At 54.7% G+C, this 57671-nt stretch carries 54 protein-coding genes and 1 tRNA gene (2 of these 55 cut by a window edge); 9 read left to right on the top strand and 46 right to left on the bottom strand.

Annotated elements, in window-relative coordinates; genetic code table 11:
- The 15 genes from lpxA to KI809_RS14555 form a co-directional block, all read right to left on the bottom strand.
- Positions 1-32 carry the beginning of an acyl-ACP--UDP-N-acetylglucosamine O-acyltransferase gene (gene lpxA, locus KI809_RS14625; RefSeq protein WP_214172325.1) on the bottom strand. Its footprint begins 751 nt before the window's first position, so 32 of the gene's 783 nt are visible here — the first part of the coding sequence; its start codon is at positions 30-32; the stop codon falls past the left edge of the window.
- Positions 32-478, bottom strand: a complete 447-nt coding sequence (fabZ, locus tag KI809_RS14620) for a 3-hydroxyacyl-ACP dehydratase FabZ (protein ID WP_214172324.1) — start codon at positions 476-478, stop codon at positions 32-34. Before fabZ ends, lpxA begins: the two co-directional genes overlap by 1 nt.
- A gap of 42 nt (positions 479-520) precedes the next feature.
- Complete coding sequence (gene lpxD / locus KI809_RS14615) at positions 521-1558, bottom strand: UDP-3-O-(3-hydroxymyristoyl)glucosamine N-acyltransferase (RefSeq protein ID WP_435052257.1); 1038 nt, start codon at positions 1556-1558, stop codon at positions 521-523.
- Positions 1559-1597: 39 nt separating this feature from the next.
- On the bottom strand, positions 1598-2122 hold the full coding sequence (locus tag KI809_RS14610; RefSeq protein WP_214172322.1) for an OmpH/Skp family outer membrane protein: 525 nt from the start codon (positions 2120-2122) through the stop codon (positions 1598-1600).
- 20 nt (positions 2123-2142) lie between these two features.
- Complete coding sequence (gene bamA / locus KI809_RS14605) at positions 2143-4431, bottom strand: outer membrane protein assembly factor BamA (RefSeq protein ID WP_435052259.1); 2289 nt, start codon at positions 4429-4431, stop codon at positions 2143-2145.
- A 22-nt stretch (positions 4432-4453) separates the two neighbouring features.
- A complete protein-coding gene (locus tag KI809_RS14600) occupies positions 4454-5131 on the bottom strand; it encodes an ABC transporter ATP-binding protein (protein WP_214172320.1) in 678 nt (225 codons plus the stop codon).
- Entirely contained in the window at positions 5124-6398 is a 1275-nt protein-coding gene (locus tag KI809_RS14595) for a lipoprotein-releasing ABC transporter permease subunit (RefSeq protein WP_214172319.1), read from the bottom strand. Before KI809_RS14595 ends, KI809_RS14600 begins: the two co-directional genes overlap by 8 nt.
- Positions 6399-6483: 85 nt before the next feature.
- Positions 6484-7959 (bottom strand): lysine--tRNA ligase, encoded by a 1476-nt coding sequence (lysS, locus tag KI809_RS14590; protein WP_214172318.1) that lies wholly within the window; start codon positions 7957-7959, stop codon positions 6484-6486.
- A 257-nt stretch (positions 7960-8216) separates the two neighbouring features.
- Positions 8217-9113, bottom strand: coding sequence for an HD-GYP domain-containing protein (locus tag KI809_RS14585; RefSeq protein WP_214172317.1), 897 nt, complete (start codon positions 9111-9113; stop codon positions 8217-8219).
- A gap of 209 nt (positions 9114-9322) precedes the next feature.
- Positions 9323-10351, bottom strand: a complete 1029-nt coding sequence (rlmN, locus tag KI809_RS14580) for a dual-specificity RNA methyltransferase RlmN (protein ID WP_214172316.1) — start codon at positions 10349-10351, stop codon at positions 9323-9325.
- A gap of 61 nt (positions 10352-10412) precedes the next feature.
- Positions 10413-10826, bottom strand: coding sequence for a nucleoside-diphosphate kinase (gene ndk / locus KI809_RS14575; RefSeq protein WP_214172315.1), 414 nt, complete (start codon positions 10824-10826; stop codon positions 10413-10415).
- Positions 10827-11043: 217 nt separating this feature from the next.
- Positions 11044-11241, bottom strand: coding sequence for a hypothetical protein (locus tag KI809_RS14570; protein ID WP_082002746.1), 198 nt, complete (start codon positions 11239-11241; stop codon positions 11044-11046).
- Positions 11242-11482: 241 nt separating this feature from the next.
- Positions 11483-13066 (bottom strand): aldehyde dehydrogenase (NADP(+)), encoded by a 1584-nt coding sequence (locus KI809_RS14565; protein ID WP_214172314.1) that lies wholly within the window; start codon positions 13064-13066, stop codon positions 11483-11485.
- 11 nt (positions 13067-13077) lie between these two features.
- Positions 13078-14937 (bottom strand): aldehyde ferredoxin oxidoreductase C-terminal domain-containing protein, encoded by a 1860-nt coding sequence (locus tag KI809_RS14560; protein ID WP_214172313.1) that lies wholly within the window; start codon positions 14935-14937, stop codon positions 13078-13080.
- Positions 14938-14996: 59 nt separating this feature from the next.
- Positions 14997-15221: a MoaD/ThiS family protein gene (locus KI809_RS14555; RefSeq protein ID WP_214172312.1), complete on the bottom strand. Its 225-nt coding sequence runs from the start codon at positions 15219-15221 to the stop codon at positions 14997-14999.
- Between the two features lie 196 nt (positions 15222-15417).
- Between KI809_RS14555 and amrA the strand changes: the two genes are divergently transcribed.
- Complete coding sequence (gene amrA, locus KI809_RS14550) at positions 15418-16005, top strand: AmmeMemoRadiSam system protein A (protein WP_214172311.1); 588 nt, start codon at positions 15418-15420, stop codon at positions 16003-16005.
- 82 nt (positions 16006-16087) lie between these two features.
- On the opposite strand, the gene KI809_RS14545 is transcribed toward amrA, so the two are convergent.
- From KI809_RS14545 to KI809_RS14535, 3 genes are all read right to left on the bottom strand, one after another.
- Positions 16088-17416, bottom strand: coding sequence for a citrate (Si)-synthase (locus KI809_RS14545; protein ID WP_214172310.1), 1329 nt, complete (start codon positions 17414-17416; stop codon positions 16088-16090).
- A 272-nt stretch (positions 17417-17688) separates the two neighbouring features.
- Positions 17689-18882: a M24 family metallopeptidase gene (locus tag KI809_RS14540; RefSeq protein WP_214172309.1), complete on the bottom strand. Its 1194-nt coding sequence runs from the start codon at positions 18880-18882 to the stop codon at positions 17689-17691.
- Positions 18854-19012: a hypothetical protein gene (locus KI809_RS14535; RefSeq protein ID WP_214172308.1), complete on the bottom strand. Its 159-nt coding sequence runs from the start codon at positions 19010-19012 to the stop codon at positions 18854-18856. Before KI809_RS14535 ends, KI809_RS14540 begins: the two co-directional genes overlap by 29 nt.
- A gap of 167 nt (positions 19013-19179) precedes the next feature.
- On the opposite strand from KI809_RS14535, the gene KI809_RS14530 reads away from it, so the two are divergent.
- The gene (locus KI809_RS14530; RefSeq protein ID WP_214172307.1) at positions 19180-20094 is read left to right on the top strand and encodes a SphA family protein; all 915 of its coding nucleotides are present in this window, start codon (positions 19180-19182) and stop codon (positions 20092-20094) included.
- Between the two features lie 86 nt (positions 20095-20180).
- A complete protein-coding gene (locus KI809_RS14525) occupies positions 20181-20786 on the top strand; it encodes a 50S ribosomal protein L11 methyltransferase (RefSeq protein ID WP_214172306.1) in 606 nt (201 codons plus the stop codon).
- 180 nt (positions 20787-20966) lie between these two features.
- On the opposite strand, the gene KI809_RS14520 is transcribed toward KI809_RS14525, so the two are convergent.
- Together KI809_RS14520 and KI809_RS14515 are read right to left on the bottom strand one after the other, a co-directional pair.
- The gene (locus KI809_RS14520) at positions 20967-22610 is read right to left on the bottom strand and encodes an AMP-binding protein (protein WP_214172305.1); all 1644 of its coding nucleotides are present in this window, start codon (positions 22608-22610) and stop codon (positions 20967-20969) included.
- A gap of 427 nt (positions 22611-23037) precedes the next feature.
- Complete coding sequence (locus KI809_RS14515; protein WP_214172304.1) at positions 23038-23355, bottom strand: cupin domain-containing protein; 318 nt, start codon at positions 23353-23355, stop codon at positions 23038-23040.
- 117 nt (positions 23356-23472) lie between these two features.
- On the opposite strand from KI809_RS14515, the gene KI809_RS14510 reads away from it, so the two are divergent.
- Genes KI809_RS14510 through KI809_RS14500 form a run of 3 tightly spaced genes read left to right on the top strand, consistent with a single transcriptional unit; the run spans position 23473 to position 26076 of the window.
- Positions 23473-24066: a hypothetical protein gene (locus KI809_RS14510; RefSeq protein WP_214172303.1), complete on the top strand. Its 594-nt coding sequence runs from the start codon at positions 23473-23475 to the stop codon at positions 24064-24066.
- A 5-nt stretch (positions 24067-24071) separates the two neighbouring features.
- Positions 24072-25244, top strand: coding sequence for an aminotransferase (locus KI809_RS14505; RefSeq protein WP_214172302.1), 1173 nt, complete (start codon positions 24072-24074; stop codon positions 25242-25244).
- Between the two features lie 7 nt (positions 25245-25251).
- Positions 25252-26076: an RMD1 family protein gene (locus tag KI809_RS14500; RefSeq protein ID WP_214172301.1), complete on the top strand. Its 825-nt coding sequence runs from the start codon at positions 25252-25254 to the stop codon at positions 26074-26076.
- A 34-nt stretch (positions 26077-26110) separates the two neighbouring features.
- Here the strand turns inward: KI809_RS14500 and KI809_RS14495 are convergent, their stop codons facing one another.
- The 8 genes from KI809_RS14495 to KI809_RS20770 all read right to left on the bottom strand — a co-directional run bounded on the left by KI809_RS14495 (position 26111) and on the right by KI809_RS20770 (position 34988).
- A complete protein-coding gene (locus KI809_RS14495) occupies positions 26111-27733 on the bottom strand; it encodes a methyl-accepting chemotaxis protein (RefSeq protein WP_214172300.1) in 1623 nt (540 codons plus the stop codon).
- Between the two features lie 79 nt (positions 27734-27812).
- Complete coding sequence (locus tag KI809_RS14490; RefSeq protein ID WP_214172299.1) at positions 27813-28496, bottom strand: PAS domain-containing protein; 684 nt, start codon at positions 28494-28496, stop codon at positions 27813-27815.
- Between the two features lie 382 nt (positions 28497-28878).
- Positions 28879-29520 (bottom strand): response regulator transcription factor, encoded by a 642-nt coding sequence (locus tag KI809_RS14485; RefSeq protein ID WP_214172298.1) that lies wholly within the window; start codon positions 29518-29520, stop codon positions 28879-28881.
- Between the two features lie 7 nt (positions 29521-29527).
- On the bottom strand, positions 29528-31099 hold the full coding sequence (locus KI809_RS14480) for a hybrid sensor histidine kinase/response regulator (protein WP_214172297.1): 1572 nt from the start codon (positions 31097-31099) through the stop codon (positions 29528-29530).
- A 219-nt stretch (positions 31100-31318) separates the two neighbouring features.
- Positions 31319-31630, bottom strand: a complete 312-nt coding sequence (locus KI809_RS14475; protein ID WP_214172296.1) for a hypothetical protein — start codon at positions 31628-31630, stop codon at positions 31319-31321.
- Entirely contained in the window at positions 31627-31956 is a 330-nt protein-coding gene (locus KI809_RS14470; protein WP_214172295.1) for a hypothetical protein, read from the bottom strand. Before KI809_RS14470 ends, KI809_RS14475 begins: the two co-directional genes overlap by 4 nt.
- A gap of 417 nt (positions 31957-32373) precedes the next feature.
- Positions 32374-33222 carry an ABC transporter substrate-binding protein gene (locus KI809_RS14465; protein WP_214172294.1) on the bottom strand — a complete coding sequence of 283 codons (849 nt, stop codon included), beginning with the start codon at positions 33220-33222 and terminating at the stop codon, positions 32374-32376.
- Positions 33222-34988 carry a TonB-dependent receptor plug domain-containing protein gene (locus KI809_RS20770; protein WP_337833320.1) on the bottom strand — a complete coding sequence of 589 codons (1767 nt, stop codon included), beginning with the start codon at positions 34986-34988 and terminating at the stop codon, positions 33222-33224. The genes KI809_RS14465 and KI809_RS20770 overlap by 1 nt, the downstream gene beginning before the upstream one ends.
- A 420-nt stretch (positions 34989-35408) precedes the next feature.
- Between KI809_RS20770 and gptM the strand changes: the two genes are divergently transcribed.
- Both gptM and KI809_RS14450 read left to right on the top strand, forming a co-directional pair.
- Positions 35409-36692 (top strand): geopeptide radical SAM maturase, encoded by a 1284-nt coding sequence (gene gptM, locus KI809_RS14455; RefSeq protein WP_214172292.1) that lies wholly within the window; start codon positions 35409-35411, stop codon positions 36690-36692.
- Positions 36693-36841: 149 nt separating this feature from the next.
- Positions 36842-38419, top strand: coding sequence for a sensor histidine kinase (locus KI809_RS14450; RefSeq protein WP_214172291.1), 1578 nt, complete (start codon positions 36842-36844; stop codon positions 38417-38419).
- 9 nt (positions 38420-38428) lie between these two features.
- On the opposite strand, the gene KI809_RS14445 is transcribed toward KI809_RS14450, so the two are convergent.
- From KI809_RS14445 to cysE, 4 genes are all read right to left on the bottom strand, one after another.
- Positions 38429-39850 carry a sigma-54-dependent transcriptional regulator gene (locus KI809_RS14445; RefSeq protein WP_214172290.1) on the bottom strand — a complete coding sequence of 474 codons (1422 nt, stop codon included), beginning with the start codon at positions 39848-39850 and terminating at the stop codon, positions 38429-38431.
- A 22-nt stretch (positions 39851-39872) separates the two neighbouring features.
- Positions 39873-41168 (bottom strand): tRNA (N(6)-L-threonylcarbamoyladenosine(37)-C(2))-methylthiotransferase MtaB, encoded by a 1296-nt coding sequence (gene mtaB, locus KI809_RS14440; protein ID WP_214172289.1) that lies wholly within the window; start codon positions 41166-41168, stop codon positions 39873-39875.
- Between the two features lie 8 nt (positions 41169-41176).
- A complete protein-coding gene (mnmA, locus tag KI809_RS14435; protein ID WP_281416921.1) occupies positions 41177-42256 on the bottom strand; it encodes a tRNA 2-thiouridine(34) synthase MnmA in 1080 nt (359 codons plus the stop codon).
- Positions 42257-42320: 64 nt separating this feature from the next.
- Positions 42321-42992 (bottom strand): serine O-acetyltransferase, encoded by a 672-nt coding sequence (gene cysE / locus KI809_RS14430; RefSeq protein ID WP_214172287.1) that lies wholly within the window; start codon positions 42990-42992, stop codon positions 42321-42323.
- Between the two features lie 216 nt (positions 42993-43208).
- On the opposite strand from cysE, the gene KI809_RS14425 reads away from it, so the two are divergent.
- Positions 43209-43757, top strand: a complete 549-nt coding sequence (locus KI809_RS14425) for a hypothetical protein (RefSeq protein WP_214172286.1) — start codon at positions 43209-43211, stop codon at positions 43755-43757.
- An 18-nt stretch (positions 43758-43775) separates the two neighbouring features.
- On the opposite strand, the gene KI809_RS14420 is transcribed toward KI809_RS14425, so the two are convergent.
- The 14 genes from KI809_RS14420 to KI809_RS14355 form a co-directional block, all read right to left on the bottom strand.
- Positions 43776-44339 carry a hypothetical protein gene (locus KI809_RS14420; RefSeq protein WP_214172285.1) on the bottom strand — a complete coding sequence of 188 codons (564 nt, stop codon included), beginning with the start codon at positions 44337-44339 and terminating at the stop codon, positions 43776-43778.
- A gap of 99 nt (positions 44340-44438) precedes the next feature.
- Positions 44439-45065, bottom strand: a complete 627-nt coding sequence (locus tag KI809_RS14415) for a PAS domain-containing protein (RefSeq protein ID WP_214172284.1) — start codon at positions 45063-45065, stop codon at positions 44439-44441.
- Positions 45066-45249: 184 nt separating this feature from the next.
- A tRNA-Leu gene (locus KI809_RS14410) sits at positions 45250-45336 on the bottom strand.
- 31 nt (positions 45337-45367) lie between these two features.
- A complete protein-coding gene (locus KI809_RS14405) occupies positions 45368-45646 on the bottom strand; it encodes an integration host factor subunit beta (protein ID WP_214172283.1) in 279 nt (92 codons plus the stop codon).
- A gap of 49 nt (positions 45647-45695) precedes the next feature.
- Complete coding sequence (locus KI809_RS14400; RefSeq protein WP_214172282.1) at positions 45696-47447, bottom strand: 30S ribosomal protein S1; 1752 nt, start codon at positions 47445-47447, stop codon at positions 45696-45698.
- A gap of 77 nt (positions 47448-47524) precedes the next feature.
- Positions 47525-48373: a 4-hydroxy-3-methylbut-2-enyl diphosphate reductase gene (gene ispH, locus KI809_RS14395; protein ID WP_214172281.1), complete on the bottom strand. Its 849-nt coding sequence runs from the start codon at positions 48371-48373 to the stop codon at positions 47525-47527.
- Positions 48364-49071: a (d)CMP kinase gene (gene cmk, locus KI809_RS14390; RefSeq protein WP_214172280.1), complete on the bottom strand. Its 708-nt coding sequence runs from the start codon at positions 49069-49071 to the stop codon at positions 48364-48366. The genes ispH and cmk overlap by 10 nt, the downstream gene beginning before the upstream one ends.
- A complete protein-coding gene (gene aroA / locus KI809_RS14385; RefSeq protein WP_214172279.1) occupies positions 49071-50357 on the bottom strand; it encodes a 3-phosphoshikimate 1-carboxyvinyltransferase in 1287 nt (428 codons plus the stop codon). The genes cmk and aroA overlap by 1 nt, the downstream gene beginning before the upstream one ends.
- A complete protein-coding gene (locus tag KI809_RS14380) occupies positions 50354-51250 on the bottom strand; it encodes a prephenate dehydrogenase (protein WP_214172278.1) in 897 nt (298 codons plus the stop codon). Before KI809_RS14380 ends, aroA begins: the two co-directional genes overlap by 4 nt.
- 4 nt (positions 51251-51254) lie before the next feature.
- Positions 51255-52331: a prephenate dehydratase gene (gene pheA, locus KI809_RS14375; RefSeq protein WP_214172277.1), complete on the bottom strand. Its 1077-nt coding sequence runs from the start codon at positions 52329-52331 to the stop codon at positions 51255-51257.
- A gap of 122 nt (positions 52332-52453) precedes the next feature.
- Positions 52454-54385 carry a GspE/PulE family protein gene (locus KI809_RS14370; protein ID WP_214172276.1) on the bottom strand — a complete coding sequence of 644 codons (1932 nt, stop codon included), beginning with the start codon at positions 54383-54385 and terminating at the stop codon, positions 52454-52456.
- Positions 54386-54426: 41 nt separating this feature from the next.
- Complete coding sequence (locus KI809_RS14365) at positions 54427-55932, bottom strand: LysM peptidoglycan-binding domain-containing protein (RefSeq protein ID WP_214172275.1); 1506 nt, start codon at positions 55930-55932, stop codon at positions 54427-54429.
- Positions 55933-55984: 52 nt separating this feature from the next.
- Entirely contained in the window at positions 55985-57343 is a 1359-nt protein-coding gene (locus KI809_RS14360) for a hypothetical protein (protein WP_214172274.1), read from the bottom strand.
- Positions 57344-57443: 100 nt separating this feature from the next.
- Positions 57444-57671, bottom strand: the final stretch of a protein-coding gene (locus KI809_RS14355) for an MJ1433 family protein (protein WP_214172273.1). The gene runs 510 nt beyond the window's last position; the window shows 228 of its 738 coding nt (coding positions 511-738); its start codon lies beyond the right edge, outside the window; it ends in the stop codon at positions 57444-57446.

The raw sequence follows: 57671 nt of genomic DNA, 5'->3' as shown, positions 1-57671 counted from the left end.
CCGGGATGGATTATCGCTGTTGGATGTATCATTATTTCGTGTCCTTATCTGCTAGAGTTGCCTTTAACTTGGCTTCAGTCGCCAGCTTGCCATCAACAAACACCTTGCCGGAAAACACCCATATCCCCCGTTTACAGGCAATGACGTCAATCTCTATTCTGAGCTGATCTCCAGGCACAACCGGTTTTCTAAATTTTGCTTCGTCAATTGCACCGAAATAACATACTTTATTCTGAGGATCATCACTTGTCGCCAAATAGGCTAGGATTCCGCCAACCTGCGCCATGGCCTCAATGATAAGCACACCGGGCATGACCGGGTGACCGGGGAAATGTCCGGGGAAAAACGGCTCATTGATGGTAACGTTCTTTAAGGCAACAATCCGTTTACCCGGGTCATGCTCGATTACCCTGTCAACCAAAAGAAACGGAAACCGATGAGGTAATATCTTCATAATCTGGTTTACATCCATTATCATTTTGTCCCCCTTTTGAACAAACCGATTTCACCAAATATAACGTCACTTTTTGCTATTCAAGAGATTCTCCAGGTCTGCAATCCGCTTCTCCAGAGTGCCTAGGGTCTTCTTCATCTCCGGCAGTTTCGGCACAATCGCCGAGGTCTTCAGCCATTGGCGATGATCATAGGCAGGAATCCCACTCACAAGGCTTCCTGCCGGTAAATTGCACGCCACGCCGGACTTGGCACCGATCATCGAATTGTCTCCAATGGTCAGATGCCCGACAACCGCTGACTGACCGGCAAACGTCACATGCTTGCCGATCTTGGTACTGCCTGCTATGCCGACCTGGGCAACGATCATGCAATTCTCGCCGATCTGGCAGTTATGGGCGATCTGCACCAGGTTGTCGATCTTGGTGCCTTTACCAATGCGGGTCACTTCGAGTGCCGCCCTATCAATGGTGCAATTGGCGCCGACCTCGACGTCGTCCTCTATAATGACGATCCCGACCTGGGGGATCTTGAACCACTGCTCACCATCAGGCGCATAGCCAAAACCATCGCTGCCGATTACGACCCCGCTATGGATTATGACCCTGTTGCCGATGATGCATCTCTCGCGAATCACCGTATTGGCATGAATGGTGACATCATCACCGATAGTAACGCCTTGATAAACCACGGCACCGGGGTAAATGACGACCCGGTCACCCAGCTTTGACCCATCCAGAACCGTTGCTCCGGGGTACACGGTCACATCTGCACCCAAAGCAACATTCGCCCCGACAAATGCCCCAGGCATCACCCCTTGCGGCTTCGGTGACCTGACATGGAACAGGGTCAGCAGCTTGGCAAAAGCGAGATACGGATTTGCCGTCTCGATCACATTTTTGCCATGGCCATCCGCTCCTGGAGGTAAAACCACGGCAGAGGCCTTGGTTGAGGCGACTTTTGCTGCATACCTGGGATTGGCGAGAAAGGTGATCTCCCCTTCCCGAGCATCATCTAATGAGGCAAGACCACTGACCAATACGGAAGGATCGCCGATTACCTTACCGTCAAGATAGTCTGCCAGCTCCTGTAAGGACTTGTTCATGTGCAACACCCTGTTCGATAGATAATAACCACTTGATATTTATTTCTTGTCTTTTTTGCTGTTCATCTGCTTTACGATCTCATCGGTCAGATCGATATTCTCATCCATGTACATCAGCATCTCGCTTTTGGCCACAATCAAGGAAAACCCGTTTTTCTTGCCATACTCCTGGGTGGTCTTAAAGGCTTCTTCGATGATCTTGTTCTTCAGCTCCTCATCCTTGGCCTGGAGTTCATCATTCACATCCTTGATGAAACGCTGGTATTCCTTGAGCTTCTGCTGGTAATCCTTCTCTTTCGCATTCCGAGCCGTCTCATTAAGCAGAATATTCTGCTTCTCCAGGTCTGCCTTGAGCTTTTTCAGGTCGTCTTCCCTGGAGTTTTTCTCTGATTCATGCTTGGCGATCTTGCCGGCCAGCTGCTCTTTTGCCGTCTTGCCGGCTTCAGAATTAAACAGGACCTTCTGAATGTCTACCGTGCCGATTTTAGGCGCATCTGCAGCGCCGGCACTGGTAGCTCCGAGCATTAACAGCGAAACAAGTAATCCAATGATCCCTGATTTCATATTGTTCTCCTTTGTTGTTATCAGAAGAAGCTTCCGATGGAAAATTCCAGTTTGCCGCTCTTGCTGTCTATGCCTGTGCGCGGATTGAGCGGTATGCCATATTCAAGGCGCAACGGCCCGATCGGCGAAAACCAGCGGACTCCGAAGCCGTAACTGCTCTGCATGACTTTGAAAAGATCGCTTGGTTTATCATACGAGTTGCCGGTATCAAAGAAGACAACACCTTTCAGGCCAGCCTCCTTGATCAGCGGCATGGTCATCTCGGCTGAGAACACCGCCTCGGTGTTGCCACCGGTATAAGAACGGATTATTGAAGCCGTTGCACCGACATTCTGTCGGCTTTCAACCAGCTTGTAAGGGCTGACCGTTCTGCCGCCGTAGCCGCGCAGGGTGCTGATCCCGCCAAGGTAAAATTTCTCGTCGATCGGAATATCCTTGCCGATCCCCTGGATATGCCCCATGACGCCGCGAACCGAGAAGACGGCATTCCAAAAAAGCGGGGTGAACAGGGTTGTTTCGCCGATGTACCTGGCAAAGCGGCTGGTACCGCCAAGACCGGCAAATTCAGCAGAAAGTGAACTCATGGTGCCGGTGGTCGGGTCCAGGCGATAGTCGGTGGTATTTCTGGTCAGACTGGCAGAAATGGAACTGGTAGTCGAAGAGGGATCATACTCCTGCTTGGTGAGAATGAAGGCCTGGGAGATATTGAAGATCTCCTTCTGTTCATATTTATAGATCCAGAAGGTACTGAGCGTATCGCTGATCGGATAGCCAGCCTTGATGTCGCCACCGATCGCCCGACGGGTATAATCCAGATAGTCCCTTTGCGATCGATACAGGTCGCCACCGACGGTCCAGCGACTGTCGAGGAAGTATGGATCGGTGAGTCCAAGGCTGTAGGTGCTTGACTTGCCGCCGATCGATGCCGAAACATTGGCCTTTAGCCCCAAACCGAAGAAATTGGCCTGCTGTACCGAGCCCTGGCCGATGAAGCCGTCAAGAGAGCTGTAGCCGGCGCCGATGCTGAAGGTTCCAGTCGGCTTCTCTTTGACATCGACCTTGAGATTCAGCTTGTTATCGGCCGAGCCTCGCTCTGTGGCAAGGGTGGCTTCTTCAAAATACCCCAGGTTCATCAGGTTTTGCTTGCTCTTCTTCAGGCCGGTGCTGTTGTATAGGTCACCCTCTGCCAGCTTCAATTCGCGACGAATAACCTTGTCCCTGGTCTTGGGGTTGCCGGAGATGGTAATCCGGTCGATGTAGACCTTTTCACCCTTTTCCATGTCAAAGGTAATATCAATGGTTTTTGCTTCAGGATTGAGTTTGGTAAGCGGGTTGACGTTGGCAAAGGCATACCCTTGATCGGCATAAAGATCGGTCAACTGGAAGACATCGCCTCGCAGTACTGATCTACTGAAAATCTCACCGCTTTTCAGCTTGAGCTGTTTCGACAGCTCTCCGGCTTTTTCCAACAGGTCGCCTTTAAAGTCAATTGCCCCCACCCGGTACTGATCGCCTTCCTTGATGTCAATCTGGACGAGAAGCCCTTTTTTGTCCGGTAGCAGATCAACATGGGGCTCGGCAATCTTGACATTCACATAGCCGTTATTGAAATAAAAATCAGCAATGAGGGCGATGTCGTTTTTCAGCACTTCCTCCTTATAAACCCCGGCGCCGGTCATCCAGGAAAGCCACCAGTCTTCGGTTGACTCCATCAGCCCTTTGAGTTTACGGCGAGTGAACGAGTGATTGCCGTCAAAGCGGATCTCCTGGATCAGGATCTTTTTACCCTCAGAGATCTTGAGAAGGAGCCTGAGGTCAGTATCCCCGCGCTTTTCAGTTGAACTTTCAACCTCTGCTAGATAGTAACCCTCATCGGCATACAGTTTCTTGATTTTCTTAATACTTCTTGCCAGGTCCTTGGCCGAGAAAATCGAGTTGGCTTTTAATTCCAGAACCTCTTTAATCTTGTCGGCGGACAGCTCTTTGTTGCCCTCGATCTTGATGTCTCTGACTACCGGCTTTTCGGTCACGATATAGGTGACGATCACCCCTTTTTCACCTGGTGCCGTTTCAACCTTGACATCCTGAAAATGACCAAGCTTGAATACTGCTCTAACGTCGGCATCTATCTTGTCCAGGTAGAGAAGATCACCGGCTTTTACGGTCAGGGCATTTCTTATGGCATCAGACTCGATCCTTCGGTTACCGGAAATCTTGACTTCAGTGATCTTCTCACCTTCAGCCAAGGCATAGCCGGTGAGCAGAACGAAGAGGAGTAGAGCGCTAGAAAATATTTTCCCGAAGCTTATAGACAAAACCCCTCCAGAACGATCATTGTATTCCGATCTTCCCATCAACCATCTGAATTGTGCGCCCCATGCGGGCAGCCAGCCGTTCGTTATGCGTGACTATGATCAGGGTCAATCGTCGCGCGGCATGAATCTCGCCCAGCAAGGCGTGAATCTCGTCACTGGTTTTCATATCAAGATTGCCGGTCGGCTCATCTGCCAGCAACAGTTGCGGTGACCCGACCAATGCCCGGGCAATGGCCACGCGTTGTTGCTCCCCTCCGGACAATTCGCCGGGACGATGCGTAAATCGGTGTCCCAGACCAACGTCACGAAGCAGAGACGAGGCGGAATCGACAGCATCAGCCCTTTTCTGTCCGGCAATAAGTAGCGGCATCATAACGTTTTCCAAGGCCGTAAACTCCGGCAACAGATGATGAAACTGGAAAACGAAACCGATTGAACGATTGCGAAATAAAGCCAATCCCTGATCGCCGGCCTTGAAGACGTCTTCTCCGCGGAAAAGAACACTTCCGGAAGTAGGACGGTCTAGGGTTCCTAGAATATGCATCAGGGTGCTCTTACCGGCCCCGGAAGCCCCGACAAGGGCGATGGTCTCACCCTCAGCAACATCAAGATCGATCCCCTTCAGGACATCAACCTTGGCGGCTCCGCTGCCGAAGGACTTATGGACCCCCCTGATCTCAAGGAGACTATTCATATCTGAGCGCTTCCGCCGGCGCCATCCGCGATGCCTGCCAAGCCGGGTAGAGTGTTGCGATAAACGAGATCGCAATCGCCGTAACACAGATCAGAACCACATCGCCCGGCACCACCTGTGACGGAAAATGGTCAAGATAGTACACGTCTTTGCTGAACAGCTCAAAACCGGTCAAGCGCTGGATAAAATTGACAATCTGCTCCAGGTTGCAGGCAATCAGCAATCCGCCTACAGTGCCGGCGAAGGTCCCGGTAACGCCGATGATCAAACCTTCCAGGACAAAAATCTTCATGATACTGCTGCCAGTGGCACCCATCGACTTGAGGATGGCAATATCCTTGGTTTTTTCCATGACAACCATGAACAGGGTCGAAGCAATGCCGAAAGCGGCAACCAGGACTATGAGCGTCAGAATGATGAACATCACCATCTTCTCGGTTTTGAGCGCAAACAGGATGTTCTTGTTCATCTGCATCCAGTCGCGGGCATGGTACGGCGCGCCGAGGCCTGCATTCAGCTGTTTCACCAGTTCACCGGTCTTGTAGACGTCAGCCACCTTCAGCTGGATCCCGGTGACACTGTCACCCATGCCGAGGAATTCCTGGGCCTGGGAAAGCCCTACATAGGCAAGGGTCGCATCATATTCGTACATCCCGGTATTGAAAAGGGCGACAACCCGGAATTTCTTCATCTTGGGTATCATGCCTAGCGGCGTTATGTTCCCCATCGGAGAAACGACATTAAGCGTGTCTCCGACATAAAGGTTTAGGTTCCTGGAAAGCTCGCGACCGATCATGATGCCGGGAAGTGGCGGTTCAGAACCAGCCAGCGGCGCCCCTGCCGAAAACGCGAGAGCCTTGATATCCCCGTCACATACCGCACGGTGAAGATTGGTGACCTTCCCGTCGGTCTCCAGATCGATGCCGCGGAGCACAACACCGGAGACATTCTTGCCGCTGGTCAGCATTACCTGGCTGTAGATGAAGGGAGTTGCGGCTTGCACTCCCCCGAATTTCTTTATGCGGTCAATGAGTCCGGGGTAATTATCAATGCCGCTACTCCCCCCAAGGACCACGACATGGGCGTTGGTCCCCATGATCTTGGTCTTGAGCGACTCCTCGAAGCCGGTCATCACCGCCAGCACGACAATGAGAGCAAGCACCCCCAAAGCCACACCGCTGGTGGAGATCACCGTGATGATGGAGATAAACGTAGATTTCCGCTTTGCCTTAAGGTAGCGGAGACCAATGAAAAGTTCGTAGGGCATTAAGAAACCTGTGAATTGTGAATGGTTAAGGGTGACGATACAACCTGCTCCGGCTTGTTACATTTCACTTTTCACGTTTCAGTCTTTACTTTTCTTTCCGCAGTTGTGGAAAAAGAATCACGTCGCGAATCGATGCGGCATCAGTCAATAACATGACAAGGCGATCTATGCCGATTCCCTCCCCAGCAGTAGGCGGCATGCCGTACTCCAGGGCTCGGATGTAATCCTCGTCCATATAGTGGGCCTCTTCATCCCCTTTGTCCTTGGCTGCAACCTGGGCCAGGAACCGCTCTTTCTGATCAACCGGATCGTTAAGCTCAGAAAAGGCATTGGCCAGCTCGCGGCCGGCGATGAAAAGCTCAAAACGGTCGACAATCTCCGGGTCCTGATCATTCTTGCGCGAAAGCGGTGAAACCTCAGTCGGATAAGCAGTAATGAAGGTCGGCTGAATAAGCTTGGTCTCGGCCACTTCCTCGAAAATCTCGGTGACCAGTTTGCCGTAACCGATGTCTTCCGGAAGATCAAGGCCGATGCTCTTGGCGTACGCATAGGCAAGGTCGCGGTCGGCAAGATTTTTTGCGTCGATATCCCCATATTCAAGAATGGCCTCAAGGACCGTCAAGCGCCGCCAAGGACGCTGGAAGCTTATGGTGTGATCCTGATACTGGAAGTCGAGCGAGCCTAGCAACTCCTGGGCAACATGACAAAGCAGCTGCTCGGTATAGTCCATCAGGTCCTCAAAGGTCGCATAGGCCTGATAAAACTCCATCATGGTAAATTCGGGATTGTGACGGATGGAGATCCCTTCGTTGCGGAAATTCCGGTTTATTTCAAAAACCCGCTCAAACCCGCCGACCACAAGTCTTTTGAGGTACAACTCCGGGGCAATACGCAGGAAAAGCTCCATGTCAAGGGCGTTATGATGGGTTACAAACGGTCGGGCGGTGGCACCACCCGGGATCTGGTGCATCATGGGGGTTTCAACTTCAAGGAAGTCGTTTTTCACCATGAACGCACGGATCAGGTTGACAATCTTTGATCGATTGATAAAGACTTCACGTGCTTCAGGATTAACGATCAGGTCAACGTATCTCTGCCGGTAGCGCGTTTCCACATCTGTCAGGCCATGGAATTTTTCCGGCAACGGCAGCAACGATTTGGTCAGGAGCCGAATCGAGGTCACGTGCAAAGAGAGATCGCCGGTCTTGGTCCTGAAAGGCCATCCCTCAGCACCAACGATGTCGCCGATATCGAAAGAATCAAAATTGGCAAAGGACTCGTCACCAATGGTATCTTTCCTGACATAAACCTGCATCCTGCCTTTGCGGTCCTGCAACTGGACGAAGGCTGCCTTGCCGAATGACCGTCTGGCGATTATTCTCCCGGCAACAACATAGTTTTTCGCCTGTTCGGGTATCTCCTGGACCGAACCATATTCATCCTGCAGATCGGCCGAGGTGTGCGCCGGTTTATAGTCGTTCGGGTACGGGTTGATCCCCGCCTCCCACAGCATGTCAACTTTCCTTCTTCTCTGCAGCAACAGCTCACTCAGCTCTTCCATAAATCCCCTTTTTAACCGACAAGGCAAGACTTTCCCAACAGTTTAACAAACTGGCAAAATAGACCATACCATGCCGTAAAGTCAAGCAAAAAGGGGGATTCCGGATTCATGGAACTAGCTGCATATTAATGGAAAATCTGACCTTGCGGAAACAAATAAGGGGCAGCGAATGCCACCCCTTTACACACATACAGCATTAAAATATTTGACCAGCAGAGAGTCGATATACTCCGAGCAGCCGCTCCCCCAGCTTTAAATCAGCAGTTGCCGACCATGCTGTAGACCCTGGCTCCAAACCGCTTATCGGGGAACGGCATGATCTCTGTTTCCCGGGTGATATCATCGAGGACCGTCAGAAAACCCTCAACCACCCGCGGGTCAAACTGGTTGCCGGCATTGGAGTACAGCTCCTCCAGCGCATCCCTCATATTCAAGACACTGCGATAGGGACGTTCGGAAGTCATGGCGTCAAAGGCATCGGCCACTGCGAGAATCCTGGACTCGAGAGGAATCGCCAGCCCCTTGAGCCCATAAGGATAGCCGGTGCCGTCGTAGCGCTCATGGTGATGGAGAATCGCCTGGCTTTCCTGCTTCAGCGACGTTACCGAGTCTAAAATTTCCGCACCGAGGACCGGATGCTGCCGGACCAGCGACTGTTCTTCCACGGTCAGCGGTCCTTCTTTTCTCCAGACATGGTCAGGTATGTAAATAGACCCGATATCGTGAAGCAAGGCGGCCCGCTCCAAAGTGTCAAGCTCGTCCTGGCAGAGCCCCATGGCCCGACCGATCTTGACCGCAAATCCTGCAACCCTTGCGGAATGGCCATTGGAATAGGTAGAGTTGGTATCGATTGCTGCAGCCATTGACTGAATGGTAGAGAAATAGCTCTCTTCGAGCTTGGCAACACTTTCAATCAAGTGAACTTTTTCGCCTGCCAACTCCCAGTTCCTCTTGATCTGCCGCAAGCGGGCAGTCCGTTCGAGATAGGTCAGGACATAATACATGACAAGCATGGAAACAGAAATAATGCCTGCCGCCTCAAGCTTCTGCATCCCCAGATATCCAGAAATACAGAGCCATATCAGGCATCCGCCGATGGTTAGTACTGCAATACAGTTGGTGGGAAAGCTGTCTGAAAGAATCTTGCATCGCATACAATAAAAGCTCCTTCGTCGTTTCTATACCCCCCTTATCGACGAGTTGTTTTGGGAACTTAAGAAGATATTTTGCGATTAACAAAGTCAAAATAATGACTTAGCGTATAAAGCTGCAAGTAATGGGTAAAAAAAAGGGGAATTAGTTGCGAAGAACAGGGAGGACTACGCAGAGGCAATGTGACATTTCAGAGAATTGGGATGCTGTTTTACGACTGTTTCACCAGTTTCCCCTTTAACTGGCCGCAAGCCGCAGAGATGTCGCCGCCTCTACTGTCACGGGTAATAACCGTCACATGTCGATCAATAAGATACTTGTGAAAGGCATCTATCGCTGCCTGGGTCGGCGCCTTGAACCCGCACCCTTCATGCTCGTTGAACGGTATCAGGTTGACCTTGTTGGGGACATCGCTGATAAGTCGCAGCAGCCGTCTGGCGTCATCAAGGGTGTCGTTGACCCCACCCAGCATCACATACTCGATGGTGATTTTGCGGCGGCTGGGCAACGGAAACTCCCGGCACGCCTTCAGCAGCACCGCAAGAGGATACTTGCGATTTATTGGCATGATCCGGCTGCGCAGCTCATCAGTGGTCGCATTGAGGGATACGGCCAGATTTACCGTCACTGCTCGCCCAAGTTCCGCCATTTCCGGCACCAGCCCTGAGGTAGAGACAGTGACTCTGCGAGTTGAGAACTGCAGCCCGTTGTCTTCCTGCAGAATTTGTATTGCCATTATCACGTTTTGCAGATTGTGCAGCGGCTCCCCCATCCCCATAAAGACGATATTGGTAACCGGAAACTCCCTGCGCACCGCGCATACCTGGTTGACAATCTCGGACGTAGTCAGGTTGCGGGAAAGCTTGAAAGTGCCGGTCAGACAGAATTCGCACTGCATGGCGCAACCGACCTGAGATGATATGCACAAGGTGTTGCGCCCCTCATCCGGAATAAGGACCGACTCCACAGCCTCACCGTCATCAAGGGTGAACAGATACTTCCTGGTGCCGTCCTTACCCTCTTCGACTGCCGTTGCCGAGAGGTTGCTGATAAAGGCTGTCGCTTCAAGCTCCTGGCGCAGATCCTTGGAAAGGTTGGTCATCTCGGCAAATGAGCGGGCGTCTTTCTGGTACAGCCATTTGAATATCTGGGTTGCACGAAAGCGCTCCTTCCCTTTTCCGGAAAGAAACTGCTCCAGCGCGGGGAGAGAAAAGTTTTTTATATCAGTTAAATTGCTCATTGTTTGATTAAAAAAAGCCCTCTAGCGAAAGAGGGCTTGAATTTTAATGACACCTTGCTGGTTAGACCAGCTCAAAAGCATTGAAGAAGTAGGAAATTTCAAAAGCCGCTGTTTCAGGAGCATCGGAACCGTGTGAAGAGTTCTCTTCGATGTTCTTTGCAAACTCCTTACGGATGGTTCCCGGCTCGGCATTGGCAGGATTGGTAGCACCCATCAGCGTTCTCCAGGCGGCAATAGCGCCTTCTTTTTCCAGAACCATTACAATAACCGGGCTGCGTGACATGAAAGAACAGAGGTCATTAAAGAAAGGGCGTTCCTTGTGAACATAGTAGAACCCTTCTGCCTGGGACTTGGAGAGTTGAATCTTCTTCATGCCGACGATTTTGAAACCAGCCTCTTCAATCTTGCTGATGATCTTGCCGGAGATATTGCGCTCGACTGCGTCAGGCTTGATGATTGCGAATGTTCTTTCCATTATATCCTCCACAAAATATTAATTGGCGCGAACAGATAAAGCGACGGCGCGGCAGAGAGTTCCAGGTGCAGGGCGTGGCGTTTCCAGAGGAATGAGCGTAGCAGGAACAGAGGCCGAGGAACGCAGCAGATGGACTTGCGAGGCCGTCAGATAAAGTAATGGCCTGCAGAAGCAGGTCTGCAGGCCATTTCAGTACAGGTCCGGAAAAGTAAGAAACTTACTTTTTCTCGGGAGCAGCAGGAGCAGCAGGTGCTGCAGGTGCAGCAGGAGCCTGAGCAGAAGACATCGGCTTCTGTGCTTCAGGTGCCTTAGGAGCTTCAGCAGCAGGAGCAGGAGCAGGAGCTTCTTCTTTCTTCTTGCATCCGAAAGCCATTGCTACAGAGAGACAGAGTGCGAGGGTTACGAGCTTCTTCATTTTGGTCATATCCTTTCTTTTGTGTGTTTCTTGCGCAAAGCGCATCTCTTGTAATGTCACAACGACAGGGGAATATACTCCCATAACCTCAAAAGTCAAGATTTTTTTCTTTGGCACAGCTAATTTATATCCTGATTATTTCAACAAGTTACAAAGTGTATACGGTATACTATGATTGTATATACACTAAAAAAACATCTCAGGCAACGATTAAAGATTAATACTCGCCAACTCTTTATTATCAATCATCAGGGAAACCGGCTGACCATTTGCCGTTAACCAGACGCCGCAGCCCGTAAGGATTGCCATCCTGCAAAGCTTCCGGCAGCAGACTGTGCGGATACCCCTGATAGCATACCGGACGAAGGAAACGGTCAATAGCCAAAGTCCCGACCGACGTGGACCGGCCATCCGCTGTGGCTGGGAACGGCCCGCCATGCACCATGGCATCGCACACCTCCACCCCGGTAGGGAAGTCGTTGTATATGACTCTGCCGACACGGGTTTCCAGATCCTCGACAATCGGCCCGGCATCAGCAAGCTCACTCTCTGCGGCAAACAGGCAAGCCGCGAGCTGCCCCCTGAGCCCCGGGATTATTGCCAGCAACTCCTGAAAATCCTTTACCGTTACCAGCACCGTGACCGGACCGAACACCTCGTCCTCCAAAGGTCGAGCCGGAGATCGCAACAGTTCGGACGATGCCTGAAACAGGCACGGCCGGCCACGATCACCCTCAGTAATGGCCCCGCTAAGCAGGTGCATGCCTGAAATCTGTGACAGCCTCTTAATCCCATCCTGGTAGTTTCTGAGAATCGAACGGTTGAGCATGACCATTGACGGTAGGTTCACCATTTCAGCAACGAGCATCTGAGAGAATGAAGCAAAGGGGGCGCCTGCAATACCGATGACCAGCCCCGGGTTGGTGCAGAACTGGCCGGCGCCCAGGGTGACAGATGCGGCAAGTCCCGATGCTAGGGAGCTTCCCCGTTCCTGTAATGCTCCGGGTAGCACAATTACCGGATTAACACTCGACATTTCGGCAAACACCGGGATCGGTTCGGGGCGAGCTGCAGCGATTTCGGACAGCGCCCTGCCGCCGGCCAGCGATCCGGTAAAGCCCACTGCCTTGATCTCGGGGCACCTGACCAGCGGCGCGCCGACACTATCGCCAAACAGCATGGCAAAAACCCCTGTGGGGACACCACTCCTTTCAACAGCCCTGACCACGGCGCTGGCAACCAGCTCCGAGGTGGCCGGGTGCGCCGAGTGGGCCTTGACCACCACCGGACAACCAGCGGCAAGGGCCGATGCGGTATCGCCGCCGGCGACCGAAAAAGCCAACGGGAAATTGGCAGCGCCGAACACCGCTACCGGGCCGATGCCAGTGCGATACTGGCGGATATCAGGGCGCGGTAGGGGCTGCCGGTCCGGGAGAGCAGTATCGATGCGCACCCCGAGAAAATCACCGCGGCTCACAGCTTTGGCAAAAAGACGCAGCTGATTGCTGGTGCGCAGTCGCTCGCCGCGGATACGCGGCTCGGGGAGGCCGGTCTCCTGCATTACTATCTGCACAAACGAATCATCTAGGCGATCAAGCTCTTCGGCAATGGCATCCAGAAACTGTGCCCGCTCCTTGAGACAGGTCTTGCGATAAGCAGGGGAGGCAGCGCCAGCCACGGCAGCGGCACGGGCAACTTCGGCATCGGTTGCGGCAAAGAACCGGTACGCCAGCGGTTCCCCTGTTGCCGCATCGTAGGCAAAGAACCTGGTCTCTGACTCAGCGCTCCTCTTCCCGTCGATAAACTGCTTGCCAACAATCTCCATCCCGTCCCCCGCTACCCCTGCCGACCGACCTCAGGCAGCAGTCCCGCCAGCTCCGGCTCGAATACCTCCCAGACCCGCCGCTGAAGCTCGGCAATAAACTCCGGCGAGGTAATATTCGGCAGCTTGATGTTCGGATTCGGTTGCTCCCACACCTCAGCCGGCAGGGTGTATTCGGACTTTTCATACCCTTGCCGCAGCTCCAGGGCCAGCCCTCGAAGGAAAGCCCTACGCACGGCAGCAGCCAGCTCCTCTGCCGTTACCTCCATATCGAACTCGCTCTTGAGGCAGTCCACCACCATCTGGGTGCAGATCCCCTTGGTGATATCGAAAAACTTGCATAGCCCGATCATGTCGAACCCGACAATCTGCAGCTTGGTCCTTGTAATCCCCTCGACCCAGGAGTCCATGTCCGACTTCCCCTCACGGGTGAGAAGCCCGTAAGTCCCCATCGACATATGGCCGCCGGCAATGGCCCAGGCATAGCCAGGATTGGTTTCGGGTTGGTAAGCCGGCAGTTCCAGACCCTTGACATGGTAAGCGTAGCCGGTCTCGCCGGTACTCTCGGAGAGGCGCATGGATCCCATCCCGATCTCCGGCAGTTTTCCCTGACCGGCCTGTTCGACAAGCTCCCTGATCTTGGGGTAGTCTCCGAAGCAGGCGCCGTTCAAGAGCGGCTGCGCTGGATGCCGCTCGTTGTAGGAAAGAACGTAGGAGACGGTCACCCCCAGGGAGATGGAGTCCATGCCGTAATTGTCACACAGATGGATCAGGCTGGCAGCCTGGCCGGCATCATGGATGCCCAGATTGGTGCCGAGGAGATTGAGCGGCTCATAGTCGAACTTGGCCAGGAACCTGCCGGCGCTGCCGTCTTCCCTCTTTTCGTGGACATTGTTGTGACAGGTTATTCCACAACGAAAGCAGGCTTCCGATTTGATCACAAAATCCGGCTCGACGTTTTCCCGAAACAGCTTCTCCGGCAGATTGTTGCCTTGGGGGCGGAAATTGTTCACCGGCACGGCATGAAAGACCTGCAGGACATCATAGGCCGCCCAGGTGCCACCGCCGCCACCGCGGCTGATCGGCTGCAGCCGCGCCGATCCCCCCCCTTTGACTACGTTGATGTTGACGTTCCTGACTTCGGGCGTAAGAGGCTTGATCTTGTCGCTGCTCAGGGCCACCAGGGCAAGGAGGTTTTTGTAACCCATGAGGCTCCCCATGCCGCCGCGGCCAGCGAAACGCATCTTGTCCTCGCCGGTTTTGAGCTGGTTATCGGTCGAGAGGGCCACTGCCCCCATGTAGACATTCTGCCACTGCTCACCGGCCTGACCGATTGTTGCGAAGTGGGCATTGCTGCCATATTCCTTCTGCAGCACCATCATCTTCTCGTGGGTAGAAAGGCCGAGCAGATGGTCGGCCGGCTTCAACTCGACCAGCGGCCCGTTCGGAGTATCCTGGATCAAAGCATAAACCGGTTTTGGGGAGCGGTTTTCGAAGATCAGTTCATCAAGGCCGGTCCACTTGAATTTGGCGCCGAAATTACCGCTGCCGGTTGACCACATGGCGGCCGGCAACCCCTTTTTCGACCCTTTGATCGGGCTGTACCCGGAAAAATAGGTGCGCATGCCGGTCATGGCGCTGCTGCCGGTCAAGAGGCCGGTATTGACAATGAGCGGATTTTCGTCGCAATACGCTTCAGAAATGTTACGTTCAGCCAGAATTTGAAAGGAACGGCCGAACCCGCCCAGAACATCCTCAAAATTGCGGCACGGAACATCTTCCAGCCTGATTGTGCCGCTCTTCAGATCAACAGTGCAACGCGAATACAACACCGATGATGGGTCAGATGCCGGAGCAGAGGTGAAATATTTCATGCTGGGTTTCTCCTTGGTTCGGGCGAACAGGCTATACCGAACAGAAATTGCATGTCAAACTACCCACCGTCCATGAAAGGCAATAAGTACAAGGTATCACCATCGTGAAGCAGAGCATCCAGCCCAGCATGGACCTCATTAATCAGAACCGTCCCAAGAAGTGGGCCGGAGAGACCAAGCTCGGCAATCACCTCCTGCACGGATGTACCGGGTGGATACTCACGAACCTCTTCATTGAACCGTCCGACACGAAACGGACCGACCAAAACAACGGTCACATTCATTCATCCCCCCGGCCATCTGAAATCCAGGCATTACCAAGCGAACCATTTCGGGCAAGCAGCCCTTTTCAGTCATAAGTACAAACAAAAAAAACGAGAATGCAGCCAGATCGCCCTTTATTGTCAGGTATCGCTTGTCAAATGTGGACTAAATATAGTACATTAGCGCACCCTTAGCAACCCCCAGAGGAGAATTTGCATGGCAAAGATGTTTGGAAAAGATGACCGGCGCCAACTGTTGCTATTAGCCCGGGAAGCGATCACATCGTTTGTATCTTCCGGCTCGGTAGTACCGCGGGATGTAAAGTCAGAAAAACTTCATGCACAGCACGGTTGCTTTGTCACCATCAAGATGGACGGCAAGCTGCGAGGCTGCATCGGCAACTTCATATCAGACAAGCCGCTCTTCCAGCTGGTTCAAGAGATGGCTGCCGCTGCCTCCACCAAGGATCCAAGGTTCTATCCGATGAAGAAACCGGACCTTGATAAATTCACCCTTGAAATTTCGGTACTCTCACCATTGCAGAAGATTTCATCCATCGATGAAATTCAGGTTGGCACTCACGGCCTCTACATGGAGAGAAACTTTCACCGGGGAGTACTGCTCCCTCAGGTTGCTACCGAATTCGGCTGGGACCGTGACACCTTCCTGCAACAGACGGCATTGAAAGCAGGGATGGGCAAAGATGACTGGCAGGAGAATACGGAGATTTACATATTCAGCGCCGAAGTGTTCAATGAAGAGGACACCGGCCCGGCCCCGGTACGGAGCAGCAAAAAGAGCTGATTTTTCATAATTCCGGATAAAAGGCAAAAAAGGGAAGATGCATTGCATCTTCCCTTTCTTTTTCATATGCGACTGCCGAAGCTTAGGACAGCTTGCGGCCGCCTTCTGCAGCCCACTTCTCAAGCATTGCCGTGGTAACTGACTTCGGACGCTCGATAGCGTAACCGAGACCACGGTCCCAAGTGATGTTTGCCATGCAGCCGAGGGCGCGGCCAACACCGAAGAGCACGGTGTAGTAATCCCACTCACGCAGGCCATAGTACCACTGGATAACGCCGGACTGTGCGTCGACGTTCGGCCATGGGTTCTTGGCTTTTCCCTGCTCGGTGAGAACAACCGGGGCAACTTCAAAGATCATGGCAACAAGCTTGAACAATGGATCGTCTTTGAGGCCCGGGGTGTTGAGGCAGAACTCGCGCTGTGACATGTAGCGCGGGTCGGTCTTGCGGAGAACGGCGTGGCCGTAGCCCGGAACAACCTGACCGGCATTGAGGGTATCCCAGAGAGCCTTAGTGATGAGCTCTTTAGTCGGCTCAACACCTTTGCAGTATTTCTCCTGGAACTTGAGGGTCCAGTCGAGAACTTCCTGGTTGGCAAGGCCGTGCAGAGGGCCTGCGAGGCCGTTGAGACCTGCAGAGTATGCATAGTATGGGTCAGACAGAGCTGAGTGAACGAGGTGAGTCGTGTGAGCAGATACGTTGCCTGACTCGTGGTCAGAGTGCAGGATGAAGTACATACGGGCAACGTCTTTGTACTGCTCGCTCTGGCCGATCATGTGGGCGAAGTTTGCACCCATGTCGAGGCTAGGATCGATAGCGATCTGCTTGTCACCACGGTACTTGAGGTTGTAGATGAAAGCTGCGATTACGGCGATACGGGCTACGAGGTCAGATGCGTCCTCATAGACATATTCCCATGCAGTCATCTTGTTGAACTTGCCGGAGTTGTAGAAACCGGCAAACTTGGAATCCTTCTGCAGAGCAAGGATACCAACAGAAAGCATTACCATCGGATGGCTGTCGCGCGGAAGAGCACGAATAGCAGTGAAAACGTACTCAGGAACTTCCTGGCGAACTTTCCACTCTTTCACAACTTCGTCAACCTGTGCCTGTGTCGGAACGTCACCGGTAAGGAGGAAGTACCAGAAAGACTCAACGGTCGGATAGGCAGACCCTGCAGCCTTTGGGAGAGCTTCGAAAGTCTCGGGGATAGTCTTGCCGCGGAAACGGATGCCTTCCTGCGGGTCAAGGTAGGAAATGTCGGTTACGAGGCTGCGGATGTCACGGGCGCCGCCGATGCACTGGTCAATAGTTACCTGATCGATAATTACCTTACCGAACTCCTTGACCAGCTTTGTTGTGCGGGGGCGAAACTCTTCAATCTTCTGCTTAAGGGTTTCCTTCAGTGCCATGTTGCGTGCTCTCCTTTCGTGCGTTGTGGTTATAGGTTGGAAATGAACCGCAGCAAAAACCAGGAACCTGCTGAACCGTACACTCCCTCCTTTCGATACTCATCAAGGGCTTGAAACTGTTCTTTTTTATCTGAGGACAAATAAACTTTCAACGGGGCAAGCAAAGAACTGTGCAGAGATACGTGGAACAACGATTCGATATACTGTATACAATTGTGCGGCTCTTATAGCATCGGCTTAAATTAAAATCAACAAAATTTTTCATGGCCGTTTTAGATAATGGCAAGTCTCTGGTCGGAATAGGTCAGCTGCTTCAAGGTGCCGTCGTCGGCAAGATAAAAGGTGTCCTCAATGCCGATTGCGCCTTCGCCCGGAAATACCACCTTTGGCTCGAAGGCAAAGGCCATCCCCGGCTCAAGGCTCATGGTATCGAAGCCTCGCGCAATAAACGGGTACTCGTCAATCTCCACTCCAACACCATGGCCGATAAACGACACCTGCGCACCTTTTGCGCCCATGAAACTATCTTCATAGCCCATTTCCACGGCAAGCTGGCGGCACGACTCGTACAGCGCCCCCCAGGTCGGCCTAGACGGCGCGATCGCCATCATCAATTCCTGCACCTTCACCATGTCTTCGTAACCCTTGACCAAGCGCTCCGAAAGGCCACCAATGGCAAATACCCGGGTCTGGTCCACCAGGTAGCCGTCGATACTCCCGGCAAAATCGACAATAATCGGCTCGTTCCTGGCAATAGGCTTGAAGCTTGCGCCCTGGCCGAACGAAGGGCTGGGGCCAACCCCGCCGAGCGGGGTATCGGTATATGCCGGGACAGCGGTATCGGTGCCGGAAATTGTGTGGCCGAAGATCATTTCGCCGTTAAAGACCCGCATCCGGATATGACCGAGATGTCCATTGCGGCGGGCGACATATTCCAGCTCGGCAGCGAGTTCGATATCGGTGATTCCCTCCCGGATCACCTCAAGCGCCCTCCGGTAAACCTTGTCCACCTGGTCTGCCGCGTCCTTCATGGCATGGATCTCGTAATGGGACTTGATCATCCGTACCTGGCGGATCAGCGGGGTAGCATCACTGAACAGCGCCTGAGGGAACACTTTTTTGTAGCGCTCAAAGAAACCTACCGGCACCACATCAAGCTCCATGGCGATGTTTTTTGGCTCTGGATAGCCGAATTCGGCAACAATCCGTGGCACATCCTTGGGTGAGCCGAACGGGATAACCTCTTTCAATCCCGACTCCATTCTGGCGCGACCGGCATCCCTTCTGACCAGATACAGCGGCTGACCTTCCACCGGCAGATACAGGCAGCCACTCTGAATAGTCCCGGTAAAATAAAACAGGTCGGCATTCTGAAGGATAATAACCGCATCAATCCCTGCTTCTGCCATCTTCCCCTGCAACCTGGCGCAGCGATGCTCAAGCTCGGCTTTTGGCGTTATCCGCATTTCTTTCTCCTTTCAAGGCCTTTTCCATCTTGCGGCGGCGGCGACCTGCCAGAAAAGTCTCTTCAATGATGATTGCCAGAAAGCAGATCATGAACAGCCCTAAAACAACGCCAAGCACTATTGATCTCACACTCTCTCCTGTCGCCCGCTCAGTCTCGGTAACAGCACTGTATACAAAATCTGCTGGCACAAAGTCCAGCAAAAGATTCTTTCTTGCGCCCGCCATCTAATATTGTTAATAATGCGCACTCAAAATAGCTATGTTGGTCACCAATTTAATAATGGGAGGATTTTTCAATGATTCGCAAACTCAGCTCTTTGACCAGGTCACTGATCGCTTCACTTTTGCTGATCCTGGCGCTGGCAGCTACGGCAGCGGCCACCGAAGGTGGGGGAGGCGCTTACCCTAACGGTGCTGAAGATTTCATGTCAGGCGCCGTCCCACCGCCAGGGACCTACTTCCTTGATTACTTTACCTGGTACTCGGCCGACAGGCTCAATGACAATGACGGCAAAAGCTCCGACCCAGGCTTCAAGCTGAACGTGACCGGCAATGTCTTCCGCTTTCTCCATGTTACTGACAAGACCTTTCTCGGAGCAAACTGGGGGTTGCAAACATTCATCCCGGTGCTGAATGTCGATGCAACCGCCACTACGCCAGGCGGGAAAATCAGTCAGAGCAAATTCGGACTGGGCGACATCATCATCGACCCGCTGATTCTCAGCTGGCACTTCAACAAGAACCTGCACGCGGTTTTCGGCCTGGATATCTTCATCCCCACCGGCGACTATGACAAAAACCGCCTGGCAAATCCCGGCAGAAACTACTTCACCTTCGAACCGGTCTTTGCTGCAACCTACCTCTGCGACAAAGGCCACGAAGTTTCCGCCAAGGTCATGTATGACATGAACACCAAGAACAACGACACCGACTACCAGTCAGGCAACGAGTTGCATCTTGACTACACCGTCGGCAAGCATATCGGCCCCTGGAGCCTCGGCGCCGGAGGCTACTATTACCAGCAGGTAACCCATGACGAGCAGCATGGGGAGCAGGTCAGGAAAAACCTCGGCTATGCCCTGTCCGTCGGCCCACAGGTCAAGTACGACTACAAGAACATGAGTTTTGCCGTTAAATACCAGTTTGAGGTGGAAACCTGCAACCGCCCGCAAGGCAACAACCTCTGGGGTAAGTTTGTCTACGCATTTTGATCTGATTGCCTAATCTTCACAACGGGGCCACCTCTATCAGGCAGGCCCCTTTTTTTATCAGAAACCGCACGGCAAGGAACCTGACCATGTCCAATTACGGTAGAATCTTCAAATCTTTCACCATCGGGCCATTCACCATAATTCCGGAAGGAGACCCGTTGCCTGCCGGGTGCGGAACACCGATCATCCTCGGCCGGAAGGGTGCGTTCGGCTCGGGGGAACACGAGACCACTGCTGCCTGCCTGGAGTTCCTGGCCGGACTGGGAGACCTGGCCCAGACCAGCGTCCTCGACCTGGGGAGCGGCACCGGCATCCTGGCGATAGCCGCAGCACGGCTCGGCGCCGCTGCCGTTACCGCCATAGACATCGACTGGAAGGCCGCAGTTTCCGGTGTCGAGAACGTCCTACTCAACCATACCCAGACCCGCATTGCGACCGTCTGCGGCGAACTGTCCTGCATTGCCGGAGCAACCTTTGATCTGATCCTTGCCAACATCTACGCCGACATTCACCTTCTGCTTGCCGGGGAGATGACTGCCATGACCAGGCCTGGCGGCACGCTCATTCTCTCCGGCATCCCACTGCAGGACAAATTCGATGTCCAGCGCCGCTTTCTGAATGAAGGCTGCGAACTGGTCGACAGCAGGATCGGTGAAGAGTTCGTCACCTACCTGATGCACAAACCGGCCTGACACGAAAAAACCCGCCATCTTGCGATGAGCGGGTTTTTTTTATTCTGACCACTGCCAGGAGGGTGGATTTTGATGCGAGTTCAAGGCGGTTGAGAAGCCGTGCGGAGACATAGCAGCGCTATGTCGCACAAACTGGCGACGAAAACCAACGCCGAAATCGCGCAAAAGCCGCGCTCCCGCCTATTCTTCCAGGTGCAGCTCCTTAATCGCCATATCCCTCAGCTTGAACTTCTGAATCTTGCCGCTGGCGGTCATGGGATAGCCATCGACAAACTTCACATACTTGGGGATTTTGTAGTTGGCGATCTTGCCTTTGCAGAATTCCTTGACCTCGTCCTCGGTCATCTCCACCCCTTTTTTCAGGATGATCGCTGCCATGACCTGCTCGCCGTACTTGCGGTCCGGCACCCCGTAGATCTGCACATCGGAAACCTTCGGGTGGGTGTAGAGGAACTCCTCTATCTCTTTCGGATAGATGTTCTCGCCGCCGCGGATTATCATCTGCTTGATCCTGCCAGTGATCTTGCAGTAGCCGTTCTCATCCATCACCGCCAGGTCGCCGGTGTGGAGCCAGCCATCGCTGTCAATAACCTTGGCGGTCTCCTCCGGCATTTTGTAGTACCCTTTCATCACCATATAGCCACGAGCACAGAGTTCCCCCTGTTTGCCCGGCGGCAGGGTAGCGCCGTTCTCGATATCAACGATCTTCACCTCAGCCCCTGGAAGCGCCCGGCCTACAGTGGAAACCCGCAACTCAATGGAATCTTCGGTACGGGTCTGGGTGATGCCGGGAGAAGACTCGGTCTGGCCGTAGACGCTGGTGATCTCGGTAAGGTGCATATCCTTGACAGCCCGTTTCATCACCTCGATCGGGCACACCGAACCGGCCATGATGCCGGTACGCAGGGTGGAGAGGTCAAACTTGCTGAATTCCGGGTGCTCCAGCTCGGCAATGAACATGGTCGGAACGCCATGGACCGCCGTACAACGCTCTTTTTCAATAGTCTGCAACACTTTGAGCGGGTCGAAGATCTCCACCGGAACCATGGCGGTCCCGTGGCTAACCGATGCCAGAACCGCCAACACCGACCCAAAGCAGTGGAAGAACGGCACCGGGATACAGAGCCGGTCCTTGTCAGTGAACTTCATGCACTCGCCGATGAAGAAGCCGTTGTTAACCAGGTTATGGCTGGTCAGCATGACCCCTTTGGGAAAGCCGGTGGTGCCGGAGGTGTACTGCATTTGAATGGTATCATGCTTGTCGACCGTTGCCTCAACCGCCGCCAGTTCGGCGTCGGTGACCTCTTTACCCATCTCCGCGACCCGTGCAAAGTTAAGCATGCCGGCCGGCGTCTCATCGCCGATAAAGACCACGGTCTTGAGAAACGGCACCTTGGCGTTGTCGAGTTTGCCCGGCTCCGAAGTTGCCAGTTCCGGCACCACCTCGTTCAGGGTTGCCACATAATCGGTGTCTTTCCAGGATTTAACCATGAACAGCGTGGTGGAATCGGACTGATTGAGGATGTATTCCAGCTCGGCAGTCTTGTAGGCCGTGTTGACCGTTACCAGGACAGCGCCGATCTTGGCGCCGGCAAACATGAGCACTACCCATTCGGGGACGTTGTAGGCCCAGATGGCGATATTGTCACCCTTTTTGATCCCCAGCTTCAGCAGCCCCTTGGCAACCTGCCGGCAGAGCTCATTGAACTCCCGGTATGAATAGCGCAACCCGCGTTCCGGGTAGACCAGAGCGTCGTTGTCAGGATAACGCGCCGCAATGTGATCGAGAAGCCCGCCTACTGTGTATTCGAGTTGCTGTGCCATTTCACCCCTCCGACGGATCAATTTCAACCTGCAATTCACTATTAACATATTGAATTAAAAGGGATTATTCCTTAACACAGGAACAGGGGGCAAGTCAAGCGATTTAAAGCGAGGGGCTTGAATCAAAAATATTAATAAACAGGAGAGAAAACTCTTGACAGGGTGGTTACACAACCATTTCCAACACTTACACAACTAGTCGTAATTATTGAAATATTTCCCTATCACCCCAAGCAGAATCCCCTGCCTATTATTTAGGCAAATCGCAAAGGTGGTTATTTTTTGTGACAGTTATGCAAACTCTTCACATTGTTTACACAATGTTATCCACAGGCATTGTGGAATCAGCCAAAACCGACAAACATCAATACAATCAACATGTTAGCAAAATTACAACTAAAGAGTTACAATTGACGGCAAAACCGGCTTAAGCCCTGATCATAACCAGCATCATCTTGAACGGCGTCTCAGCGCGTAACGAATGGGGGTGATTTGCCGGCATAACGATCAGCTCGCCGGTCCTGACCTGGTAATCGCTACCGCTGATGGTCACCAGAGCCTCACCGTCAATAACCTGCACCACCGCGTCGTAAGGGGCTGTATGTTCAGAGAGCCCCTGCCCTTTATCAAAGGCGAAGAGGGTGATGGTTCCAACCTTTTTGTCCACCAGCGTCTTGCTGACCACCGCTCCCGCTTGATACCCCACCGCTTCGACCAGATTCACCTGCTCCACCGTGATACTCATGACGTCCTCCTGTCGCGAAATGTCTCTTTCTATGGTATAGAGTTTACCAGAGATAACGATACGCGTTGTTGACACAGGTCAATCATCTTAAATCTTTTATTCAGGCAAAGGGATCCCATGAAAATTTTCGACAGATGCTCTTTACTGCGGCTGGCCATTTTTTCCTTACTGATCTCACAGGCCGCCGGTTGCGCCCCGACCAAATATGTTTCCACAACCGGCAGGGAGTTGGTGCTGGAGCGTGAACAGCCCAAACAGGCAGGTGGAATCGACTCCTCGGTAGCCAAGCGCTGTCTGGAAGGCGACATCGCTGTTTACAAAAAGCTGTTCGGCGACCGCTACAACCCATGTGCAGAACTCGGGGTATTCCTCATCAACAACTCGCTGCCCGATGAAGGGATTGCCTACTTTGAAAAAGGGATGGCTGCCGCGACCTCATACAATGCGTCCTTGTCAAGCATTGACATCGAGCAGCTGGGGGTCTTGCAAAAAACAAGGCTTGCCAACTTCCTCTTTGACCTCTGTCTCAACAAAAAGGTGACAGACCTCCATGACGGCAAAGATATCACCGCTGATATCTGCGCGAAAGCCGGGGCAATGTTCGAAAAGGTGAAATATCAGGAGAATGCCGTCATGATGTACCGCAAGAAGTGCGAACTTACCGGGAAATGCGATGACCTGACTCGGCTCGGCGCGCCGATAAAGAGGTAATGACGATGACGTACCGAATCAACCCCGCCGTTGCCGCTGTCCATCCTCCCCCGATCACCGAGGTCCTCGGCTGGCTGGCAGGACGCAAAGACCGCGATCAGCCGCTGATCGATCTCTGCCAGGCAGTCCCATCCTACCCCCCTGCCCCTGAGATGACGGCACAGATGAAAGAGCTGCTGAACGACCCGATGATCGCGCGCTACACTCCGGACGAAGGTCTTCCGGAAGTCAGGGAAGCGGTGTGCGCACGATACCGCAGGATCTACGGTGCAGAGATCGATCCGGCCCAGATCAGCCTGACCGTCGGGGCGAGCCAGGCGTTCTGGCTGGCAATGCTCGGCCTGTGTCAACCGGGTGACGAAGTCATTGTCCAGGAACCGGCCTATTTCGACCACCCGATGGCACTCGCCATCCTCGGCATCAAGATGGTGCCGGCACCATTTATCCCGGAGAACGCCGGCATCCCGGACCCGGCAACCATTGCCGCGCTGATAACCCCTAAAACACGGGCCATGCTCATTGTTACCCCGAGCAACCCGACCGGCGCCGTGACCCCGCCGGAGATCATCGCAGAGCTGCACGAAATCGCCAGCAAACACGACATTGCTCTGGTGCTGGACGAAACCTATGCGGACTTCATTGCCGGCAGCCCGCGCCCCCACAACCTGTTTACCCGGCCAGACTGGCCGGACAACTTCATCCAGATCATGTCGTTCGGCAAAACCTACGCCCTTACCGGGTTCCGAGCCGGCATGCTGGCGGCATCCGCAGAATTCATCCGTCAGGTGCTCAAGGCCCAGGACACCATGACCGTCTGCCAGCCGAGGATCAGCCAACTGGCGGTCAAATACGGCACCGAAAACCTGGACGACTGGGTCAGGGACAACTGCCGGATGATGCAACGCCGTCACGACCAGTTCCGCGATGAATTCACCAAACCGGGCAACCGGTTCGAACTGGTCACCAGCGGCGCCTTTTTTGCCTGGGTGAAACACCCGTTCCATGATCAAACAGGGAGAAAGGTTGCCAGGAAACTGGTGGAAGAGGCCGGGATTCTCACCCTTCCCGGCGAAGTGTTCGGCCCGTCACTCACCTCATATTTGCGGCTCGCCTTCGGCAACATTAGCGATGACATCATCCCCGAGGCAGTGGCGAGGTTCCGCGCCATTACGAAATGAGAGCACCATGACCACGTACCCGTTCCTTGCCGTAGCCATTGAAGGCGAGACCGACCGCAACCGGCTGGCGAGCGCGCTCGGCGTCAGCCGTAAACTCTCCTGGGAAGAGCCGCTTATCCTTGCGCCGACCACCCTGGCCCAGATGGAAAACAGCAGGTTCGATGAAGCGCGGGTCTACCTCTCGTCTTTTGGTTCGGCAGTATTCTTCAACTGCCCTGACGATGCCGTGGAAAAGTTTTTCGACCTGCTGGCGCAGCGGACAACGGCAGCCAAGCCGTTGCGGCCGACTTCATACCGTGAACGTTATGCACTCCGGATCAACCGTGAGGAAAAGAGCACCGTTGCCAACGACCTGGCAACCATAGCCCAAGGAGAGAGGGTCTACCTGGATATCATCGCCTATGTCCTGGCCAAATCGGTCGCCCTGGAGCAGCTGGAGGCACTGGTGGACGTGGTCTTCGACCGGATGGAAGAGATCATCGCCCGGCTTGGCCGCGGCGAGCTGAAAGTCGCCGATTCCGAACTGGCACGCACTGCCGCCACCATCCTCGACTTCAGATACCGCTCCATCTCGCACATCATGATCCTCGACAAGCCTGATATAACCTGGGAGAGCGAAGAGGCCGACCGCTTCCACGCAACGCTGGACAACATGTTCGAATTACGCCAGCGCTACAGCCAGATCAGGCAGAAATCCGACACCCTGCTCCACACCAACGAGGTCTTTGCCGGCCTCTCCCACGCCCGCCGCTCCGCCCGCCTCGAATGGATCATCATCGTTCTCATCGCGGTCGAGATCTTCCTGTTCATCTTTGATATGATGAGGCACTGAACCAGCTAAACAGTGCTTTCAGCAGCAGTTGGCATTACGTCAGCTTGAACCGCCTCACCAGGTTCTGCAGCTCGCTGGCCTGTGCCGCCAACTGGGCTGCGGCAGTCGCCGTTTCCTCGGCACCGCGGGCAGTCTGTTCAACCACCTCGCTGATCTGATGGATATTGCTGGTCAGATCGCCGGTGGTGGCAGTCTGCTCTTCCGATGCCGTAGCTATCTGGCTGATCTGCATCGAGACATCATTTACCAAATGCAGGATCTCATTCAGGGCGGTACCGGATTTCTGCGAGGTTTCAGCCCCCTTCTCCACTTCGCGCACCCCTTCATCCATCGCTTTCACCGCATCCTGGGTCTCTTTCTGGATCGCCTTGATCATGTCGCCGATCTCGCGGGTTGCCTTGGTGGTCCGCTCGGCCAGGGCTCGCACCTCGTCGGCCACAACAGCAAAACCACGCCCCTGTTCCCCGGCGCGAGCAGCCTCGATGGCGGCATTCAAGGCCAGCAGGTTGGTCTGGTCGGCAATATCCTCAATGGTGCCGACGATCTCACCGATCTGGTCAGAGCGGCTCCCCAACGCCTCAACCGTCTTGGCGCTGCTTCGCACCCGGTCGGCAATCAGACACATGCCGTTGATGGTCTCTTCAACCACCTTTGCCCCGGCAGTTGCCGATTCGGCGGTACAGCGGGACGACTCGGCCACCATCGTGCAGTTACGGGCAATATCGCTGCTGGTTGCCGCCATCTCTTCACTGGCCGTGGCAACGGTATTGGTCTGGTTGGCCACCTCTTCGGCGCCGTTGGCGATCTGCTCAGAGGTAGCATGGAGTTGGTTGGAGGCAGAAGCGACGAACGACGAAATGTCGTTCAGGGTCATGATCATCTCGCGCAGATGTTCTACCATCTGCTTCATGGCAGACATCAACTGACCGGTTTCGTTCGTGGAGTCAGCTGCGAGGACGACCGTCAGATCCCCTGCAGCAATCCGGTGGGCGGCATCAACCCCGGCCTTCAGCGGGCCCGTGACCGAACGGACGATCAAGACGCCGAAACAGTAAGCGAGCAGCACCCCGATAGCTATCGCCACCATTGAGATGTTTCTGGTCATCAAGTATTCTGCAGAGCTTCTCTGATGTTCTTCCTTGGCAACCTTGAGCTGAATATCCACCAGTTCGCCGAACTTGTCGGACACCGGATCGATGGCAGGATACAGTTCCGATATGGTAAAACGGGCCAGGGCATCGGCATCCTCTTTGGCCAGTATTCCGCCAAGTTTGGCCACAGCCTCGTCCGCCACCTTCATCATCGGCCTGATCTCTTCCACCAGTCGCTTTTCTTCAGCCACCAGGGTGGTCGCCAGGTAGCCCTTCCATTTTTCGGCAATCGTCTTTACTGCCTCGTCGACATTTTTCCGGCCATCCCCCCATTGCAGATTGCCGTTGCGCACCTTATGCGAGGTGTCGACAATGTTGACCGCATACATGTCGGCAATGACCTTCAAATCCTTCAACGGCACAACCCGGTCCAGGTAGACCGTATCCAGCGCATCATCGGACAGCTTTGCGCTATGCAGCCCCAGAAAACCGATGATCAACAGCAAAACCGCCATGAACCCGATCAGCCCGTAAAGCCGCGTCGCCACTTTCAGATTCTTGAACATTGCCACCTCCTTGTGGATTGAACCCTCTTCTAAACGCCACCAACCGCTGCAGTTCCTCGGCATTATTGTTCAGCTCACGTTACAAATGAGGCCCCGACTGATCGGCAACGACCCGGTTAAGATCGTCAACCTGCATGTGTGGCTCACGCTTGCTGTTGGAGGCAAGCAGGCTCCTGGTCAACTCTGCGCCACGCTCCACCGAAGCCGAAATTTCCCGAACATAACTATACCTTTTATCATCAGCATCGATCGAAAAGCGCAGCAGTTCGCTATAGCCCCCGATCACCGCAAGGATATTGTTGAAGCCATGGGCTACCCCTCTGGCCTGGGTGGCTATACACTCCAACTTATGCGTTTGGAGCAGCTGCGCTTCGGTCTTTCGCAACGTGGTGATATCCCGGGTAATCCCGAGAACACTCTTCACCTCTCCGGCAGGGCCATACTCCGGCACAAAGCGCGCCTGGGAATAGCACATGCCACCATCCTGCGCCATCCAGGAGATTTCGATTTCTTGTGCAGCGACTTGATTGAAAACTTGTGCCACGGCAGCCAGGATCTGAGCCCCGATCTCGGGAGAGCCTACAAATGCCTCTCCAGGGGTTTTCCCGATCAGGAGAGCGGCAGGTTTCCCGGCAATCCGTTCCACAACCGGATTGACATAAAGGCGACGGCATTGCCGGTCGTAGCGGACAATGGCATCAGGCGAATTTTCCACCAGAATACGAAACTCCTCGGCTCCCATGCACCACCCTTCATGTTGCATACTTTTCCTCGCTTCCTGACTGTCAAAGGCCGCAGTTCAGTTAAGCCACGTCAACCGCCCCACATCAGCTTTCACACCTCAGCAGCATGGCAAAGACACCGATTAAAAAATGCTTAGAGTCTAAAATTTGACACACTATCAATGAGTTGCAACGTTCGTTTATCGGAAGTTATTAGATAGGGAAAACCCTACCATGCAGAGAGTTGAATCCGGAATAAAGCGGGCTGACACCGCAGCAGGCTCTTGCAGTTTGCTGATGTCCTGTGCGCTTCACTGCAAAAAATTTTGAGGGATTCCGGTTAATGGCAAGAGAGGCTACGCAGGCCAGGCAGGGCCTAAGCTGAGGAGCCTCAAGTTGCAGGAAGGAGAGATGTTGGGAACTCTAGATGGAGATCAAACCTGTGCGCGCCGCGTAGGTGGTGAGTTGGGCAATGCTCTTCAGACCTAGTTTTTTGCGGATGTGCATCCGATGGACTTCAATCATCTTGATACTGACGCCGAGTTCAAAGGCAATCTCCTTGGTGTTACCCCCCTCGGCGGTCAACTTCAGCACTTCCTGTTCCCGGTGGGTAAGCAGCTGCGAACTCTGCCCCATAGGCAAGCAGGAAGAGAACCCCTGAATTATGATCTCGGTCGCATCGACACACAAATAGGGTTTACCGGCATGGACCGTCCGAATGGCGACCACCAGCTCCTCGGCAGCGCAGGACTTGGCGATATATCCCCTGGCGCCGGCGTCGAGGCTTTCAAGGACGCAGTTCCGGTCCAATGACATGGACAGCACCAGAACCTTTATCGAGGGTCGCTTTGCCAGGATGCGCCGGGTCGCCTCGATCCCCCCCATGTCCTGCAGAGAAAGATCCATCACCACGATATCGGGAAGATGCTCCAGCGCCTTTGCCACTGCTTCCGAGCCGCAGGAAGCTTCGGCTACGACATCGACATCCTCTGCCATCCCCAAGACGGAAATCAATCCCTCACGCATGATTTTATGATCATCGACCAGCAATACTTTAATGCTCATATGCTCCTCATTGCAGGGCAGTGCCGGTTTCGGTGGCAGATGTCAGCGGCATCTGGATTGTGACCCGAGTACCTGCATAAGGGGCGGAATCGACGACAACCGACCCGCCGAAATGGCTGACCCTACGATCTATATTGAACAGACCAAACCCTCCGCTCTCACTGTCATGACGCTGTGCAACTACCCCTCGATCAAACCCGACCCCGTCATCCTCAACCCTTATGGTGACGCAGTCGCGCTCACTACCGGCTATAAGCCGCGCAGAGCCGGTCTGGGCATGTTTTACGACATTGATCAGCAGCTCGCGGACAGCATGATACAGTTCGTGATGAACCTCAACGCCTACCGCTTTCTCATCAAGGCCAGAAGTAAACTTCACCCTCAATCCGTAATCGGCCTCCATCTGCCTCCCCAGCCATTTCAGTGCCGCCTCAAGCCCCGCAGTCTCCAGGATCGGCGGGCAGATCAGGTGGGTAAGGTTACGAACATTGCTGATCACCCGGTCAAGAATCTCCTGGGAATTGCCGAGAATATCCCTTTCCGTGTCAGTCAGTGACGCCCTGGCAAGCATCCCCAGCTTGATCCGCGACAGCGCAAGATCCTGACCGATACAGTCGTGCAGGGTGGCGGCAATCCGCCGGCGTTCCCGCTCCTCGGCCATGGAAAGCTCTAGTGCCATTTCGGCAAGCCGTTTCTGCTCATTGAGCAGTGCCTGTTCCGCGGCCTTGCGCTCGGTGATGTCGCGCCCGATCCCCAGCACACCGGTAATGGTCCCATTCTGATCGCGCTCCGGGACAAATCTGATCTCGTGATGAACGACGGAACCGGTTGCATCAGCGAACACCAACAACATCTCTGCGCCAACGCCAGTGGCAATAACCTTCTGGAGTGCGGCATGATAATCGGCTAATGTGCCGTTCGGATCAGATTCCCCGGGGTCCTTTCCGATCAACTCTGCAGCAGGAATCCCGAGAGTCCGCTCCAGAGCCGGATTGACATACAGTTTGCGCCCTTTCAGATCGTAACGAACGATATTGTCCGGAGCGTTCTCCGCCAGGCTGCGGAACTCCTGTTCGCGGGCCGCCAGTTCTCCTGCCATCCGCTGCCGTTCAGCCAGGGATATCTCCAACTCCCGCACCTGTTCTTCCAGTTTATTAACCACCACCTGGTTGTACTTCTTCAGGTATTCGGCATCCCCCAGCCCGCAGTCTTTCATTGTGGACGCTTTACCGCTGATCCGCGCAATCTCCTTGACCAACTCCGCCGGGTCGGTCGGCTTGATAATGTAGCCATCAGCTCCCAGGGAATTCGCAAGCTGCATATCCCTGGTTCCGTCATAGACTGCGGAGTAGAAAATAAAAGGGACTGAACTGATTTTACGGAGATCGTGGAGAAACTGGAAACCGTCCATGACTGGCATCAACACGTCGGATATGATCAGGTCAGGACTGTTGGCCGAGACCAACTGCAACCCTTGGTGTCCGTTGCAGGCTTCCAGAACGTCATGGCCGTGCGCCGACAGAAGGTGGCGGAGCATCCTGCGATCATCGGGGTTATCGTCAACAATCAGGAATTTCATCAGTTACCAAAGGAATAGCGGCAGTGAAAAATTGCTAGCCGGGCAGTCATTAATACTTAACGGAGTGAACATGTTTAAAGACTTCCTTTCCCTACCGGTCAGCAAAATACCATGACACTTGAAAAAGGATGCGCGGCACCGGACAGTCTGAAAGGAAGGGATCAAAAAGCCTCAGTGCCGCGTCCCCGAAAGGGGAATTCCATGACAGGCGAGAACAATCTAGGGATCAGAAGCCGGCTTATGCTTCTTAGGCGATTTGCTTCCTGCCGGACCTGCGATTCGCGGCTCAGACTTGTACAGTTCCGCGTGCACCGGGCAGGTACAAAGATGCCCATAGCCAAAAGGAAGCAGGTACGGGCAGACAAACGGCACATTGCCTTCAAGAAAAAGGACATTGTCACCGACACACCGCCGGACTGTGCATAATGACCTCTCGCCGCACTGGCCTGTTTTAAGGCAGGAAACCTGGTGCGGACACTTTTTGGCCAACTCCTGGGCCGCATCGTTCTTATCAATGACTTCCGATTTCAATGACGCTCCTTACAGACGTGCCTGATTTCAAGCCTGTCATTAACTGCGTGGAAACGGCTTATGATCTGGGACATTCTATCCCCCAGTTCCTTGGCCGCAGTCGGGCTGTCTTCCTCGGTGGTGGCTATGATCAAACGGTTCAACAGCTCTAGTTCTGACTGCTTGCACGGCAATTCTACAGATCCCACATTTGAGTGTTCAATCTTGAGCATGCTTAGATTTAGTTGATAGAGAATGTATTCCAGTTGATCCCTGGTGTACGCGTTCAGCTTGGTATTTTTGAGCAGATCAACATAGGTGGCAATGGTTTGTGAAGCCTGCGACATGAAAAAGCCTCTTTCCTGAAATTTGATAAACAGTGGCTGCTGAAAACACATGGCAACAAATGTGCCGGGCAGCGCAACAGGCTGTAATTCAAGCGATCTCCAGGATTTTCATGAAACAGGGCGAACTCGTCAGTAAAAGAGGTGTTAATTAGATGTTGTTTTTAGGGAGGGCAAATGGAAAAAATTTTTACATGATTTTTTTTGTTGTTTAATTACGGATAGTTACACAACCACACAAAATGGAAAAAAATTTTACATGATTTTTTTTATTGTTTAATTCCAAACAGTTAGACAACCACACAAAATGGAAAAAAATTTTACATCGCAAAAAGCACGACGCAAAAAAGTGGGATTAACCAGGTTTAGCATGGGGTACCGCTGCGGTTTTCAGGGGGGTATTACCGAAAACGGAGAGAGTTACGGGATCTTCAGTCCGAGTTTCTTTTCAATGATGGGATTACTGTTCACTTTTGCCGTGCGGGGGTCAACGGCGGTCCCAGCAGACACTGAGCCGCCCAGGAACCTGGCGGCAATCTCGCCTGCCTGCCTGCCCATGTCCACACGGTCAATGTCTATGGATGCTGCCGCACCTTTGGGGAGGTACTGCTCGCTGAAGGAGACCAGCGGCGTCTTGTGCTTGAGCGAGAAGCCGAAATAGGCCTCCAGGGTAGCTGAGGTGACGGCCGTGGCATCCGGGAGCATCCAGAGAAGGTCGATGACGCCGTTCAACTGCTCGATCTTTTCGTAAACCTCGCGGGGATCGTTCACCTCGCGCACTACCAGCTTGACACCGGCGCTCTCGGCCGCCTGCAGTGCCCGCTTCAGGTAGTTGCCGGTCCGGTTCGGGTCGTAGAGCACCCCGACCCGCTTGGCCCCCATGCCGGAGAAGAGCTGCATGTACCGGCTAGGCGAAGCGATTACCGCAACCCCATGGACATTGGTTAGCGGCGGCTTGGGAAGATTCAGCGACAGCGCCATCACTGCCACCACCGGCACCTGGCGGACTTTTTTCGCCTTGGCCAGCGCCGGGTCACCGACAGCCAGCACCAGTCTTGGCTGCTCTTCCTTGACAATACGCACCAGATCCACATCGGCATAGTCGGTGAGCACAATGGTCTGGGTGGAGCCGCTGAACACCTCGCGGAAACCGCGGAGCGCCTCGGCATAGGCAGCGCCGGTGCCGGACTGGGCGATCAGCACGTCCACGGCCAGGGCAGGTGCGGCGCTCAAGACGAAGAGCGCTATGGAGAGCAATAGCGTCCTCATCAGAATTTAAACCTCACTCCGCCCTCAAACCAGCGGGGGGTATTTTTGAACAGCTCGGTATCAGTGGTCTGAACACCGTCAAAGAGGTTGCGGGCCGAAAAGAACAGCTCCGGCGACAGTTCCCGTTGCGGCAGAACCTTCCAGTTAAGGTGCAGGTCCCAGATCATGGAAGCTGCGGCCAGGGTAGTGGCGGAGGCGTTCCAGTCAACGTAGTTGCCGGTCAGGCTGCCACGCAAGCCAAGGCCGCTGTTGTCGTAATTGAGCCCCAGCTTGAGCAGGTGCGGCGGCACGGACCAATTGCTGCTGGTCTTGACCCGCTCGCCGCTATCCGTATCCCGAACATACGAGTAGGTATAACCACTGGAGAGCGACAGACCGTATAACGGCACGGTGCGGGCCTCCAGCTCGACACCCTGGCGGGTCTGGTTTTGCAGCACCTGCTCACCGATCGATTCCATGTCGCGCAACCAGTTATGGAAATAGGTTCCCTTGAGCCAGAGGTACGGGATCTCACTCGACTCAAAGCCAGCCTGTACGGTACGGACCTTCATCAGACCGTGCGCGGACAGTGGTGACGGCAGACCATACCCCTGGGAGCCGTAGGCCCGGAGCAAACTGTTTTCGGTCAGCCGCCAGGTGGCACCGATGGTATAGCTGAAATATTCACTGGAAAGACCGGTGTGATCGATCCGAATGCCGGGGAGCAGGGTCAACGGACCGACGGAATAGCTGCCGTTGGCGTACAAAGCCCAGCGGTCCCAGTTTCGGTCAAAGATCGGCGGATCAGTAGTCGCTAGGTCCCGATTTCTTCCCTCGGCATGAACGTACTCCAGACCAGTCACCAGGTTCTGTCGGCTGTCACCCCAGTTAAGACGGGCGTTGACGCCACGGCTGCGGTCCCGTACCTCTATTTCGTTATCGTTAACGACAGTGCCATTGTCTATATGACCCCAAACGCTGACTCCAAATCTATCGGTCAGAAAACCTTCGACCTCGAGCTTTAACCGCTCACCCAACGGCTGGTCAAGCTTGAGAAAACCATATTGACGGCGAAGGTCGTCGGTGTCATGGGCAACAATATCCCAGCTTGCGATATACCCCTCGTCCATCCCCCGGCGAACGCCCATGTATGAGTAGCCAACGGTAAGCGTGCCTTTGGTGGGGAGCAGGTACGAAAATTTAGCGTAGAGGTTGTTAAAGTTGACGCGATTGTTGGGGAGCAGGCCGTCGGAGCGGAGGTTCCCTGCCGTGAGATAATAGCCAAACTGGTCAACAGTGCCGTTTAGTTCGGCCCTGGAATCAGCAGTGAACCGGTCGCCGACAGAACCAGAGACCATGCCGGAGGCAACACGTTCCGGGTTCGGCTCCTTGGTAATGATGTTGATCACCCCGCCCAGCGCCGGGCCCCAGGCAGTAGAGGCCGCCCCCTTGATAATCTCAATCCGCTCGATCTGTTGCACCGGGATCGCACCCGGCTCGGCCATGTTAAACTGGTAATCGTTCTGGCGCACCCCGTCGATCAGCACCAGGACGGTGGTGTTGAGCGCCCCCTGGATGTTGAAGTAAGAGAAGGAGCCGGGGGTACGCAGGTAGTCGAGCTGGATGCCGGACACTGCCTGCAGAACATCGGCCAGGGTATGGGCATTGAGCCGTTCGATCTCTTCGGCGGTGATAACGGTGACGTTTTCCGCAACCTTGGAGGCAGGACGGGGGAAATGGGATGTGGAGACCTCGGTTTCGTCACCCAGGCCGAGCGAAGACAACACCTCTTCTTCCGCAGCCAGAGCAGGCGCAGCAGCACCGAAGGCCGAAAGTACGGCCAGCAGTACTAAACAAAGATGTAGTAAGATGTAGCGTCGCAGAAACAACCCTTAAGTTGAATTGGCATCGAACCGATACGATATCAAAAGTTAAGCTACTGTCAAATCGAGACGTAACTTAGCAAAATCTATCCATTAAATCCAGACAATATTCTTTCATCCACAAGCGATGGAATATCAACTAAAAGGAGGCATCATCATGGAAACCGAAGAAAGAGGGCTGGAGATACTGGATGAAGGGCTGGAGGAGTGCGATATGGTCTGCGCCTGCTGCGCTGCAGGAGGTGGTTCCGCGCGGAAGTAAACAGAAACAACCCAAAGGGGGCCTCGCGCCCCCCTTCATCATTCCCCTCACCCGGAGCACCAATGCCGCTGTCCTGCTACCTGAAAATCTACCCTGACCCGCAACGGCCAGGCCATCACCTGCTCTACTCCACGAAAAAAGGTTCGCTGGTGCGGCTGAGCGAGGCCAAGCTGGCCGCCATCAGGGACAACACCCTGTCCGAGAGCGACCGGGCCACCCTGAAACGGCTGGAGCTGCTGGTGGACGATCCGGCTGCGGAGCGGGAGGCCATGGCTAATATCGTGGCTAAAAGCAATGAGCGGAGCACCAACTTTTCGGCAACCGTAGTGCTGACCATGGCGTGCAACCTCGCCTGCCCCTACTGCTTCGAGGAGGAGTTCCGGCGCAATCAGCAGATGACGGCGGAAACCGCAGACCTGCTGGTCGTATATATCCAACAGGAGCAGATCGCCAAGGGTCGTGACGTGCAAATCCGCTTCTACGGCGGAGAGCCGTTGATGGCGCTGCCCATGCTCAAGCGGATAGCAGCGGAACTGCAACAAGCGGCCAGGAACCAGGGGACCAAATTCAGCTGCACCATGGTGACCAACGCCACCCTGCTCACCCCTGAAGTGGTAGAGGAACTGCTGCCGCTGGGGCTGACCGCGGCCCAGGTTACCCTGGACGGCCCCAGGGAGATCCACGACCCGCAACGCCCCTTCGTATCCGGCAAAGGGAGCTTCGACACCATCCTGGCCAATATCGCTGCGGTCCACCGGCTGGTCACCCTCAAGCCAGGGGGGAACTTTACCCGGGACAACTATACCGAGTTTCCAAAGATGCTCGACGCCATGCTCGCCGCCGGAATCGATCCGCAACGGCTCGACCCGGTGGTCTTTGCGCCGATCCTCCCCAAATCCGGCAGCAACACCATCCACGACGCGACCGGCTGCTGCCGGTCGTGCGACGAGCCATGGCTGGCCGAGGCGAGCCTGCTGCTGCGGCAGGAGACCCTGCGGCGCGGCTTCAAGGTGGAAAAACCTGCCATGGGGGCCTGCATGGTGGAGTTCGCCAACGACATGGTGGTCAACTGGGACGGCGCCATCTACAAATGCCCCGGCTTCATGGGCTGGCCGGAACTGTGTATCGGGACGCTGGCCACCGGCATCCGCGACTATTCGGCCTCCCACAACCTGAACCTCTGGCAGAATGATGAATGCCTGGCCTGCCCCTACCTGCCGCTCTGTTTCGGCGGCTGCCGCCTGCTGACCTTCATGAAGACCGGTGCCATGGACGATGTGGCCTGCCGCCGCGACTTCTACGACGCCACCCTGGAACAGATGGTTGTCCAGGACCTGCCGCGCTAGTCCGACAAGTTCGACTGCCGTAGCTTACAAATAATCACCGGCCAACACCTCCTATCATTTCCGGCACAATCTGTGCTATCTTTACAACTACATGTAATTGTGTAACAAACTAGCAACCTGACCGTTGCCGGCTCTATTCAAGGAATAAAATGACTGGTGAACAACGCAAAAACCGGCTGCCGGGAAGTCTCCGTTTCAGGCTTTTCGCCGCCTTCTCTCTCTTTACCCTGCTGATGTCGGCCGCCTTTACCTGTTTATGGATAGCTCACGACATCCCGCTGTTCAAAAGGATCAGTGCAGAGAAAGCAGAACTGCATGCCAAGCAGCTCTCCAGCAGGGTGCGGCTGCCACTTTTTTCCGGTGACAAGGATGCGGTGGCTTATTACGCAACGGAAACCGCCAGACAAAAAGGGGTTCATAAAGTTGCGGTCTTTGATGAAAACGGAGCGGCCATTGCCGAAGTCTCTCTATACAGCGAGGCTGCCGACAAAGACTTTATAAAAAGCGAAGCCAAGGTCACTTCCGGTGATTTCGGGCCGACGGTCGATCAACTGATGGGGGGCAAGGCCTCAACTGCCAGGGACATCGGCAAGGTGCGGGTGGTGATGAACAATGAGGAGTTGAACAAGCAGGTCCTCTCTCTGGTGGCAACCACCACGGTCACCGGGCTGCTGTTCTGGCTGCTGTTCATCTTCATCTCCTACCTGATCGTCCGCTGGGCCACCAGCTCGATCAAACCGCTGGTGAACGGTCTCAAGGCAATGCACGGCGGTGACTATTCCGCCAGAATAGTCGGCTGTGGCCAGGATGAACTGGCTGATGCCGCATCGGCCATCAACGACCTGGCAAGCGCCCTGCAACTGAGAGAAGCAGATAATGCCAGGCTACAGAACGAGCTGATCGAGGCCATGAAAACCGAGGTACAGGAAGAGCGCAAAAAGATCATGGCCAAGCTGATCCAGACCAACCGGATGACCTCGCTGGGGTTGCTGGTGTCAAGCGCTGCCCACGAGATCAATACCCCCAATGGGGCCATCAGACTGGCCGGGCAGAAGTTCGCCAAGACCTGGAACGATGTGGTGGCGATCCTCGACAAGGTGGCGCAGGATGAGGGTGATTTCGTGCTTGGCGGGATGCAGTACAGTATGTCGCGGATTGAGGTTGCCAACTCGCTGGAACTGATCAACCGCTGTACGGTGCGGATCGATCAAGTGCTGAAAAACCTTAGAGAGTACAGTATCGGCGAACAGAGCTCACTGTTTGAGCCTATCAGCATCAACAGGGTGGTCAATGACGCCCTTTCGATCATCAACGCCCACCGGCTTTTGGAAGATATCTCCATTGACCGGCAACTTCCGGAAGGGATACCGCCGGTGTCCGGCAATCGCTATCAACTTGGCCAGGTGGTGACCAATCTGCTGATGAATGCCATGCAGGCGATTCCCGCAGGGGACCGCGGCGCAATCGCAGTTATTACCGGGATTGACGACAAAACCGGGGAAGTAATGGTTTCGGTCAAGGACAGCGGGACAGGGATTCCCCAAGAGATCAGGAACAGGTTGATGGAGCCGTTCGTCTCTACCCGCCTTGAAAAAGGTGGGAGCGGCCTCGGGCTGTACATTTCCAACTACATCATCAGCGAGCATAACGGTTCGCTCACCTTTGACTCTGCTGCGGGCTCGGGAACAACGTTCACGGTCCGGCTGCCGGCTGCCGGCAATCAATAACCCTCAAAATCAGGCCGACTCAAAACCTTCCATCCTGTTGCGCAAGGTCTGCCTGGTAATGCCGAGTAGTTCGGCAGCCATCCCCTTTCGGCCATTACTCCGCTTCAACGCCTCATTGATCATGATCTGCTCGATCAGCTCCAGGGTGGGAAACTCCGGAAAGACCAGATGCATACTGAACTGACCGCCGCAATTGCCCTGGGTATCTCCCAACACCTCATGCTTGGGCGTCATCCCCGGGAAATCCTCCTGGGTGAGCAGGCCGCTCCGATTCACCACCACCGCGTTGCTGACCCGGTTTACCAACTCTCTGACGTTGCCAGGGAAATCGTAATCGCAAAGCATGAACTGCAGCTCTGCCGACAGGCACGGCACCGATTTGCCGACACTTGCCGCTGCCAGCCCGGCAAAATGGCTGACCAGCAGGAGAATGTCCTCCTTGCGCGCCCGCAGCGAAGGGATACTCAATTGATGGTAACAGAGGCGATGATACAGGTCTTCCCTGAATTTACCCTCGCTCAGCAGCTTTTTAAAATCCCTGTTGGAAGCGGCGACAATCCGGGCATCGCTCTTCTGGATGAGGTCTGAGCCGAGCCGGTAATACTCGTTTTCCTGCAACAGCCGCAGCAGTTTGACCTGGGACTGGTGGCTGAGGTCGCCGATCTCGTCGAGAAACAGCGTCCCGCCCTGGGCCTGGCCGATCAACCCTTCCCGCGATTCCGAAGCCCCGGTATAGGCGCCCTTCTTGTGGCCGAACAGGGTGTCGTCGAACATCAGGGGGTCAAGGCCTGCCACATTGAGCGGTACGAACTTCCCTTTGAGGCCGCTGGCCTTGTGCACCGCCGAGGCGATCAGCTCTTTGCCCACCCCGGTCTCGCCGGTGATGAACACCGGGTAACGCGAGGGAGCAACAGTCTCGATCAGCTTGAACAGAGCCTGCATCTTGTCGCTGCAGGTGATGATATGCCGGAAGTTCTCCGGTTTCTCCAAAGGGGTGCCGAGCAGGTATTCCTTGAGCTGCCGATTCTGGCTCGACAGTTCCGATATTTTCAGGGCATTGGTCAGGCAGGTGATGAAGCGGTTGGCATCCAGCGGCTTGGTGAGGTAATCTATCGCCCCCTGTTTCATGCAGCGCACCGCATTACTGATATCGCTGATGCCGGTCATGACGACCACCGGCAGCGACGGGTATTCCTTGTTGATCACCGGCAGGAGGTCGGAACCGGTGACAAACGGCATGACCCAATCCATGAACAGGACCGCATAACGTTGCTGAGCCAGCTCTGACAGGAGCCTGCTGCTCTCGGAAAGGGTCTCGACCTGGCAAAGCCCGCTGGTCTCGGCAACAAAGCGGATCTCGTTAAAAAAATCACTGTCATCATCAAGGAACAGCGCAAGCGGCAACTGTGCAGATACAAATGTGTCGGACATACCCAATACTCCCCCTGCACTGCTATTGCAACAGTTCTGCCACTAATGTTTCCCCATCGGCATTTACCACCCGGACTGCGACAATATTATTGGCAAAATCGCCTTCGGCAGCAAATGTGACCGGCAGGTAGTTTGCCGTCAGCCCGTTCCACAGCCCGTCGCTGTCCCGTTTCAGCACCAGCGGCTGCAGGGTGCGGCCACGGAAACGGCGCAGATACTGTCGTTTCTTCTTTTCTCCGAGGCTCCTCAACAGTTCTGCCCGCTCGGTAATCACGCGGCTTTGCAGCTGGCCCGGCATGCCGGCTGCCTTGGTTCCAGGGCGGGAAGAGAATGGGAACACATGCAGGTAGGCGACGGGAAGCTGTTCGATAAGCGCGGTTGTTGCGCTAAACTCGGCGTCGGTTTCTCCGGGAAAGCCGGCAATGACGTCGAAACCAAGGCAGAGATCCGGGATCGCCGCGAAAGCCCGCAGGCAGAGATCCTGAAAATAGTCGGCGCCGTATCCCCGGTTCATCCGGGACAGTACACTGTCGGAACCGCTCTGCAGCGGGATATGGAGATGGGGACAGATGATTGCGGAGCTGCTGATGCAGTCGATCAGTTCCGGCGTTATGTCCAGCGGTTCAAGGGAACCGAGCCGAAGCCTCTGCGGCACCCCGCGCTGTTCGGCGGCGCGCAGCAGCGGCAACAGGGACGACTTGGGCGAGAGATCGCGGCCATAGTTCCCCAGGTGAATACCAGTCAGGACCACCTCGCGGAACCCTTCTCCGGCCAGGCGGGCGATGCCGTCAAGCACCTCTTCCAACGGCACGCTCCGGCTCCGGCCGCGCGCATACGGCACGATGCAGTAGGAGCAAAAGCTGTCGCAGCCGTTCTGCACCTGGAGAAAGGCCCGGGTGTGCTCGGCAAAGCTTTCCAGCCCCAGGCTCCCGGTCTCGGCAATGGCGCTGATATCGGCAACCTTCACCTTTGCCGCCGGGCCGGTCGTGCTCAGCAGTTCGACGAGCTGTTTTTTCTCTTCATTGCCGATGACCAGTTCGACCTCGGGCATGGCGGCCAGGATTTCCGGGGCAACCTGGGCGTAACAGCCGGTGACGACGATGCGCGCCTCCGGGTTCCGGCGCTTGGCGCGGCGCACCAGCTTGCGCGATTCGGCATCGGTGCGGGCGGTAACGGTGCAGCTGTTGATGACATAGACATCCGCAGCCTCCTCAAACGGGACAATGCTGAACCCCGACCTTTCCAGCGACTCACGGATGGCGGCAGATTCGAACTGGTTGGTCTTACATCCCAGGGTGGTGATGGCCACGCGTTTCATTTCACTGTTCACATTGCACCATTCACGGCTTTTTCTATCCAGCCGCCACCCAGAACCTGGTCGTCACGATAGAGCACCACTGCCTGGCCAGGGGTCACCGATTTCTGCGGCTCGCTGAAGCGGACCTCGAATAGTCCTTCGCCGGCAGCCGTAACCTCGCAGGGGACGGGCTGGTGCCGGTACCTGATCTTGCATGCCGCAGCCAGAGGCAGCTCAGGGGTGCAAAGCCAGTTGAAACCGGAGGCGAACAGGCCGGTGCAATACAGTTCACCCTCGGTACCGGCAAGCAGTTCGTTATTGGCGGCATCGACCCCGAGAACATAGAGTGGTTCGCTCCAGGCAATGCCAAGCCCCCGGCGCTGGCCGACGGTGTAGCGGTGGATGCCGTTATGCTTCCCCAATACCCGGCCACAGCGGTCAACGACTTTGCCTTGCTGACCGGTAAGCCCCCCCACCTCTTCCAGGAAGCGGATATAGTCGTCATCGGCAATAAAACAGATCTCCTGGCTGTCCCCTTTGTTCTTGACCACCAGGCCCATTTCGGCAGCCATCTGCCTGACCGTATCCTTGGTATAGCCGCCGAGCGGGAACAGTACCCTGGCGAGCTGGCTGCTGCTAAGGCTGAAGAGGAAATAAGACTGGTCTTTGCGGGGATCAAGCCCCTTGAGGAGCCGCGGCAAGGCGTCTGCCGGATGCTCTACCCGCGCATAATGGCCGGTTGCCAGGTAGTCGGCGCCAAGCTCCAGCCCCTTGTCGAGCAGCAGTCCGAACTTGATCAGCGGGTTGCACCTGGCACAGGGATTGGGGGTCCGCCCGGCGCGGTATTCGGCAATGAAGTATTCTTTAACTGCTTGGCGAAACGGCTCGACCAGATCGACCACATGATGGGCAATGCCGAGCTGGGCGGCAACGGCCGCGGCATCGTCGATATGCTGCCGTCGCTCGTCGTCCAGCACCTGCATGGTGATGCCGAAGACTTCGTACCCTTCGCGTTGCAGCATGGCAGCTGTTACCGAGGAATCAACCCCGCCGCTCATGGCGACCGCTACCCTTTTTTTTGTACCCGCCTCACCCATGGTGCCTCGCAGTTTTAAAACAAAATGGGAAGCCTCCGGGCTTCCCACTGTTCCTCAGACTTGCTGTATGAATATACTATTGGAGCCGCTTTTTCAACTCTTCATGTTCCTTGGCCAGCTCGCTGTACTTCTTCTCCAGCTCCCTGATCTGGTCGAACAGGCAGGAAATCGCCTTGGCTTCCGGGTCCGGCATCTTGCCGTGCTCAAGGTCCGGCTTGCCGATCTTTTTCTCTTCGGCAGCCATGACCACCCGCCCCGGGATGCCGACCACCGAAGCATGGGGCGGCACTTCTTTTACCACAACCGAGTTTGAACCGATCTTGCTGTCATTGCCGACCGTGAAGGGGCCGAGTACCTTGGCACCGGAGCCGATTACCACATTATCGCCGATGGTTGGGTGGCGCTTGACCTTGTCCCAGGTGACCCCCCCCAGGGTGACCCCGTGATACATGGTGACGTTGTCGCCGATCTCGGCAGTCTCGCCGATAACCACCCCCATGCCGTGGTCGATGAAAAACTTGCGGCCGATTTTAGCACCGGGATGGATCTCGATCCCGGTAATGAACCGGCTGACCTGTGAAGTAAGCCGCCCCAGGAAAAACAGCTCGTGTGTCCAGAACCAGTGGCCAATCCGGTGCATCCAGATCGCATGCAGCCCCGGATAGCAGAAAAGTACTTCAAAAAAGTTGCGCGCTGCCGGGTCACGGTCGAAAACCGAAGTTATATCCTCTTTCATCCTGGCGAACATATCGTCTCCTCATGCAAAATCTCACAAGACCAGAACGAAAATGTGAGAGAAGATACTGAAATCACACCACTACTTATCTGGTAACATACCTGACTTATTATATCAATTATTATTTCCCCGCAATCTCCGGCAAGGAGCAGACAACTCTACCTTGCAAAGCTAGCGGGATCTGATAAATTTTAAAGTTGCTGGGCACACTCTTCAAAGGGGATAACCGTGCAACATCAGGATGACCTGGAAAATTTACCGTTTGTCAGCCTGCTGGACATTGATCCGCACGAACGGCTGGCCTCTCTGGAAAAGGATATTGCAGGACTCACCGCTGCGGAGCTGCGAGCCAAGGGACTGGCAGCAGTTGACACCGACTCTCTCCTTGCCCTTGTCTGCCTGGAACGGGCGTTTAGCGATATTCAAACTCCGGAGATTGCTTCCGCGCTCGGTTTCTGCCTGGCAAAAGAGCGGACCCAGTTTGATCGCGCTGTCGAACTATGCCGCCTTGCCCTTGAAAAGGAGCCGGCAATAGCGAAGCATTACCTGTACCTGGGCCGGGTTTTCCTGATGCAGGGGAAGAAAAATGAGGCAATTGCCGTGTACATGGAAGGGTTGTCGTATGGCGAAGATGCCGAATTAATTGCGGATGTGAGGCTGGTGGGAACCCGTCGCCGTCCGTTGATCCCGATACTGCGGCGGGAGCACCTCCTCAACCGCTCACTGGGGTACATCATCGAAAAGGTGTCGCGGCGAAAACGCCCCTCCCGACCGTGAAGAGATGCTCTTTTAGTTTTACTTGCCGAACATGTTTTTGATTACCAGGGTGACCCACTGATCGATATCCTCGGTCGTTGGGTTTGCGGTCAGCTCGGTTTGAGTCTGGGTGGCCCACAGCAGCTTATCTGTATCCGCTGCAAATAAGGCAGTTTCTATTCGCAGCGTATCCACAGTGATAATGAATTTCCCGCCCACGCAGGCCTCATTGTATGCAGGATACCACCCTCTGCGGTTCCAGTCGTTAGGTGTCATGCAGGCAGGCAGATTATCGATGGTCACGGTTTTTTCATCCAACAGTTTTGCTATTAGAACATTCGAATACCCTTCTCGTTTGAGCTTCCCGGCAATCTCTGTTTTTTCAGGGTTCGTTTCCGGATAGAACCGATAACTCTGGATGGAATCTATGCCTCTGCGCTGCAGCAATCTGACAAAAGCGTCCTCCGCCTTCCTCCGCAACAAGTCATCTTTGAGGTTACAGACTACGAAAACTTTTGTTATGCTCTCCAGACGAAAAGACTCGTCGCGCCACGCCGTACTGATCTTGGAACTCTGGCAGCCACCTATCATAAATGTGAGCATCACTGCCCCCAATGACAGAAAAAACCATTTAAATGGGTTCAAGTGCGGTTTCCTCCTCAATGCCGGTTCTTTCTCAGACAAAGCCAGTTGTTACAACCACTAAACTGCCAGCAGATATTCCAGGTCAGTATGCATGCCGACCATCCATTCCGGGGTGCCGTCCAGATTATACTCAACAACCATGCCGGCAGAAATTATGGATTTCCAGGCGCCGGATTTGGTCTTGAGACGATACTTTATCCGGTATTCCGAGATCTCGCCGCTCAAGCAGCGATTGAGAGTAGTAACTGCCAGCTCTCGATCCTCAGGGTGAAGTGCTTGTCGCCACCATTCCAGGGTCAATTGCGGCAGATCCCGATCATACTCCAGCATCGACCAGTATCCTGCAGAAGCGGTTGCCTTGCCGCTGCTGATTTCCAACTCATAGAAACCTTGCTTCGACATTTGCAGAATGACATTCAGTCTAGAGTTGTCTTCGTTCAGCTTCTTATGGATTTCACTCAATTCATGAGCATACTTGGAGATTATGACAAATAGGAGCAACGCCGTTACCAAGACAAACAACACTCCCTTGAAAATAGCCACATTGCGAATGTCGTTGATATTGGAAAAGAGCTTAACAAGAATCATGTCGGACAATGATATCCACGCCGTGCTGATCAACACATAACTGGCAACAATGGCAAAGACACCCTGAGTAATTTTTTTATCTAGTTGATGGGGCATTGAAGCATTCCTCGATACTAAACCGTCCGCATCCTTATTGATAGAGCTTGCTCACAAGATTCAAGTTTGCCCAAGTATACTGATAACCTGGCAGATATCAATAACTGACACAGATTGCCAATAACAAAGAGGAGCCAGGCTGCAGCCTGGCTCCTCTTTGTTATCGTTCTTCATATCAGCCTGATGGTGCCCGGGACCGGAATCGAACCGGTACGCCCTTGCGAGCGAGGGATTTTAAGTCCCTTGCGTCTACCAATTCCGCCACCCGGGCCTATACAGAGCGGCAGCTGCATATTGTGTTGCTATGCATCTACCCTTTCTCTGAGCTCTTTGCCTGTCTTGAAGAAAGGGACCTTCTTGGCAGGGATATCGACCAGTTCGCCGCTCTTTGGGTTGCGGGCCTCGCGTGCCCCGCGCTCACGGACAGTAAAGCTGCCGAACCCTCTGATCTCAACCTTTTCGCCGCTTCGCAGCGCATCACCCATTGAGTCGAAAATCAGGTTTACGATGGTCTCCGACTCCTTACGGGTCAGTGAGCCGTTTTTTTCTGCCAGCACATCTACAAGTTCACTCTTGGTCATTCCGTCACCTCATTAATCTATCTAAAATCAAGGCCGTAGCGGCCGCAAATTAATTGTCTCCGTTTTTCATGCCGCGCAGCAGGTCACCAAGGTTTGAGGTGGCCTCTTTCTGCGATCCCATGTAATCCTCAAGCTCTGCCTTCTCGATGGCTGTCTGCAGGGACTTGATGGACAGGCCAATCTTGCGGTCGTTGACGTCCACGCTCAGCACGACGGCTTCAAGCTGGTCGCCGACCTCGGCAAATCCCTTTGGCGTAGCCAGTTTTTCCTGGGAAAGTTCGGAAACGTGAACAAGGCCTTCAATCCCTTCCTCAAGCTCCAAAAAGATCCCGAAATCCGTAACCGACGAAACCTTGCCGGTGACGCGGGTGCCGGGACGATAGCGATTGGGAATATCGTTCCAGGGATCCGGGGTCAACTGCTTGATCCCGAGCGAGAGGCGCTCGCCATCAACATCGATGTTCAGCACTGCTGCCTGGACGGTCTGCCCTTTGCTGTAAATCTCACCCGGATGCTTGATCCGCTTGGTCCAGGAGATATCGGAAACATGGACCAGGCCGTCAATACCGTCCTCAATCCCGATGAACATGCCGAAATCAGTGATATTCTTGATCTGACCTTCGATCTTGGTGCCAACCGGATAGCGGTCACCGACCACGGTCCAGGGGTTTACCTGGGTCTGCTTGTAACCGAGCGATATTCTGCGGTTGGACGGGTCAACACCAAGCACCACCGCTTCGATAGTCTCGCCGACGGTAAGGATTTCATTCGGGTGGCGAATGCGGCGGGTCCATGACATCTCGGAAACATGAATAAGCCCTTCAACCCCTTCTTCAAGGGCAATGAAAGCGCCGTATTCCGTGAGACTGACCACTTTTCCCTGCACCTTGGCGCCGACAAAATACCGGTCCGATACTTCCTGCCACGGATCAGGCATTGTCTGTTTGAGCCCGAGGGAGATCTTCCCTTTGCTGCTGTCATACTTGAGGATCTTGACATTCAGCTTGTCGCCGACCTTGACAATCTCTGAAGGGTGATTGAGACGACCCCACGACATATCAGTCACATGGAGCAGCCCGTCAAGCCCGCCCAAGTCTACGAATGCACCGTAATCAGTGATATTTTTGACAATACCTTCAACCATCTGCCCTTCGGCGAGATTGCCGATGGTCTGTTCTTTGAGCTTCTCGCGCTCTTCTTCAAGGATGACCCGGCGGGAAAGCACGACATTGCCGCGCTTGCGGTTCATCTTTATGACCTTGAACATGCCGGTCTGGCCGATATAACGATCGAGATTGCCGCTGGGGCGGAGATCCACCTGAGAAGCGGGGAGAAATGCCTGCACCCCAATATCAACAGTCAGGCCACCCTTTACCTTGCCGGTAATCTTGCCTTCAATGACGCCGCCTTCACCACCGGCCTCATTGATCTTCTCCCAAGCGAGATGACTCTCGGCCTTCCTCTTGGAGAGCACGATATAGCCGCGATCGTTTTCCTCACGCTCAAACAGCACCCGGACCTCGTCGCCGACCTTGATTGTCAGTTCGCCGTCATCACCCAGGAATTCGCTAGCCTGAATCACACCTTCCGACTTGTAGCCGACATCCACCAGAACGATATCCTGACTTACCTGGACAACGATACCCTTGACAATCTCTCCTACCTGCAGCTGCTTTATACTGTCGTTGAACATTTCGGCGAACTCGCCGCCATGCGAACCCTGCTCGTGCTCATCCTCAACATCGGCAAAGCGCTTGATCGGCATGTCATTCCGTTTGTCCAAATTCTTTTCCTCGCTCATCAACCCTATACCCCCTAATGATGGATCACTGCTTTTATACGTTTAGCCGCCATACCCTAGCACAGAACAAAAAAAATTCAACCGTTTTTGTCCTTATCTATCTGTTCGATCATTTCGATGACTTCATCAATGATCCATTTTGGTGTTGAAGCGCCGGCCGTGACGCCAACCCGGGCAACCCCCTCAAGCCATTCCGGCAACAGCTGATCGGCCGTTTCAATATGGTGTGTGCGCACCTGGATCTCGGAACAGACCTCTGCCAGCCGTTTGGTGTTACCGCTATTGAAGCCGCCGATCACGATTACGCAATCAACCTGCTTTGCCAGGTCCTTGGCCGCATCCTGGCGCACTGCCGTTGCATCGCAAATGGTATGAAACACCCTCAGCTCGCTGCCGCGTCTCAGGCACTGCCTGACCACATCTTCCAGATTCTCGAAAGATTGAGTAGTCTGGGCGACAACTCCTATTTTGCTCATCCTGGGAAGTTTGGCTGCTTCATCACCGGAACCGACAACATAGACCTTGCCCATGGCATAGGAGACGATCCCCTGAACCTCGGGATGATCGGCATCGCCAACTACCACAACATCATAACCGGCGCAGGAAAGGCTCTGGACATGTTCCTGCGCCTTTTTGACAAAGGGGCAGGTGGCATCCACTATCTCAAGTTCCTTGCGTACGGCCTCCTCCAGTTCACCGGAGGTTACGCCGTGAGAGCGGATGATAATGGTGCCGGTATCCAGCTCGCCAAGGTCATTCAGGACCTTGACCCCCATATCCTCCAGTTTCTGCACCACCTGAGGCGAATGGATGATCGGCCCGAGGGTAAAGGTCTGTCCACCCATGTCGGCAGCCTCAAACGCCATCTGCGTTGCCCGTTTCACCCCAAAACAGAAACCAGCCTGCTTGGCCAGAATTATTTCCATGCTGACTCTCCTGCAATCATCAAACGATCTTCGATAACCTGGACCATGCCGTCCACCACCTCGCCGATGGAGAGACTGGTGGAATCCACGGCAATAGCATCTTCTGCCTGACGGAGCGGAGCGTGATCGCGGTTTTCGTCCTGAAGATCTCGGGCAATCACTTCGGCAACGGTCTGATCCAGGTCAACGGCCTCCCCTTTGGCCTTCAGTTCCAGATAACGACGCCGTCCCCGTTCCTCTGCCGATGCCGAGAGAAAGAACTTCACGTCGGCATCAGGGAAGACAACGGTACCGATGTCACGCCCCTCAAGAATCACACCGCCACCCTTGCCCATCTCCCGCTGCTTGACGAGCAGCAGCTCGCGAACCGCCTTTTTGCAGGCAATGCGGGAGGTCAGCAGGCTTATTTCCGGAGAACGGATCAGGTCGGCCACATCCTCGCCGTTGAGGGTGATGCGCGAGACGCCGTTTTCACGGACAAACGCCAGTTCTGATTGGCGGCAAATCTCCAGCACCTGCTGATCGGCATCCGCAGAAACACCCGCCCGGCTGACGGCCAAGGCAAGGGCGCGATACATGGCGCCGGTATCGATGTAGATATAGGAGAGAATGCTCGCCAGCTGCCGGGTTATGGTGCTCTTGCCGGCACCGGAAGGGCCGTCAATGGCCACTATCAGGCCGTTCCGATCCCTGTTCATCAACAGGCCACCTTTTCCAGCAACGCAGTAAAGGTGGGAAACGAAGTGGCAATACACTCGGTATCATCAACGGTCACCGGACCGTTCGCCGCCAACCCGGCAATGAGCATTGACATGGCAATGCGATGGTCGCCGCGGCTCTCGGCAGCACAACCGTTCAGACGCTCAACCCCTTCAATCACCATGCCGTCATCGGTCTCTTCAATGCAGCCCCCGGCAAGTCGCAGGTTGGCAGCCATTGCCGCAATGCGGTCGGTCTCTTTAACCCTTAACTCCCTGGCATCCCGGATCGTGGTCCGTCCTTGGGCACAGGCTGCAGCCACAGAGATGACCGGAAATTCGTCGATGGCCCTTGGCACAACATCGCCACCGATCTCGATCCCTTTCAAGATGGAAGAACGCACCAGCAGGTCGGCAACCGGCTCGCCGGAAAGTTCACGGCAGTCAAGAAGCTCGATTGAGCCACCCATTGCGGTCAGGATATCGATAATGCCGGTACGGGTCGGGTTCACGCCAACCCCCTTGATCAGCAGTTCGGAACCAGGGACGATCAGGGCCGCCACAATGAAAAAGGCGGCAGAAGAGATGTCGCCGGGCACCACTATTTCGCGCCCTTCCAGCTCATTGCCGCTGCGCACGACAACTCCACCGGGAATTGATGCAACATCCGCCCCGAAATGGCGGAACATCCGTTCGGAATGGTCTCTGGAAACCGATGGTTCCATCACCCGGGTCTCGCCGTCGGCATAAAGCCCGGCGAGCATCAGGCTGGACTTTACCTGGGCGCTGGCAACAGGAGAGGCATAGCTGATTCCTTTCAGCTTCTGGCCGACAATGGCCAACGGCGCCTTGTCTCCGCCGGCCCTGCCGTGAATAATGGCCCCCATGAGGGAAAGCGGCTGCAACACCCTTTTCATCGGTCTTTTCCGCAGGTATTGATCGCCGGTGAGCACGGAAAAGAAGTTCTGCGCTGCCAGCAATCCACTGATCAGGCGGATGGTTGTACCAGAGTTGCCGCAATCGATGACATCAGTCGGTTCGGTAAGGCCGTGCAGCCCTTTGCCATGGATGGTAAGGGTCTCGCCGTCGTCAACCGTCTCGATCCCCATCGACTGGAACGCCTTCAGGGTGGACATATTGTCTTCGCCCCGCAGCAGGCCGCGTACCGTGGTTGTCCCTCTGGCCAGCGAACCGAGCATTATGGAGCGATGAGAAATCGACTTGTCACCCGGGACCGAAATCTCGCCCCTGACCCCTTGCGCCGGTTTCACAGTATATGGTTTCACGATTCCTCCTTAACGCTCGGCAGTGCCGCCTGGTTGACAATGCCGTCCCGGTGCTCCTTGGAACTGGCAAAAAACCGCTCTATGGCCGCCCCATCCCCACAGGCGACCAGCGCCCGCAACCGGGCATAGTAGTCGGCAAACAGATCCATCATCTCCAGGATGCTGTCGCGGTTCTGCAGCGCAATATCGCGCCACATCACCGGGTCTGACGAGGCAATTCGGGTAAAATCCCGGAAGCCGCCGGCCGAATACTTGAGAATGTTTTCGTCGCAACCATCATACTCGCCGACTGCATTGACCAGGCTGTAGGCAACCATGTGCGGCAGATGGGAAATGGCAGCCACCACCCGGTCATGCTTTTCGACATCCATCTGCACCACATTGCTGCCGGCCAACTGCCACATCCGGACAACCTTGTCGAGCGCGCCCCGGTCGGTATGCTCTGTTGGGGTAATGATGCATCTGCGTCCCTGGTAAAGCGTAGCAAACGATGCCTCTACCCCGGAGTTCTCGGTCCCGGCTATCGGGTGCCCTCCCACGAAATGGCAACCCGCAGGGACCAACGGTTCGCACGCCCTGACAATATCACCCTTGACACTGCCGCCGTCGGTGATGATACATCCGGGGGACAGCGAGGGCGCTATTGTCTTAACGATATCGGCAATGGTGCATACCGGTGTGGCCAGGAAGACCATGTCGGCTCCGCTAACCCCTTCGGCAGGGTCATGAGCGTAGCGGTCGATCACCCCGAGCTCAACAGCGCGCTCCAGGTTGGCCTTGCCGCGACCGATCCCCACCACTTCACCCACTTCACCCTTTTCCCTGAGGATGCGCGCCAGGGAACCGCCGATGAGGCCAACACCAATTATTGCTAGACGATTAATAAGTGGCATTGAACTACTTCGCCCTTGGATATGATCCGAGGATTTTCACGAACTGACACATCTCCTTCAACTCCTTAACCGCATCGGCAACCGGCTGGTCGCTGACATGCCCGGCCAGATCGAGGAAGAAGATGTATTCCCAGGCCTTGCTCTTGTTCGGCCGCGATTCGATCTTGGAGAGGTTCAGCCCCCGCTTGGCGAACGGCTCCAGCATCCGGTAGAGGATTCCCGGCTCGTCCTTGACCGAGAACATCAGGGAACTCCTGTCGTCACCGGATTTATCGGCCATCTTGCTGCCAATGACCAGAAAGCGGGTTACATTGTTTACCTGATCTTCAATCCGCTCCCTGACCACCTTCAGATCGTAGAGGGAAGCGGCATACTCGCTGGCTATGGCTGCTGCCGAGTAGTCTTCACTGACAATCTGGGCCGCAAGGGTTGTTGAGGCAACATCGACCAGCGGCACGTTGGGAAGGTTTTCGGCAAGCCAGCGCCGGCACTGGGCCAGCGGCTGGGGATGCGAGTAGATCTTCTTCACATCCTCGATCCGACCGGTGCGGGACAGGAGAAAATGGGACACTTCCAGCAGGATCTCGGCATTGATCTTCAGATCGCTGCCGGTGAACATATCGAGGGTGTGGGAGATAACCCCTTCAGTGGAGTTCTCGACCGGGACAACGCCATAAAGCGCCCGCCCTTTTTCGACCTCTTCGAAAACAGCAGGGATCGATTTCTGGGGGACCAGCTCGGCGGCAAGCCCGAAGTGCTGCATGGCCGCAAGATGGGAAAAAGTCGCTTTGGGACCGAGAAACGCCACCTTCATCGGTGCTTCGAGCGCCAGCGAGGCGGAGATGATCTCCCGAAAAACGCTCCTGATTGCCTCAGTTGGGAACGGCCCCTTGTTCAAGGCAGCAAGACGCTCGTAAATCTCGCGCTCGCGGCTCGGCACATGGAATTCGCGGTTCTCTCGGGTCTTGATTCTGCCGACCTGCATGACAAATTCGGCGCGCCGGTTCAGGATATCCAGGATCCGGTCGTCCAGGGCGTCGATTTCGTGGCGCAGTTCTTCTAGTGTCTTGTTGGTTGTCACGGAATATCACCCGCAGGATTGGGGTATGGGGGTAAAAGAGTGAGGTACTGTATAGCAAGACAACGGAAAAGGCAAGCGATTTGGCTTGTCACCACCCCGTTGTTCCGGTTCTTCTTCTCAGCTTATTTGATGCAGACCCGCCGCACTTCGTGAATGTCAGTCAAACCGTTGAATATTTTAAGGATTCCATCCTGCTTCAACGAATACATGCCGTCTTCCATTGCCTGCGATCGCACCAAGTCGGTATCTACCTTCCGCTTGATGAGCCCCTTGATCGCATCGGTACACTCCAGCAGCTCATGAAGCCCCATCCGCCCGGAGTAGCCACTGTTGCCACAGGAATGGCAACCAACGGCACGGTAAAGGGTCAGTTCGGCCGGATTTATGCCAGTACGGCTAAACTGTTCAGGGCCATACTCTTCGACAAGCTCTTGAATCTCCGCTGCGGAAGGGGCGTAGGCGGCTTTGCATTCAGCGCATAGTGTTCGGGCAAGGCGTTGGGCGAGGACGCAGATCAGCGAATCAGAAAAGCTGTACGGGTCCAACCCCATCTCCAGAAGCCGGGTAACGGTTTCTGCTGCAGAGTTGGTATGCAGCGTTGAAAGCACGAGATGGCCGGTAAGAGAGGCCTCCACAGCTATCGAAGCGGTCTCCAGATCGCGCATCTCCCCGACCATTATCACATCAGGATCCAGCCGGAGAAAGGAGCGAAGGGCTGCGGCAAAAGTCAATCCGATCCTGGGGTTGACCTGGACCTGCCGCAAGCCGTTCTGGGTGATCTCCACCGGATCTTCCGCGGTCCAGATCTTTTTTTCCGGGGAATTTATCCCGGCAATGGCCGAATGCAAGGTAGTGGTCTTGCCCGAACCGGTCGGTCCGACTACCAGTATCAACCCGTACGGCTTTTTCATGGCATCGGAGAAGATCAGCCGGTTCCGCTCGCTGAACCCCACCTGATCCAGCGAGACATTCTTACCGGTATCAAGGAGACGGATAACCACATCCTCAAGATTGCCGGCAGTCGGCATGGTAGCCACCCGCAGCTCCATGTCGAGAGGGCCGAACTTCTTGAAATTGATCTTGCCGTCCTGGGGCCGCCGGCGCTCGGCAATGTCCAGGTCAGCCATAATCTTAATCCGCGAGGGGATGGCGTACTTGTAACGATAGGGAATACGCTGGTACACCGTGCAGTGGCCGTCGACCCGCATCCTGACAATGACGTCGTTCTTGCCCGGATACGGTTCGATATGGATGTCAGAAGCCTTTTTGATGCTGGCATCAAAAATGATCTTGTTCACCAGCTTGACAATAATGCTGTCCCGCTCCGTGACCTTGCGGACCTCTTCCTCGACATCAGGCTCATCAATAGCCTTGCCCTCACTCAGCAGGTCGCCGAAGTTGTCATCCGAGAAATCTTCGATAACCAGTTCCGTGACAGGCTGCTGCACGGCAATTGACCGATAGAGCCGCTGCTGCGCTCTGCCAATGTCCGAATCAGTAGCAATGACCGGGATAATCCGGTGGCGAATTGAGGCCTCAAGCTCCTTCAGCTCCTGGAGCTTGAGAGGGTAAACCATGGCCAGCGTCAGGGTGGAACCGATCTTGGCAATCGGCACAATCTTTCTTTTCTGGGCAAAGGTGGCGTTGATGTAGCGGGCAAGGTCTGCGTCGATATCCTGCAGTTCGATCTGCACAAATGAGAGATCATACTGGCTGGCGATAATTCTGGCCAGCTGCGGCTCTTCCAAATACCTAAGCTTGTAGAGCGCCTGGTAAAGAGGGATATCCTCTCTTTTGGAGAGGGCCAGCGCATTGCCGAGTTTCTCGTTGGAAATCAGCTTGTCGCGGATAAGAATGTCGGTCAGCCGCTGGCGCTTGCCGGTCTGTTCCAGGATGTACGAAAGGTCGGACTCGTTGAGATAGCCGAGCTTGCACAGCAACTGGCCAATCGTCTGGCCAGGAAAAAGCTTCTGCAACTCCAGGGCCTCGGTGAGCTGCAATTCGGTAATCAGCTTGTTCTCTATCAGAATTTCGCCCATCTTCTTCTGGGCCATTGCGCCTCTCCCTGGGGCAGGTATCCCTTACCCGATGCAAATTATGGGTCGATAACGGTAAAACCGTTCAGTGTCACCAATTCGTTTATCAACGGATCAACCGGACTGGCGGTCAGTACGGTCTTTTTGCCGCTTGCCGGATCGCGGATCAGGAAACCGGGAAAGGTAATGCTGTATGGCAGGTCTCTAGCTGGCCAGAGAGGCTGGCGATCAAACTGCGCCGGGACCCGCATCCGGGTGAGAAGCTTTTCTGTGACTCGGCGGAAATCGTCATGCTCCTCAAGGATGATGACCCGATAACCGCGAGTTTCCAATAAACGCATCAAGGTGTAGAATACCGGGTCACCATTGAAGCGACTGACTATGAAGCGCTCTCCCCGGCTTTCAAAAAAGCGGTCAGCAGTGATATCCAACCGTAGTCCGCTGTCATTGGGGCCAAACAACTCCACCCGCGTATCTCGCGAATACTTGAGATCCTGGGAAGCCATTACCCGGTCGGCAATATCCAAAGGGCCGGCCCCGGCGATGCGCACGAGCCGGTGCCCCTGTTCGGGCGGGGTACGGCGATGAGCTGAGTAGGGCTCTATCAAGCGGAACCCTTGCCCTGCCAGAAAAGCGACAAGCGACGGCGGAGTCCCGCCTCTCTTCTCGGTGACATTCAACAGGACAATACCCTGCTGCATCAGGCTTTCGCGGCTTTTTTCGACCTTGAAGTCACTAGTCACAGTCAATTGAGGTTCGTGGCCGAAATCGATGCCGTAGTTTTCTGAGACCGAGAAAAAACGGGCCTCGGCAAGCAGCGAGGCATAGAACTTCCGCGCATTCGACGGATCCTCGCTGACCACCCTTACATCATCAAGGGTTTGAACCAGGCTTTTTACCAAAGGTGGCAGGTTCCCGGAAGGGTCAAGCAGGATTCTTCCCCCGTCTGCCGCAGGCAAAACCGGATAGCGATCCGGGTCGAGCGCCAGTTCGAAGTTCTGGCCCGAGACGGTTATCCCTTCGGTTCGGTCCCATTTGCCAGGGAACAGGTGGTCCCACACCCCGCGCACAAACCGCAGATCCGCAGCCCCTTCGGTGCGCAGCTGCCGCAACATGCTGAATTGCTGGACAACAGCCGGAGCATCTTCTTTCCTGCGATGCAGCACGGCTTTCTTGGCGGTACTGCCCCCTGTTACGGGCAAAGGGATGGAGATGGTACTGCCAACGCGCAGCGACCGTATATCGCTGATGCCGTTCAGCTCCTTTAAACGAGGGATAACGGCATCTGCCTGCTTTTCCGACAAACCGTATTTTCCCATCAGGATGAGGTAAAGATTGTCGCCGGGTTTAATGGTATATCGTGATGATCGTGCCGCTGCTCGCCCAGGCTTGTGCTTTTTCGCTTTTTGCGAGGAAGCGGCGTCAGCCCCTCCGGCAAACCTGCTGTCCAGCATCCTGGTGTCAAGGTCGAAACGGGGGTCAATGGCAAGAGCCGGCAGACAGAGTGCCGACAACAGCACTGCCGGAAACACGAGCAGCAGCGATGACCACTTAATGAAAAACATCATGACGCTCCTGAAGAAAAATCATCATCGCATGGTCAACTTTGCGACCAATTTAAGGTAAGGTAACTACGACCCCTCTAATCAAGGCATCGGTTTTTTTCCGGTAAATCACCAGATGCGCCCCCTCGGAAAGCTTGGCGTTTCCCAACAGGTAGCCATTTTTCTCGGAGGTACCGGTTATCGAATAGCTGCTATTGCCCAGCAGTTCTTGCAGTAGCCTGGAAATCGTTGCCGCCTTAATATCGTGGTCGCGAGAGGCAATGAGCTGAATCGCCTTAATCTTGTTGGCCGACCTGAATACCAGGAATTCCTGGCCGTCGGCGACATACCGCTCCCACCCCGGATGTGCGGCCGAATACTGGGAATCCTTGCCGGCTGCCGGAATGATCCCCGGCAGTGAGGTCATCCTCTCCTGGCGAACAGTTGAACGCTGTGGCTGCAGCGCCGGCATTTCCTGCTTTGCGGACTGCGGACTGCCTGCTATCAGTTTTTTCTTAAACAGCTCCTTAAGCAGCGGCACAGTATCGGTAACCGTCAATACCGAGGCCAATAACACAGCGATAATAAAGCCGACGAGATAGAGCCAGGTTTTGGGTGTTAAAGACAATCCGCCCCAGCCAAATGAGGAAAAATCGTTGTTGGCGTTGCCCCTCTCTGGTTTGAACCCGTGGTCTTCTGCTCCGGCAAATACCATCTGTGTTGGCCGGCTTTTCGGTTGCTTTTCAGACGCATGTCCCAGGCTGCTGTTCGTGCCTTGCACCCCGCGAGTCGTTGCGGGTTTAGCTTTAAAAGGCCGGGATAAAGGTGCCACATGACCATCTGCACCAGAAGGATGGTCCACTACGGGATCTGCCGGGCCACTGAAGGCTTTCCCCTCCTCCTTTGCAGTTACTTCAAAATCATGCAGGTTATCAGTTTGGTTGAGGATGAACGGATCGGGTACGACCGATGGATCGCTGACCGTGACCAGTTGCACCTGACCGGGGTCATGATGATCCGGAGGGGCAGCGTGCCATTCTGCCGGCCCACGGCCATCTTTCCACAGCAGATAGGGAATTTTTGCCAGCTGCTCTCCGAAAAACTCACTGAGCTCCTCTTCGGTAGCAGCAAAATCGAAACTGTCGTCGAAACATTTCAGGCTCTCGTTGCTATTGCCGGCAAGCGAACCCATCAAGATAATCCGCGGAGAGCCGTCGCGCAGCAACCCCTTTATCTGCCGGGCGATCACTTCAGCAGCGGTGCCGTCAATTTCGCGCTGAATGAAAACCGATGCCGGCCGTTTATCAAACACCGCCATCAGGCCCTGCTCAAAATCAGAGTAAATGCAGATCTGGCCTTTGATAAGCGGTTGAAAACGCTCCTTCAGATGCATTACATGCGGATCATTGGAAATTATGATGATGGTTACCATGACACCACACTCATTCTCTTCTTTTGGCTTTTAACGCTTTTCAACACACTCCCTGTATTTTCAATATCGGTAGTTCCGCCGGCATCTTGAAGGTTGCCAGTTAGCTCACTTCAACTTTTGCCTCGGGATCCAGAGGATTTGTCCTTACTGCCAGGGAAAAAAGATAGGGATAATCGTTTTTCAGGTGCTGCATGTACGATAACCACTGAGTGAGGAGATGGGTATATGCCCGTTTGATGTCCCCCGACAGGTGGTCCAGGTCGGTTTCTGGGAGGTGAGATAAATCGGCTCGATGTTCCAGTTCCTCGACGAGATGAAATACCGCCCA

It is taken from the genome of Geoanaerobacter pelophilus (assembly GCF_018476885.1).
Lineage (GTDB): Bacteria > Desulfobacterota > Desulfuromonadia > Geobacterales > DSM-12255 > Geoanaerobacter > Geoanaerobacter pelophilus.
Note: the sequence above shows the minus strand (reverse complement) of the source record. Positions and strands in the feature narration are given on the sequence as shown.

Coding starts and splice junctions, on each gene's coding strand:
- KI809_RS14610 (WP_214172322.1), bottom strand. CDS start 2,122: ATGAAATCAGGGATCATTGGATTACTTGTTTCGCTGTTAATGCTCGGA.
- KI809_RS14600 (WP_214172320.1), bottom strand. CDS start 5,131: ATGAATAGTCTCCTTGAGATCAGGGGGGTCCATAAGTCCTTCGGCAGC.
- KI809_RS14400 (WP_214172282.1), bottom strand. CDS start 47,447: ATGAGCGAGGAAAAGAATTTGGACAAACGGAATGACATGCCGATCAAG.
- ispH (WP_214172281.1), bottom strand. CDS start 48,373: ATGGAAATAATTCTGGCCAAGCAGGCTGGTTTCTGTTTTGGGGTGAAA.
- KI809_RS14445 (WP_214172290.1), bottom strand. CDS start 39,850: ATGTCCGACACATTTGTATCTGCACAGTTGCCGCTTGCGCTGTTCCTT.
- cysE (WP_214172287.1), bottom strand. CDS start 42,992: ATGTTCGCCAGGATGAAAGAGGATATAACTTCGGTTTTCGACCGTGAC.
- KI809_RS14520 (WP_214172305.1), bottom strand. CDS start 22,610: ATGGCACAGCAACTCGAATACACAGTAGGCGGGCTTCTCGATCACATT.
- KI809_RS14540 (WP_214172309.1), bottom strand. CDS start 18,882: ATGCGGATAACGCCAAAAGCCGAGCTTGAGCATCGCTGCGCCAGGTTG.
- ndk (WP_214172315.1), bottom strand. CDS start 10,826: ATGGAAAGAACATTCGCAATCATCAAGCCTGACGCAGTCGAGCGCAAT.
- gptM (WP_214172292.1), top strand. CDS start 35,409: ATGCCGCTGTCCTGCTACCTGAAAATCTACCCTGACCCGCAACGGCCA.
- mtaB (WP_214172289.1), bottom strand. CDS start 41,168: ATGAAACGCGTGGCCATCACCACCCTGGGATGTAAGACCAACCAGTTC.
- fabZ (WP_214172324.1), bottom strand. CDS start 478: ATGATAATGGATGTAAACCAGATTATGAAGATATTACCTCATCGGTTT.
- KI809_RS14495 (WP_214172300.1), bottom strand. CDS start 27,733: ATGTTCAAGAATCTGAAAGTGGCGACGCGGCTTTACGGGCTGATCGGG.
- KI809_RS14480 (WP_214172297.1), bottom strand. CDS start 31,099: ATGAAATTCCTGATTGTTGACGATAACCCCGATGATCGCAGGATGCTC.
- rlmN (WP_214172316.1), bottom strand. CDS start 10,351: ATGAGCAATTTAACTGATATAAAAAACTTTTCTCTCCCCGCGCTGGAG.
- lpxD (WP_435052257.1), bottom strand. CDS start 1,558: ATGAACAAGTCCTTACAGGAGCTGGCAGACTATCTTGACGGTAAGGTA.
- KI809_RS14510 (WP_214172303.1), top strand. CDS start 23,473: ATGAAAATTTTCGACAGATGCTCTTTACTGCGGCTGGCCATTTTTTCC.
- KI809_RS14585 (WP_214172317.1), bottom strand. CDS start 9,113: ATGCGATGCAAGATTCTTTCAGACAGCTTTCCCACCAACTGTATTGCA.
- KI809_RS14420 (WP_214172285.1), bottom strand. CDS start 44,339: ATGCTCACATTTATGATAGGTGGCTGCCAGAGTTCCAAGATCAGTACG.
- KI809_RS14565 (WP_214172314.1), bottom strand. CDS start 13,066: ATGGAGATTGTTGGCAAGCAGTTTATCGACGGGAAGAGGAGCGCTGAG.
- cmk (WP_214172280.1), bottom strand. CDS start 49,071: ATGAACAGGGATCGGAACGGCCTGATAGTGGCCATTGACGGCCCTTCC.
- KI809_RS14515 (WP_214172304.1), bottom strand. CDS start 23,355: ATGAGTATCACGGTGGAGCAGGTGAATCTGGTCGAAGCGGTGGGGTAT.
- KI809_RS14490 (WP_214172299.1), bottom strand. CDS start 28,496: ATGCAACATGAAGGGTGGTGCATGGGAGCCGAGGAGTTTCGTATTCTG.
- KI809_RS14465 (WP_214172294.1), bottom strand. CDS start 33,222: ATGAGGACGCTATTGCTCTCCATAGCGCTCTTCGTCTTGAGCGCCGCA.
- KI809_RS14370 (WP_214172276.1), bottom strand. CDS start 54,385: ATGGCCCAGAAGAAGATGGGCGAAATTCTGATAGAGAACAAGCTGATT.
- KI809_RS14470 (WP_214172295.1), bottom strand. CDS start 31,956: ATGTCGCAGGCTTCACAAACCATTGCCACCTATGTTGATCTGCTCAAA.
- KI809_RS14560 (WP_214172313.1), bottom strand. CDS start 14,937: ATGAAATATTTCACCTCTGCTCCGGCATCTGACCCATCATCGGTGTTG.
- amrA (WP_214172311.1), top strand. CDS start 15,418: ATGGCAAAGATGTTTGGAAAAGATGACCGGCGCCAACTGTTGCTATTA.
- KI809_RS14505 (WP_214172302.1), top strand. CDS start 24,072: ATGACGTACCGAATCAACCCCGCCGTTGCCGCTGTCCATCCTCCCCCG.
- KI809_RS14415 (WP_214172284.1), bottom strand. CDS start 45,065: ATGCCCCATCAACTAGATAAAAAAATTACTCAGGGTGTCTTTGCCATT.
- lysS (WP_214172318.1), bottom strand. CDS start 7,959: ATGGAAGAGCTGAGTGAGCTGTTGCTGCAGAGAAGAAGGAAAGTTGAC.
- KI809_RS14380 (WP_214172278.1), bottom strand. CDS start 51,250: ATGCCACTTATTAATCGTCTAGCAATAATTGGTGTTGGCCTCATCGGC.
- KI809_RS14555 (WP_214172312.1), bottom strand. CDS start 15,221: ATGAATGTGACCGTTGTTTTGGTCGGTCCGTTTCGTGTCGGACGGTTC.
- KI809_RS14545 (WP_214172310.1), bottom strand. CDS start 17,416: ATGGCACTGAAGGAAACCCTTAAGCAGAAGATTGAAGAGTTTCGCCCC.
- KI809_RS14360 (WP_214172274.1), bottom strand. CDS start 57,343: ATGGTAACCATCATCATAATTTCCAATGATCCGCATGTAATGCATCTG.
- KI809_RS14595 (WP_214172319.1), bottom strand. CDS start 6,398: ATGCCCTACGAACTTTTCATTGGTCTCCGCTACCTTAAGGCAAAGCGG.
- KI809_RS14405 (WP_214172283.1), bottom strand. CDS start 45,646: ATGACCAAGAGTGAACTTGTAGATGTGCTGGCAGAAAAAAACGGCTCA.
- KI809_RS14365 (WP_214172275.1), bottom strand. CDS start 55,932: ATGTTTTTCATTAAGTGGTCATCGCTGCTGCTCGTGTTTCCGGCAGTG.
- KI809_RS14450 (WP_214172291.1), top strand. CDS start 36,842: ATGACTGGTGAACAACGCAAAAACCGGCTGCCGGGAAGTCTCCGTTTC.
- KI809_RS14485 (WP_214172298.1), bottom strand. CDS start 29,520: ATGAGCATTAAAGTATTGCTGGTCGATGATCATAAAATCATGCGTGAG.
- KI809_RS14500 (WP_214172301.1), top strand. CDS start 25,252: ATGACCACGTACCCGTTCCTTGCCGTAGCCATTGAAGGCGAGACCGAC.
- KI809_RS14525 (WP_214172306.1), top strand. CDS start 20,181: ATGTCCAATTACGGTAGAATCTTCAAATCTTTCACCATCGGGCCATTC.
- KI809_RS14570 (WP_082002746.1), bottom strand. CDS start 11,241: ATGAAGAAGCTCGTAACCCTCGCACTCTGTCTCTCTGTAGCAATGGCT.
- KI809_RS14530 (WP_214172307.1), top strand. CDS start 19,180: ATGATTCGCAAACTCAGCTCTTTGACCAGGTCACTGATCGCTTCACTT.